Below are 57671 nucleotides of genomic sequence, written 5' to 3'. Positions count from 1 at the left end.
GTCGCCATCCCAGTATTTCTTGTATCATACAAAATTGCACCGCCACCAAAACTCACTTCTTCTGCATCTGAATAAATAACAATAAAGTCTTTATTCTCTACATTCGGAAGAAAAACGTCTTTTACATCGAATGCTTTCTTTCCCGTCTGGCCTGAAGAGACATAAATGTTAGGGTTGTTTACATCTTCACCGATTCCAAAGCTCATATTAGGTTTTGGCTTATCAGTGTGTAGTTTACTTGCATCCCCAATTACACCATCAACGTCTTTTCTAAATTCTTTAAACTTAGCATCAATCTCCGCTTGCTCTTTATAAGAGATACGGTCATATGATGTTTTCATTGCGCCATCTGGGTCACCGTCTTTTGTCATCGCCACTGTTCCATCTTGAATAATTACTTGTCCTGCTCCCGCTTTCGTAAATTGACCGCCTAGTAATAATGATGGATATCCTTCATCTACCCAAGTTGCTCCAGCTAAGTTATTTGCTCCAGTTGCAGCCGCTACGACTGTATAACTTGATGCGTTCATATTTTTCTCAACAGCCATCGCACCTTCAATATCCGCACTCGTTGCACTATGATCTCCAAAAATGATGGCGTTGTAATAAGATACATCACCTAAACCTTTTAATTCTGTTGTAGCTGCCTCTGCTTTAAATGGTAAATGGATTAAAAAATTCATACATATTAGTAATACAACTATTAAACTACTACTTAACTTTTTAATTTTTTGATTAAATGATTTCCTCAAGAAATTCATTCCCCCTTTTAAACTTCCTAAAATCACAAAAAGAAGCACATTTCATATGTACCAGGTCTTACTCACATTAACTTAAAATAATCCATTTAAATACAACAAAGGAACGCTACAACTACTTAATAAAATTACTACAATTCATTTTTGAAATAATACGTGAACTAAACTGTCATGCGGAAATACTTTTACGTATGGGAGCCCAATAAAATTAATCTGAAGAATATTTCATGTGGTGTAACTATTTTGACAACATCATTCACTTTACATTAGTTTTCTAAAGGATTCAAGTGAATTGTATACATTTCATACACAATTCACATTTTAAAACGTTTTCATTCCTTTTAATAATCTCAACAAAAAAAACGTAGCCAAAAAGCTACGTTTTTCTTTCATCGTTTCGGTGTATTTTTATGATTCTTCAAAAACGGAAGCGGGAATTGCTTACGGAAATGCTCTTTAATCATGTACTCTACACCGTTCTCACTATTTGAACGTGTAATCCAATCTGCTGCTTGCTTTAACTCTACAGGTGCGTTCCCCATCGCTACACCAAGTCCCACGTTTTCAATAACCTCTAAATCTTCCATACTATCTCCAATCGCAACCATTTCATTTAGCGAAATATTTAAATGCTCTCCAAGCAATTGTAATCCGCGTAACTTTGATACATTTTGCGGCAAGATTTCTATTCGTTTTGAATCACATTCAACATACTCTACATCTTGGAATGCTTTTCTTAATGTGTTCAGCCCTCTTTCTTTTTCACCCTTAGTTTGGAAAAGAACATCAATTTTTGGCGCCGCTACCGGATGGTCACGAAGCGCGTCACCTAACGAATCTACAAATTGAACTGGATAAAATAACGGATCTGCGCTTGATAATACAGTGCGCGCAATTAAGTTTGGTGTATTTCTCTCACGATTTCCTATCGAAAACCGTTCATGAGAAATACGTACGTTACAATCAAAGTGCTCTAACACTTGCACAATGTTAAAAGTCTTCTCTTCAGATAATCTTCTTTGAACGTACGGCTTATCTAACGTTGCTGAAACGAAAGCACCACCATGTGTCACTAATATAGAATCTAATTTTAACGCCTTTGCTACTTTATGAGCCGATTGAAAATTACGGCTCGTAAATAACGTAACGTATACATCTTTTCTTTTCACAAATTCAATTGTTTCTCTTAATCCTTTTGCAATTTTTCCATTGTTGTATAGTAGTGTCCCATCTATATTAAGAGCTAGTAAGCGATAAATCATGTCGCACTCCCCCTCTTCGCTGTTGTACTCTATCCATAATTTATGAAATACACCCGATAAATAGAACGAGTTAGAATTACTACTGAAAATTTGGTTTACTATATACATATACACTTAGTAAAGGAGATAGTACAATGCAGGCACCTCCTTCCTTTTATGAAGGCGATACGTTAGAAGTAGCAAAAAAATTACTCGGGCAAAAACTCGTTCATATTGTAGACGGAATAAAGCGAAGCGGAATCATTGTAGAAGTAGAAGCATATAAAGGCCCAGATGATAAGGCCGCACATAGTTACGGCGGCAGACGGACAGACCGCACAGAAGTCATGTTTGGCGCACCAGGGCATGCTTACGTATATTTAATTTACGGTATGTATCATTGTTTTAACGTTATTACAGCACCAGTTTGCACCCCACAAGGTGTTCTCATTCGAGCTCTTGAGCCGGTAGATGGAATAGAAGAAATAAAACTAGCGCGCTACAATAAGACCGAAATTACAAAAGCGCAGTACAAAAATTTAACGAACGGTCCTGGCAAACTATGCCGTGCACTTGGCATCACTTTAAAAGAACGCGGTGTATCGTTACAAAGTGATACGTTACATATTGAATTAGTTCTAAAAGAAGAACACATATCATCACAATATAAAATAACAGCAGGACCTCGTATTAATATCGACTATGCAGAAGAAGCTGTACACTATCCGTGGCGTTTTTATTATGAGGGACATCCGTTTGTTTCAAAAAAATAAGCGATATCAACAATTTTTCAAATATATCTATCGTAACTTACAATATATCAACGGTTCGACAAGAAATATCGATTTATCGACAAATAATAACATTACGAATAAAAGAAGACTGTTCCAAAATGGAACAGTCTTTCCCTCTTACTCTGCACCTTCCGCAGTTGCAATATTATCCTCTAAATTTTCTCTTGATAATTCAGCCGCCATAAAATCAGCTGTTTCTGGAAGTGCTAAATGCATATGAGCTTTTTGACAAATTTGGATGGTACAGTTTTCTATAACATAGTCGAAAACATGTCCGCCCCCGCTTCTTTCATCATCAATGTAATGTAAGTGGAATCCAGCTACCCCAATACCTTGCGCATAATCTGGTGTCCAAAATCCAGCAAGCGTACCTTCTGTATTTTCAAATGAAAAGATTGGTTGTGATTTCGTCACTTCAACGAGCGGTGTATACGGTTTTTCTTGTCTTGGAACAGTTCTCGTCCTTACTTCACGGAACGTACCGTCCATTCGAATACCGTAAAACAAGTTTTTACTTGGCATTAATTCATGTAATAACGCTTCAACTTCTTCACGATTCATCGGACGCTCTACCGTATAACTCATTTCTTTTTCAAAAAACGTTACAGTCGCAAATGGCGTTGTTTCTTCTGGCTCTACTTTTTCTGCTGAACCGTCTGAACGTAAATGATAAAATTCATTATCAAATGCAATCATTTCACCATCTAATTGATCAAATGTGCCGATGCCGAAATCACCATGTTTTTTCAAATCTTCAAAGCTAATTACACCATCATATATACCATCTAATAGCGCAAGCATTGTAGATGTTTGATATACTTCATTACTCGTTTTCGTTTTTTTCGCATCAATATCAATTAATTGCGCAACAGTCATCTCAAATCTGCCTCCATTAGTTTAATTGGTTTGGTAATAATTTTTCGCTTAATTTAATGTTGTCACGATAGTCAATTGGAATATCAATAATGACAGGACCATCTGCTGCTAGCGCGGATTTTAACACACCTTCTAATTCATCAGGCGTGTTAACACGAAGACCTAACGCCCCGAAACTTTCCGCATATTTCACAAGATCAACATCGCCAAACTCTGTAGCTGATGTTCTGCCGTATTTCATCATTTGTTGGAATGCAACCATATCATATGTGCCGTCTCTCCAAACAAGATGGACGATTGGAGAATTTAAACGTACCGCCGTTTCTAACTCCATCGCAGAGAATAAGAAACCACCGTCACCTGATACGGAAACTACTTTTTTACCTGGTTCTACTAAAGTAGCTGCGATTGCCCAAGGAAGTGCAACACCTAGCGTTTGCATACCGTTACTAAATAATAATCTACGTGGTTCATAAGAACGGAAACATCTCGCCATCCAAATAGAATGGGAACCGATGTCACATGTAACGGTTGTATCGTCACTAATTAAAGAACGAAGTGTACGAATCACTTGAAGTGGATGCGTAACACCTTCTGAAGGACGATTTGGAACTTCTGCTTGTTCTGATAATTTTGCGCGTAATCGTTCTAATACCGCTTCTGATTTCGTACTTAATACAAGTTTCGGTAATTTCTCCGCGATGCTATTTACCGTTAAGGCAATATCACCAATTAATTCACGCTCTGGTTGGTAATCATGGTCGATATCTGCTTGATGGTCGTCAAGATGAATAATCGTTCTGTCGCCAAGTTTATTCCAGAACTTTGGATCATACTCGATTGGATCATAACCGATAGAAATCACAAGGTCTGCTTCTTCTAGTAAAATATCACCTGGTTGGTTACGGAATAATCCAACGCGGCCGAAGAAATGATCTTCTAACTCACGTGAAATCGCACCAGCTGCTTGATATGTTTCAACGACAGGAAGTTCTGTATCCGCAATTAATTTACGAACAGCTTTCGTCACTTCATTTGTGCTCGCTCTCATACCGAGTAAAATAACTGGTAATTTCGCTGATTTTATTTTTTCTACTACATATGTAATATCATTTGTGGGAGCGATTCCAAGCTGTGGCTTAGAAAGCGCACCGATAGACTCTACAGTTGTTTCCGCAGTCATAACGTCTTGCGGAAGACTTACTAAAGTAGCTCCCGGATTTGTGGAAGTCGCACTTCGAAATGCATTACTAAGTGCTTCTGGCACATTATCAGGATGCTCTACTTCTACGCTATATTTTGTGATTGGTTCGAATAGTGCAGCATTATCCATAGATTGATGCGTACGTTTTAATCGATCCGTACGCGGTACTGCACCAGCTAAAGCAACAACGGGATCACTCTCCGCATTCGCAGTAACAAGACCTGTCGCTAAATTTGATGTCCCTGGTCCTGAAGTTACAAGACATACGCCCGGTTTCCCTGTTAATCTACCAATAGCAGCTGCCATAAATGCTGCATTTTGTTCATGACGACAAACGATTAACTCTGGTCCTCTTTCTTGCAATACATCAAATACAGAGTCAATCTTTGCTCCTGGAATACCGAAAACATGTGTAACACCTTGTTTAATTAAACAATCAACAACAAGATCTGCTCCTTTTGTTTTTGTCTTCACGTCGTTTGCTTTTACACCTGTACTCAAACTAATCACCCTTTATTTCATAATGTGTGTAATAAAGATTTTAATTTCACCTAGTTAATTAAGTTGGTGAAGTATATTTATCATTATATTACAAATACATTATTTTTCCAACAATATGAATTTGACATTATTTTGACAACATTCAAAGAATGCGCTTACAACCTTTTGTTTATCTTAAAATAACATTTTTATATCTCTTCTAAAAATGCACAAACATACTTCCACCTATTTACATTATTAACAAATTTATAGTACCTTGCAAAGAACAATAGTAAGTGATATATTTGTAAATAATGTAATACCCATTATTTGGAATGTTATTCACGATTAGTATATCTCCTTTCAAAAAGTAGATATAGATTGTGTGTGCTGCTTAGAAAAAAGATAGGATTTTCAGCCATAATTCATCATTTTATAAAGGAAAGTGATCGTTATGAACAAGAGTGAATTTTTAGAACAACTTAGTTCTTCCCTACGGAATATGCCTAATTCAGAAAAGGAGGATATTATCTCGGAGTACGAAACTCATTTTATTAGTGGTAAACAAGATGGAATATCTGAAGAGGAAATTTCTAAAAAGCTAGGAAATCCTAAAACCATTGCTAAAGAACTTACTGTTTCCTATGCAATAAGCAATGCTGACAGTAAACGAAGCTTCAAAAATATGATAATTGCACTTTTTTCTGTTATGAGCTTAAGTGTTTTAAACTTTGCCTTTATCTTTATCGCCTTTTTCGTACTACTCTTTTTATTACCGATTCTTCTAGCACTTATCATTGCCACGCCAGTATTAATTATTTCGCCTATTTTATTAATAGGATTAGGATTCTTTAAAGGGTTTCATCAAATTAGTTATTCCGATGTTTATAATGTGTTCATCGCTTTTTGCGTCGGTTTACTCATATCCGTCATATCTTATCAAATGGTAAAACATCTATATGCACTTTTAGTAAAGTATTTGAAATGGAATATTGCTATTTTACAAAGACACTAATGAATGTAAAAGGAGATTAAAATGAAGAAATATACTTTATATTCACTCATGCTACTTACTCTTTTATTTCTATCAGCTTGTTCAAACAGTGCACAACCTAAGGAAGAAAACGATGTACAATCTATTAAAGATGTTGCTATTAAAGTTCCAGAAAATATATTTAGTTCCTCAAAGAAAAACGAAACTATTAATGAAGACGAAATGAAACAAAATATAACAAATTATATAGATTATAGTTGGGAGTTATCTGAAAATATCATCCCTCTCGCTTCAACAAATTCTGATAAGAATTTCACGGAATCTGACCAAGAAAAATTACAAAAACTAATTGATTTAGCGAAACAAAACGATATGAATTTCCATGAGTTTATTAGTAATAATAATTTACCTAATGATTATAAAAAACCTTCAAAAGAAATCTATGAATTTATGTCCTCATCTACGGCTATTTTCGTAGAACTAGATCAAAAATTAGACAAACTTGCCCAAGATGGTAACTTATTCAAAACCGATTTTTCTTTTACAAAACGCTTTGAGAAAGTTAATGGTAGGAAGCAAAAAGAAATTGAAAAGTTTTTGAACGAAAAAAATATTAAAACTTCAATTAACAGCAATAAAAAAAATTAACCGGTGTATTACATACCCCTTTCAAAATAACCAATAAAAAATGGCTATTTTGAAAGGTTTTTTTAATGTCTGAGGATGCACTTCATCCGTTTTCCATAAAAAAAAGGCCTCCTTAAAGGAGGCCCAAGTAAAAACAACAAACGCAAAATAACAACAAATAATGGACGATAAAATCACTATATTGACAAAGTATAGGATTTTTATCAATTGGAGTAACTCAACCCTAAATTACTCTTCTAACAAAGCAATACTAATAACTTATTACAGCAATTTTTTACCGTGTCTTAAAATAATTGACTGTCTTTCAAATAATTCTATTTATATTGATTGTTATTAATTAGTATATACTTGAATACGACTATACACCCTAATAAAAGGCAATATATTAAGCTGTTAGTCCTCGCGAGTTTATTTTGCCTTTAATGTAACTATACTATATTCTTCCATTTACATCACCGAACATTTCTCTCGCATTCACGCATTTTTTCTTGCGTGAATACCGCAACTTATTACATCGGCGTATCTGCTAACACCCACTCTAACTTTCCTTTATATTCCATACCAACTTTAATAAGCGGACTAGGCTCAACAAATAATCGGATACCATTCTTTTCTTCATTCCAAGCTACTTCAGTCGGTTCGTTATTCGTTGAAATAGACGCGGCCACTTCTACAGCCGTTTCACCTAACGTATATTGTTGACTGCCCTTTACATACCTCATGGCACCAATTAGCTGTTCTTTTCCGTCCAAAGTTAACGGCTCTGTCTCTTTAACATATATCTTCCACGCATTTTTTTCAGGTCGATCATCCTGTACGACAAGCTTCCCATTAATTTGCGAAGGAGAATACATTGTTGGTTTAGAAGGAATCGTTAATTCTCCAAACGCTATCATATCTGGTACACTAACTAGCCTTAAATCACCTGCTGGAATATCTGGAACTACAATATGGCCAGTTACACTATCTGATACATGTATTGCGTTATTTAACACATCCTTCCCGGATACGTAAGCTGTATTTTTCACTTCCATTATATTAGAACCTGGCTTTACTCTCACTTTAAATATAATGGCCTCCTTTGCACCCACATCTAAAGTTCCTCCACGCTCTGCATTAGCTCCCTTACCGATGCGATATTTTATTTCATTCCCACCTATCACATCTACTTGATCATCCTTTTGTTGATCAGTTCTATTCTCTACACCATTATGAATCTCATGCGTTATACTATTTGGAACATATTCTAAATAATTATTTAGCTTATCATACCCTTGTACATTTAATGCTTTTGCCAACGGGTTTGATACATCATTTTCAATCTCGATTCTATATAAAAACTCTTGGCCGGCTTTAACACTATTAATTTCTTGGCCTTCTGTATTCAACATTTTTTTCGTTACGATTAAATTAGGAGAATCATATTCAGCAACAAAGGTAACATTATTTAACGTATAAATATTTCCAGCCGCATTATATGCTTTAAAACTAATTTTTCCATCCTTTAAGTTATTCGCAATTTGATTCGGGCCTTCTAGATGATACGTATGTATATCCGTTGCAAATGAATTCGTCCAGTCTGGATTATACCCCTTATACTTTTTAGTAACTAATTCATTTGTACCATCTGTTTGTATTTCTGTCATACTACCATCGTTCGCATCTTCTGCATTTCCAAGATGATTTTTAACATTAACTTTACCTTTTCCAAAGTCATATGTAGCATAATCTTTTCCATACACATCATTCTCTGCTGGCGTACCGTTAGAAGCGTAATAACTAAATTTTGCTTTAAAGTTTCCTTCTTTTGGCGTATTGATATTTTTTATATTAATATGCGTCCAATCATAACCTTTTTGCGTAATTAATCCTTCCCAAACTTGCATGTCTTTTACTGTTTCTTTTGGATTTTCGTATACAACAATCAAATTCCAATTTCCCCAGTAGTAACCCGTACCATTTGTATTTGAAAGTTGCGGAATATTAGCGACCGTAATCGGTTTATTTAAATCATAATCTTCTATCTCATTTGTCACATCAGCATATGCAACATAAGCATCTCCGTTATAACCTGCAAAATAAGATCCAATATACGGTAAACCTACTTCTTTCCTTATACTGTTAGGAAATACATCTTTATAGCTTCCATTTTCCGATTTAATTTTTACAGGCTGCTGTATTTGTACATCCGTTATGCTTCTTCCATCTAGATACCCTTTTGCTCCCATAGCAGCCGTCCAAAATAAATACGCTTTTTTCACCTTACCACTTTGAGGAACTGAAGGAAGTACTCCAGTTGACGAGTTAAACGTGCTCTTATCATTATCGACATTCACTATGTACTTATCTGTTCTTCTTCCCATAGATCCTCTCGTATATCGATCCTTCTCTAATCCTAAAGTCATATTTCCAGTTTGTACTAAGTTTCCTTTTAGGCGGTCTTCATAAATAGGTTTATCGAATCCACCATTTGGCTTAACTGAAATTGAATTAGAAAACACAAGGTTTTCATCTTGCTTTTTTTCTTCTGGTTTTTCTTCCACAACTTCTAGCTTTTCTTTATTTTTTTCCTTAACCTCTTGTTTCTCTTCTTTTACTATTTGTTCTTTATCTTTTTCTCTAATCTCTTGCTTCTCTTCTTTTACTGTTTGTTCTTTATCTTTTTCTCTAATCTCTTGCTTCTCTTCTTTTATTGTTTTCTCTTTATCTTCTTCTCTACTCTTTTGTTTCTCTTCATCTTTTGTTACTTTCTCTTCTGTAAATGCTTTATTTTGTATAAACAGATGACCAACCTCTTGACCATTCTGTTCAATAATCACTTTCGGAGATTGTTCTTTATTTAACTCTTTCGCACCTATTATAATCTCTATACTTTCCTTATTTTTTATATGTAGTCCTTGTATATTCCGAGCATACATATTACTATCTGCTAGTTTTTCTTCTTTATAAAACGTATCTACTGCATCACCTATTAATTTCTTTCCATTAATCGTAAATGATTGTTTTATAAAGTGTATTCCCTTTTCTTCTTCACTAATATGCTTCAAAGATAGATTTTGAATTTCTTTTTCACCGATGTTAGAAACTGTATACTTTAAAGCCATTTCTTTATTATTTAATACCTCTACTTGAATGTGAATATCATCATTTTGGAACGTATTAAGCGGTTCTTTTACACCCTCAACCGCTAGTACATTAAAATTAGAAAATAATGAAGAAATATTGATAATTGCTATTATCATAACAATTATCACCTTTTTTCCAATTCGCATCTTGTATCACCCTCTTTTCCCATTTATAACGCATTACATATTTTAAACGTCATATAATAATATTGTTATATAAAATATCCTTCTCTTTCACACCCCATATATTATCCGAAATCATTTAACATTTGCAAAATATCACTTTTCATATATTTCTTAAGGCACTTCATTTATGAAACATAATTTTCGTACATGCTAATTCACAACCTTGTGAATCTGTAAATTGGCCATTCTGACTAATATTCTCCTTCTTTCAAATACTTTATAAACAAATACAAAACACTATTTCTTAACAGTGTTTTGTATCATGCTATTATTCTCTTAATAGTACTTACATCATCAATATATATCGTTTACTATTCTTGTTCGCCACCTTTTTTCTTAGAGCGTCTTCCTAGTAAGAATACTAAAACTAGTAATGCTACAAGTAATAAAATTCCACCTATAATATAGTACAGAGTATAATCCTTTTTGGCCTCTACAGCTGTATCATTTAACTTCTGTGCTTCTTTTCCTTCAATCGTAAATTTCTTCGTCCACTCCCATTTCTGATCACCATCCGTTGCCTTCATTTCTAGACGGTATGTTCCTGGCTCTAAAGCTTTATTGTCCCAACTAATTGCATAATCAAAGTTAGAATTTGGTGCCATTCTTAAATTTTCTTTTTTCGTTTCATGTAGTATATCTTTACCTTTTTCAGTGTACACCTTTGCATCAACACTTAAATTCTTTAACATCCCTGGTTTTATATTTTGTAAATTCGCTGTCACTACATTACGCGCATTCACTTGGCCTGGTTTTACTTCATTTAGTTTCATATCTGGTTTTACTTCCGCATCCGTTTCTCTTAATACAACACCGATAGCATAGGCATACTTATTTTTAATTTGCACACCTTCTGATTTTTTCTTATCCTCTTCATCTTCTTTTTCTTTAAAGTATAAACCACCTAAAATAACACCATCATATGATTCTGTAGGCATTTCAATATTCACATTTAATATCACTGTACTTTTCGCTGGAATTTTTGTTTCCTTTTGTACTTTCGCAATTTTTGAAAACGGTGTTTTTAATGTAGAATCAAGCTCTGGAATCACTACACTGTAATCAGTGATTCCATTATTATTTGTAATTGCGGTATTCGCATATGTCTCGACTTCTACTTCTTTATCTGTATCATTTTTCATTTGTACTTGCAGCGTTTGTTTTTGTCCTGGCTCCATCTTCAAGTCAAAATACGTTTGGTTTTTATCCACTTGATTTTCTGGAATAACTGCCGTTACCGCAAATTTCATTTCAGCTGCTTCTACTTTCACATTAAAAACAGTTATACAAATAGCTACAGCCAATAAACAACTCATAATTTTCTTTACATATTTCATACTATATTCCTCACATATTCCATAGTTTAATATACAAACGAAAGAGATAAAGACTGAACAACAGCTTTATCTCTTTCGTTATTTCTCTTAAATGCTTCTATTACATTGGTGCGTCTTTTAATTCCCAAGTTAGAGACGTTGTGTACTGAGCTTGTTCTTTTTTCGTTTTACCCGGTACACTTAACTCAACGCTCTGCTCGCCATCTTTTACTGATTCACCAAACGAATTCGTCCATGTTCCCATACCTTCTTCTTGGGCTGTCGCAACATCAAAAGCTTGACCTGGAGTTAAAGCAATATTTTGTGCCGCTGTTGGTGCCTTACTACCAGCTGCAGAATTTAACGTACCGTTCTTCAGCGTTAAAGTAGCTCCCGTTAACTCTTTAGCATCTGCAGTTTTAAATTGATCGTTTTGCTTTACTGTTAATTTCCACCCTGCATTTGTACCACGGTTATCTGTTACTTGTACAAAGTTTGGAACTTCACTTTCAGCACCTGTTTTTTTATTTTTCACATTATCTAATTTTGCATAGTACACTTCGTTATTACCAGATGCTTTTTGTTTGTCAAAATTAAAGTTAGACACATAGTCGATACTTAACGGTCCATTGGTTCCTGGCTCATGTGTATCATCTGGATTTTCTGGATCTTCAATTGGTTCTACTACTTCATCCGGATTGATTGGATTAATCGGCTCTACCGTATCTGTATTTTTTTCAAATTGAATAAACGCTTTTGAATTTAACGTTCCACCATCTTTTTCTGCGAAAGCTGATGTTCCTCCCGCTAATGTTGTTAATGCAAATGCTCCTGCTACTGCTACTTTTGTAAATTTCATATTAGTTCTCCTTTTACATCTCTTTTATTTTTAATTTTCAGAAATTAATTCGGTGTATCCTCTAAAGTCCAAGTTAATGTCGTTTTATACTTTGCATCTTTTACCTTTTCTGATACACCTGGTACAGATAAACTGACACTCTTTTTAGCTTGTTCAATATCTTGACCATATGCAGTTGTCCATGTTCCCATACCTTGACCTTGTTGTGCACTCGTTACATCTTGTGCTGATCCGTCTGGATTTAACGTTACAGGTTTTGCAGTTGGCGCGTATTTTTTATCTGTTGCAGAGTTTACAACTGAATTCATTAATTTAATCTCAGCACCATCCAACTTTTTACCGTCTGCAGTTGCAAATTGTTCATCTTGTTTTACCGTCAGTTTCCATCCTGCATTTGTACCACGGTTATCTGTTACCTGTACGTAGTTTGGCACCTTCTTTTCTTGACCTTTTTCTGTTTTCACATTTTCTAGCTCAGCATAGTAAACTTTATCATGACCAGAAATCGATTGTTTTCCGAAATGGAAATTAGATACATAATCGATACTTAACGGTCCATTGGTTCCTGGCTCATGTGTATCGTCTGGATTTTCTGGATCTTCAATCGGCTCAACTACTTCATCTGGGTTCGTTGGATCAACAGGTCCCGTAATACCTTCATTTTCTGTAAAGATTACATCCGTTACAGACCTCATCGAGGCTGCTTCTTCTGCAAATGCTTGTGTTCCCCCTGCAAACGCTGAAAGTGATACCGCTCCTGCTAATGCTAATTTTGTTAATTTCATCATTTACCTCCACTAAATTAATTTATTTAATAGAAACTTTTGTTTCTATTTTCCTAGTTTGAAATAATGCTATACAGGCTACCATCAATAAACCAACCCCTGCATACTGCAAAATAATTGAGGTTTGTCCGCCTGTTTTTGGCAATACCTTATTAGTAATCCGGTCATCTGATATATTGATAACTATTTTAGATCCATCTGGAATCAATGGATCCTCAATTTCTGACGGATTATAACTATTTGAAAAAGTAATTCCTGCTTTTGAATTCATGCTACTTGCCGATACTTCTTCATAAAAGAGAAACACCGGCACTACTAGTATCATTAGTAATAGGACGTATTTCTTCACCATTACACTATCTCCTTTCTAAATTTAATATCTACATTCTAGCCTCTAGATATTTCACTTTAAATTGGAGCATTTGTTAACGTCCATTCAAGCTCACCTTTATAGCTCTTATTTACTTTTATATTTGGACCTGAAGTAACTCGTAAACGAATCCCTTCGTCATCCTTCCAATCAAACGAAACATCTTCGTTATTCGTTGAAGTATGAGTAGTAACTAAGTAAGACTGTTCATTTAATACGGTATCAATGCCATTTGTACTATATACAATCGAATCAGGTAATATATCATTATCCGTATTCATTAATGGGCTTGTTTGCTTTACATAAACTTGCCACTCAGTCTTATCTTTACGTTTATCAGAAACAATTAATTTTCCTTTCATACTGTTACGATTAAAGATTTTCTCCCTCGATTGAACTTTTACATTACCAAACGAAATACTTTGTGGAACATCAACTAGCTCAAGATTCCCACCAATTACACTTACTTTAATCTTCCTTTCAACATCTTTAACTTTTAAAATTACAGTGTAATCACCGATTTGATTTGTTAAACCACCTATATCTACAATTTGAACTTCATTCGTAACACCAGCTCCGCCTGGAAATTCCCACGCCTTCACTTCTGCTTCTTTCAATATAAACTGCTTTAACTGTTCCGTATCCGCCGGCACATCATCTACAACAGATACAAAATCTCTCGCCTGCAGAGCAGCTTCATTTCCAATCATAACCCGATCATCTTTTACAAATACAGGAACGATCACTTTCGTTACGTTTCCAGCTGCATCCGTTATTGTAACTTCAGCTTCAACATACCCTATTTTCGATACATCTGGTTTTTTCGTAATTTTGTAAGAAAGATTACTATCTGAAGAACCTGCATTATCATTTACATTCGTTACATAATCTTTCGCATTATCCGATAAATCATCACCAATTTTAATTACTTGAGTAACCGGACTAGCTGTCGGTGGCATTGTATCTTTCACGCTAACAAGATCAGATTTCTCACTTACGTTTCCTGCTGCATCTGTAGCCGTCGCATAATATTTAGTTCCTGGAATTAAAGGTCTGTTCTCTTCCGGTATTACAAGTGTGTATACTCCGTTAGCATCTGCTGTTACAGTCCCAATTAGTACATGCCCATCTTCACTATAAATATGTACAATTGAATTTGGTTCAGCCTTCCCTTGAAACTTTTCGGATATATCTTTAATTGGTTCCTCAAGAATAGGTTTTTCTGGAGCTGTTTCGTCCTTAACAATTGTTGTTGCTTCAGCATATTTACCATTTAAATATGAGAAAGCTTTTACTATATTTCCAGCCGTTAAATATTTCTCTTTAGGAAGAGTAAATGAATATTTTCCTTCACTATCAGCAACTACATGATACTTTTCAGAAATATTTACATCAGAAGAATCGATGGCTGGACTTGGAATCGCATCATCTCCCGATAAACGTACTAATGCACCTGGATTTGTAACACCTGTGACAATATGACTATTATCTTTTTTCTGATTATCTGTTAATTCGTTAATAGATACTGCTACATCTGGAATATATTCAAATAGTACTCTTTTAAAATTTTGTGTTCGGAAGTTTTCTCTGAAATCATTTTGTACTTTCTCAGTTAATGAATTCCCTAAAGCTTCTCTAACATCGCTATAACTATATTTAATTTGCATTCCATACATAGGATTCCAAATATAACTAGGATTACCTTCTTCAATTGATACACCATTTTTCCAAGCTTTTACACGCTGTACATCAACATCTAATACTCCACCTACACCATACATGTAAATCAACCTACTTGATGCATGAGAATTATCTAATGCCAGGTTTACTCTTTCAGCATTTGCAAATTGGAACTTTGCATTTGTACCAATATAAATAAGATTTTTTGATGCAGTTCCATCAGAATGTACATCAAACGTTGATTTTTCACCGATTATGAAAGAACTATTATTTCCGGCATATACAGTAGCCTTTGTGGAGCCTGCCGTATTTTCTGATCTAACAGTCAACTTCGCGCTATCTGCAACTTTCAGTCTCGCACTTGGTCCTATGTAAAAGGCCTCGTATCCTAAAACACCCTTTGTATTAATATTTAATTCTGCGTTCTTTGAAACAACTATCTCATTATTTGTTCCAGTAAGGCGGATTCCACCACGATTACTTGTTGAAGCAGTATTAACATTAACTTTCGCACCATCATGTATAAAAAAGCTACCTTGAGCAACAATTACTGCTTCTGGATTCTCTCCGTATGTATCAGTTGCTGTCACATCAATAACAGCACCTTTACCTACATCTACTGTTCCGTTATTATACAAAGCAAATACTGCTGCTTTTTTTGTACTTCCAATATAATGAGTACCTTCAAGGAATTTCACATTTGTTGCTTCAACGTTTTGCTGTGTGTCTGTACCTTGCGTTACTATCTTTTGACCTTCTAATGATGTATACTCTGGAACCGACTGAATGTTAAGCTTTCCAGCAAATGTAACATCTGCAATATAAGAGCATGTTAACTGCGGCCCTTTATATGTCATGTTTTCATATCTCATAGTTCCAGTATCTTTAATTCCAATCATTCGAAACGGTCCATAATAATTACTTCCAAGAATGTTTACATTCCTTATTGTAAAGTTCATCTTATTAGTAGCATTAACATTGAAATCACCGCATAAGCCTCGAAAATCAACTGTATGACCATTTCCTTCAATAATAAGATCCGGTCTTACTGGATAAGTTACATGACCAAATCCTGATTGCTTTACAGTAAAATCACCTGTGATATTAATCTTTGAAACATTTTTATCACTTAACGCAGCCCTTAACATTGCGTCATCATAAACATCGACTGTACCATTTACTACAGCATGTTTTACTTCCTGATTCTCTAAACGCTCTTCTAAATGCTTCACAGACGTTGTTTCATTAGACACTATTGCTTCAACATTTGTTTTTTCTGAATCAACGATTTTTCCAGCATTTTCTTGAGTCGTTTCTTTTTGTTTCAGGTCATCATCTTTATTCTTTTCAACACTTACTTCTTTTGACTTAGTGTCTTCTTTATGGATCTCATTGATTTCCACACTTTTTTCATTCTCTTCTTTTTCATCACTCTGATGACTGATGTCAGACATTTTATCTTCTGTATTTCCTGCTGATATTACAGTTTTTTCAGTAACGTGTACAACTGAGGATATTGTAGAATCTAATTCTTTATCCCCTTGCTTCAGTTTCGTCTCAAAATTATAAGTCCCAGGTTGCTTTCCTTTTACCACTAAACGTACTATACCGAAAACTTTACTTTGTGACTTTTTCTCGATTTTAATTACCGAATTTTCTGTTAAAAAAATTTCCTCAAATGAACCATTTTGTTCATTCAATACTTTAGTCGCCTCTTCATCAAATTGCATACCTTCCGGCACTACAATCTCAACTTTGTCACCATTTTTTTCTAATCCTAATATTTTTAATACTATTTCTTCATCTACTTGCACTTTATTCTTTTCAGCTTGTAACAATAACTTTAACTTTTGACTGTCTTCAATTGCATACGCTGTACTTGCTAAAGCATCTATTGTACTTACTTGTGTAAAAAAAATTGCACTTGCTAAACAAATGCGCCCCACTTTTTTTCTTTTATTCAATGTCTTCATTTTCCTCCTTCCCTTATCCATTAAAGTATCTAAAACACATATAATTAAATACTTCAATTTATCTTTTTTAATCTATATCCATTAAATAAGACAACTAAGGTTTCAACTCTACATATAATGTTAACCATTTTCTTGAAATACATAAACGAAAAGTACACACGGGATAGCGCATTTATTTTTGCGTGAAACCGTATGTGAATCCCCATTCATGTTACATAAATAAAAAAGGCATAAACCAATATCATATTGAGCTTATGCCTAACGAAATAAACTTTATTTTGTTTTATATAAAGCGAAACTTTAATCAGTGGGCTAAATCTATCTCTTCCATAAACCAGTTACACTTATACACATATAACCAAACCTAATTACTTTATATCGTTAAAGAATAAATAATGCCTAGTTCTTGCGCCTTTTGTACTGCTTCCATCCTTGATGACACCTGTAACTTATGAAATATGTCCGTTAATTTATATTCTACTGATCTTTGACTTAGATTTAATATTTCTGCAAGTTCTCTATTTGTTTTCCCATTACTTACTTCAACTAGGATTTTTTTCTCTTCTTTATTTAAAGATACTTTCCTTTCAGACCCATCTTCTATGCCTATATTTGATATATTTTCTGTTATTCTCAACTGCCTAACTAATTGATAAGGTAAAACAACTTCTTTTTTCACTGCATGACGTATTGCATTTATCACTTGTTCCTCCGAAGAAGTTTTACTCAATACACCGAGAACCCCAGTATCTATTAATAAATTATAATGCGCAAACACATCAAATCCCGTAAAGATAAGGATAGCTGCTTCTGGTTGCACATTGAGTATATATTTAGAAAGCACCATGCCATTTATTTTCGGCATTTGCAAATCAATTAAGTATACATCATACTGTTTATTTTGTATAAATTCACTTACTTCTTCACTATCATGTAGAACATCAGCCCTTATATCGTCATACCTTTCAATTAATGCTTTAGTCCCTAATCCTACTGCAACATGATCATCTACTACAAGTACTGAAATCATATTCTCACCCCTTCAATATCATTACATACAATATCATCCCATCATCTGATGATTCATCGAAAACTAATTATCTTTAAATTTAATAATTATTTGCAAACCGAGATTAGGTTTCGATTCAACAGACATCTCTCCATTCAGACTTTGTATCCTAGTGATAATTCCAGACAAGCCTAACGTGTTGTAAGAATAGTTTACTTCATCTAATTCAACACCTATCCCATTATCTACATAAGTTAAATATAGGTGATCATCTTTATGAAATAATCTTATCGTTACATTTGTCGCTTTTGAATGTTTCATTGCATTGTTTAATAGTTCTTGTATAATTCGATAAATCGCTTGTTCATGTTCAATACTAGGCACAACAATCCTTTCAGGAATATCATAATAGAAGAAAAAGGTCGCTCTTAAATTAATCTGCTTAAATAAATTCAGTAGTGCTTGTTTTAAGCCTAACTCATATAAAAATGGTGGCCTCAAATTATTACACGTTTCACGAATTGTATAAATATGATCTAATAGTTCTTCATGTATTTCATTAAGTATATCTTTCATTTCCTCATCTTTAACACGTTCATTATAACTCTCAAATTTTCTAGTTAAACGTATTTGATCTTGCAAAACTCCATCATGTATATCACTTGCAAGATTTGTCCGTTCTTTTTCCGATAGTTTGAACATAAGTCTCGCCAACCATTTTGGTGGATGCTCTAAATTTTTTATCTCCTGTAATTGCTTTAATAAGTCTTCAATTTGATTAGAACACTCTAATAATAAATCCGCATAATTACATAATGTTTCAATCCAAACTACTTCATCTACATTTAAATTCTCTTTTCCATTATAATTACACAATAAAATAAGCATTTTATCTGCTGAAGTAGATAAAACAAATCCAAAATGTTTTTCTAACTGTACGATAGAACCAACCTTGTATGTGTCTAGTTGATGATTAAATAAAGTTTCTATCGTCCGGTGCGGAACATATTCACTATCCAAAATACGGACAGACTTCTCAATTTTATTTATTTCTACGCAGCACGTTTCTTCAAGTTTTAAAATATCCGCTATCTCTCTTCGCATACTATAAATTAAATTTGATAGTTTGTATTCATTTTTTGCTTGATGTAAAAATCGATGCAAACTGAATTGATAATTTTTTTGGTGATGATATAAACTTTTTCTCAACTTAAAATCTACATAATCCTTAATATATAAAAAACAAATACAAATAATAATAGCAATAATTCTAAATTTTATCCACTCTAATAAACCTGCCTCACTCTCTTCAAAAAGTACCATAGTTAGTACCGCCAAAAATATGTTAATCCCTACAGATAAAATAATATAATGCGGTAGTCGCTGAACGATAAATCTAAAATCAAACAACTTCCCTGCAATTACTAAATAAAATAAGCACACTGGGATAAATAAAAAGAAAATCCCCGTTGTTTCACTGCTTATAAATTCTTCCCCATAATATAAATTTGGAATTAAATATAAACAAACAAATGGGGTTGCCGATACAAAAAAACTAATAATAATAATTTTTAAATATTTAATGTAACTACTATTTTTACTTTTTAAATAAAACCTTACTAAAAGGTATACTGTAAAACAAAATAATATAAAACTTAAAGTGACTGTAAACAAATTAGCCCATTCATTATGTTCTATATATACAAAAATACTCACTATAATAAGGAATACTGATATTGCATTTAAAACTTTTAATTGTTTTGGTATTAAAAACTTTATTTCATTATGCAAGAAATACAACATCATGAATCGAATAAAGAAAGTAAATGAACACACTAATGAAATTGAAGCCATAATAAAAGAGAATATATCTTCTCTTTCAACAGCCATAATGCTAATAAAATTTAATCCAAGAGAAATTAAAAAATATACTAGATTAATGGTACTACGATTCATTTCAGGAACAAATATTAAAAGATATAACGCCATCAAAAAACATACTATATAAAATCCAACTGGAATGATAAAATGATAAAATAATTGTTTGCTATAAGGTGTATATTTTATCTCATACTCTTTTATTTCCCCGTTCCTATCTAATGTAATTTTTTTTGCTTGTTCAATTGAATGATACGATTCAACTGTAAAATGTTGAGATGGTGATTTGCCATCAATTTTTTCTATAATATCTCCTATTTGGAAATCTCTTTTTCCCGCCCAACTATATTTTGATAAGTCATTTATAACATATTGGTTAGATTCATATTTTACAGATATACCTATCTCAGGATATTCTTTTATTAAATTAGCTAAATAACCACTAACTATAAGGGAAAATAATAGAATCAACAACTGCCACTTAGATTTCCACATTCTCGCTATCATTGCATAACTCCTTTTGCAAACACAACCATATACATTGCCCCCCCTAGGTATTATTGAAGGAAAATTTTTTTACTTTTCATTCTCAATAAAAATAGAATTATTTACCTTATACTTTTAACATTAAAAATAGATCCGCATTTTTTTCAAAGGTAAATAAATTATATATTTCCCTACCTAGGTATTCTTTAAAATTTTTTGATTTTCATTCCTCAATAAAGATAGAATTATTCAACTTATACTTTCAACATTAAAAATAAATCCGCATTTTTTTCAAAGGTAAATAAATTATACATTGCCCTCCCTTGATATTCTTAAAAGGAAAGTTTTTTTTATTTTCATTCCTCAATAAAGATAGAATTATTTATCTTACACTCAAAAAATTAAAAATAGCTCTATATTTTTCAAAAGTAAATAGATTACATACACTTCTAAAAAATTAGAACCCCCCATAAAAATATATACTCATCGGCATGAGATTAGGAAAAAATTATAACACAAAGTAAAAAAAATTATAAGCTACTTTCTCACCCTATATAATATATTAATATAATATTACTTTCGTACTATCTGGGTGATGTGTTAAATAAAATTCATTATTCTTCTTATAAATCTCAATACCTTTTGTAAGTATCTTTACATTATTTATAAAAATAGTTGAGTCATTTACCCAAATATTTTCAACCAATTGCGATCCTTGATAAAAGAAATCATTTTCTATCATCATATGAAGTACATGTTTCGCTAATATTTCCGTTTTAAAACTATTTAAATCTATAAGGGTCTCCATCTATTCTAACCTCTTCCATTTATCTCTATTAATTTCCTTATTAGTAAATACATTATATGTAAAAATTGCGATTATTTCACCGAAATACTAATGCGCCCTTACGAAATAGATAGGTGATTACCGAAAGAGGATTCCCTCGATATACTTTTTATGCATATAACTTCTCTACTACTTTACTCTTTTATTAATCACCAAATACGGTTCACCGCAATATAAATGCTCGCAAACGAAGAATTAATATCCTACCTGTTATATATAGAGTATTTTACATGTATAAAGTTATATTCAGAGTTCCATAAAAAAACAAAAAAAGACGCCCCCTCTAGGGGCGTCTTCCACTATTACGCTTGTTGTTGCGCGCTATATAATTCTTCAAGTGGCTTCATGATAATTTTGTTAACGTCACCGATTACAACGTTTAGGCGTTGCTCAGTTTCCATTAATTTTGTAATTTTAGCATCTTGTTGAATGCGAGCTACAACTTCTTGTGCTTGTTGGTTGTCTTCTTCAGTGATTTCTTGGCCTTGCATCATTTTTTGTTGTAGGCTAAGTTGCATTGTACGGAACTCATCGAATAAGTTCTTTGAAGCTGTGTCAGCTTGAACTGCTGCGTAGCTCTCTTTTAAAGTTTTGAAGTCTTCGTTTTCAGCGATTGCTTTTTGTAATTCATATGCAACATCATGAATGTTCTTTGTCATTTTATTTTTCCTCCTTTAGAAGGCTAGCGCTTTTCATACGCACTGCCTTTTCAGTGCATTTACATACGCACCTCTTCTTACCATATCAAACTATGCAAGAGATGTGAAGAAATTTCACTTTTATTTCTATGTACTCACCTTATTATCTAAGAAACAATAGTAACAATCCTTGTACGAGTCCGATCATTCCACCTAATAATGCTCCTAAATACGTAATCATTTTCAATTCGTTTTTCGTAATAGACAGAACTAAGTCTTCTAATCTTTCTGTTGAGAATGTAGACACTTCTTGCTGGACAATTTCCGCAAGGTGTAGATTATTTAGTATACTCTCTACGTTTTCTGTTCCCCACTTCAAGCCTTTCTTTACTGCACTTGGAACCACTTTTTCAATAATTGTTTCTCGAACCGGCTCACATACTTGCTGAACAGATTGATTTAAAAACTTACTCACTGTTTCCTCTACTTTAACTGCTGACAGCACGGAGCTTACAATCATTTCTTTCTCTACAAATGCTTCTAATTCTTTTACATCTCTTCCTTTTAACTTTTCCCACTCTTTTTGCAGTACGTCAGTTAAAAGCTGCTTTGTACCATCTTGACCTAAAAACTTAATAACTTCTGGCTGCACACGATCCACTACACTTACATTTCCTAAAAACATTCCGACTAAGTTAAGTAGCGTTCCGCGAGAAGCAAAGAAATCATCAATCATTTTTGAAAGACGTGCTTTCCCTTCTTCACTTTCAAAAAAGCTAATTCCTCGCTCTAAAATAAACGCCGAGACATTCGGAATCGCATTCTCTACTTTTTCATTTACAGAATGAGGTAAAGCCTGTTCCCATGTATATGTATAATACTCTGCTAAAAATGCATGAATTTTTTCTGTAATAACATGTTCGATTTTTCGAGTCGCTTCTTCTTCTACATGCGCTACATTCCATTTTTCTAACATGTGTCGCAGTGATTGTTCATTCGTAATTACTTTATCCACTTCCACTTGCGCCCAGTGAATTAAACCTTTTTGAAACTCTTCATTTGTTAGCTTTTTTCCAATTCCTTCTGGTGTTAACAAATGTTCTACAACCATATTTCCTAATTGAACAGCAAGTTCATCACGACGCTTCGGAATTAACCCTGGTGTAAATGGAACTTGAAACTTTCCGATATAAATAGGACGATGAGGACGAAATAACATTTTTATCGCTAAATGATTCGTATATCCCCCAATAATTGCTCCGAGTCCTGTCGTCGTTAGCATATTTAACCATATATTCATTACAATCAACCTTTCACTTCTCCAAAACTATAGCATATCATCATACGGACAAAAGTATAATGGTATAAAAACGTATTTGCAATATATAGCTTCGCCTATTATGCAAATAGTAGTAAAGGAGTGATTTCGTTGGTTCTCGGTCTTTTAGCTTCTAAACTTCATTACGAACAAACGTATTACACCGAAATCGCTAAACGCGCTCGGCTTTATCATAATGTCGTTGCCCAGTTTACGCCATTTTGTATTGATCCTAAAACAGACCTTATTTCTGGTCTTATTTACGATACAGATACAGGAAAATGGAAAGAGCAAACATTCCCTATTCCTTCTTATATATATGATCGTTATTCTTTTCACGAGGAAACAGACTTTGAAAAAGCAAAATCAATTATTCACTCTTTGCACAATCGTCCTTCCACTACCTTTTTAAATAACACACTTATCAATTTAAGTGAACTACATGATTTATTTCTCACTAATAAAAAACTGTCTCCTTATATACCAAAATTTGAAGTGGCAACGATACAAAACATTTTTAAACTGTTGTTAAAAACTAAAGATATTATTATACGCCCCACTAATACACATTCAAAGGATAACTTATATCGAATTGCTTACAAAAATAAAACGTTTCATATCGATACAGTAAATGAAAAATACCATACTTCTCTTCCATTAAAACGGACAGACGAATTTATATCTTGGTGTAAATCTAACATACGTTCATCCCGTTACATAGCGCACACTATGCTACAACCACCAAATCAATTAACATATCCACTCCACATTCGAACCATTTTGCAAAAAAACAAAGAACAAACTTGGACTGTTATCGGTCAATTTATACAAAAAAGCTCATTTCCTAATCAACTTTTACCCTCAGCAACGGCCGATGATTCATTACATTCATTTTCAAAAATTAAATACGTACTATCTAGTACGGGTGTGCAACTATTGCAAGACGCTTTACACGACATTATAAATGAAGTATTCCAAACACTAGATCAGTCTTATTCTTCGTTATTTGAACTAGAACTTTCCACAATTATGGATCAAAAAGGCGCAATTTGGCTTATGTATGTCAACACGATTCCCCCTTACGAACAATACATTCGTCATAGTGATTCATTAGCTGAAAAGATATTTCACGGACCACTTAAATTCAGTCGCTTTACACCATAATGAAAGGAGGTAAACCTATTTTGAAAGAACATATATATACATTAAACATTTCAGATGAACATCCAAATAGTATTACTTTACCTTACGTTTTTTCTATTACGCCACCTATTACATCCCTCTCCTTCGGTATACGTCACATTGCAAGTGAAGAGGTGAAAATTCATTATTCCTTTACTCGCGAAATTATTATCGGAAAACATATTGCCGAAAAACTTTTACTACCTCAATCCACTACTATTCATGCATTCACACAAAACCAAACAATTATTTTCGGACCATTAATCGGCATTTTTACAACTGGCTTTAACGATGATTCTTCTAACCCTTTAGGAAATCGTTCAATTGCTCTCAGTGAGTTGTTAACACCACCATTCTCATTACGACCGTTCGTATTCGTCTTTGGCGTTCAACATATAAACTGGGAAGAAGAAACGATTGAAGGATATTTCTTTCAAGAGAAACAATGGATAAAGAAAAAAGTCCCTTTACCAAATGTCATTTACGATCGATTACCGAATCGACAAGCAGAAAATTATAAACCGATCGTCAGAGCAAAAAGAAAGTTAGAACATGACTACTCTATCCCATGGTTTAACCCAGGTTTTTTTAATAAATGGGAAGTTCATCAACTTCTTATGAAAGACGAATCAATTAGACCCTTATTACCAAACACAGAAGCATTTCAGCATTTTGAACAAGTAGAACGGTTTCTTGGCACGTATAAATCTGTGTACATGAAACCAATACACGGGAGCTTTGGTAGAAATATTCATCAAATATTTTATTCTCAAACAGAGAATTGCTACTACTGTCGTTATCGCGAAAATGAAAAAAATAAACTGAGAAAGTATCAATCATTAGAAACTCTTCTAAACCACGTATTAAAAGGACATGATTTAAAAAAGTTTATCGTACAGCAAGGTATTTCATTACTTCGCTTCGATGGGCAACCTGTTGATTTCCGCATTCATACAAATAAAAACCATTTCGGTAATTGGATAGTTAGTGCAATCGTCGCCAAAATCGCCGGCAAAGGCAGTTTAACAACGCACGTAAATAGCGGCGGTGATACAAAATTGCTACAAGAGCTTTTTCCAGATTCAACGAAACAAGTTCAAATTGAAAATAAATTAAAACATACTGCCTTACAAATAAGTTACGCGCTCGATGAACAAGTAACCGGAAATATTGGAGAAATCGGTTTTGATATCGGTTTAGACACAAAGGAAAATCCGTGGCTCTTTGAAGCTAACTCTAAACCTGGGCGAACTGTATTCCAAGATGAAAAATTAAAAGAACAAAGTGAAATGACGCGCCAATTATTTTACGAATATGCCGTCTACTTAACTGAACATTCTTTACGTGATACAAAAGAAAAAATGTCTCAAATAAAATCAGGGACTTCATCAAACACCGAACATATTCCTTCTCCTATGATTCACTCACAAATACAAAAACAAAAACTTCCACCTAGATAATAAGGTGGAAGTTTTCTATTTACACAAGTTTCACTACAACCTCAGTTTCCACGTTACATACTCCGCAATAAAAAATATGATTGCAATATTCATTTGAATTATTATGCGTTAAACCATCTACTGCACTTAATAATTCTTGATCCATATAGGCACTATAATCGTCTATGTAATCTACAGACTTCCCATAATCTTGGAGTATACTTTGGCAATTTTGACAAGAATATGTTTGTGATTCTAATGCGTTGCAAAGCGGGCAAATCCCCATCATGATTCCTCCATACGTTATCGTTTAAAGCCTCTCTTTTTTAGATTGAAGAGAGCACCTACCCATGCATAGGAGCGGTCACTCCATCCCTACTTAAAAATAGAACTATAAAGTTGCTACCGATTTCATTTCAATAAATCATAAATAAGAAGCTAATGATTAGCCTACAAGTAGCAGGCTACACTGAGAAAATTATATTTAATATCCTCCTTAGTTTGGCCTGTTTTCTTAAAAATACAACGATTACTCTTATTTCATAATTTACGAAATCAATACGTTTTTTTGACAAAATTTACAAATTATTATTTTGTATATCTTTCTAGGTAACATCCATACTATGAGTACAAACTTAATTACCGATGGATTAGCGCCAACCGGGGCGATAATCTGGTTCAACTCCAGCTAGTCCAACCAAAAAAATTTTTCTAACTCTAAGGAGGATATATTCCTATGGCAAACCAAAGTTCTTACAATCAATTAGTAGTACCAGGTGCAACAGCTGCAATCGATCAAATGAAGTACGAAATCGCTCAAGAATTTGGTGTACAATTAGGAGCAGATTCTACGGCTCGCGCTAACGGTTCAGTTGGTGGAGAAATTACAAAACGTCTAGTTGCAATGGCTGAGCAAAGCCTTGGCGGATTCCAAAAATAAATATATATGGCAAAAAGGTCTCAGGGCATATGCCTTGAGACCTTCCTTAATTTATTGCAACATTTGTAAAAACTTCTTCGTGCGTTCTTCTTTTGGATTTGTAAATACATCTTCTGGTGTACCTTGTTCGACAACGACACCACCATCCATGAAAATAACACGGTTGGCAATTTGATGCGCAAAACGCATTTCGTGCGTTACAATAACCATCGTCATGCCTTCTTTAGCAAGTTCTTTCATTACTTTTAAAACCTCTTGAACGAGTTCAGGATCAAGCGCTGAAGTCGGCTCATCAAATAGTAACACTTCTGGCTCCATCGCAAGCGCGCGCGCAATTCCAACGCGCTGTTGTTGTCCACCTGATAATTGGAATGGATATAAATCCACTTTATCTGCTAAACCAACTTTTTCAAGGAAATAGTTTGCTTTTTTCTTTGCTTCTTCTTTCCCTACTTTTTTCACTGTAATGAGCCCTTCCATTACATTCTGAAGTGCTGTTAAATGAGGGAATAAGTTATGGTGCTGGAAGACCATACCTGTTTGCGTACGAAGATTTACAATATCTTTCTTCGATACTTTTTGAGCGAAATTAAGCTCTTTATTACCGATGCTAATATTACCAGCATCCGGTGTTTCTAGTACGTTGAGACAACGCAAGAATGTCGTTTTACCAGATCCAGACGGCCCAATAATAACAACAACCTCGCCCTTCTCAACTGTTAAATCTATATGCTTTAGTACGGTATTATCTCCGAAACTTTTTTGTAAATGTTGAATTGAAATCATAAAAACAAAAACTCCTTTTGTAAAAGGATTATTTTAACGTATAGCGTTCTGAACGCTTTTCTAACATCTGTTGTACGATTGATAATAAGAAACAAATAACCCAATAAATAAGACCTGCTTCAAAATAAACAATTAAAAATTCGTAGTTCATCGCCGCAATTTCCTGCGCTTTTCGGAACATTTCTGTTACTAAAATTAACGATGCTAATGAAGTATCCTTCACTAAGCTAATAAATGTATTTGAAAGCGGCGGGATTGATACACGCGTCGCTTGTGGTAAAATAACACGTTTTAACGCTTGCGGGTATGTCATCCCAATTGTGTAAGCTGCTTCCCACTGCCCTTTCGGAATGGAAAGGATAGACGCACGAATAATTTCCGATGCATATGCACCGACATTTAATGAAAATCCAACAACTGCTGCTGTATATGGCTCAACTTCAATATTAAGAGTTGGAAGTCCATAGAAAATAATAAATAATTGTACAAGAAGTGGCGTTCCGCGAATGATAGATACATAGATACGAGCAATCCATTGTAAAATACGACTACCAGAAATACGTGCGAGCGCTGTTAACGTTGCCAGTATAATCCCGATAATAAATGTAATAAGCGTTAATGGAATTGTTGTAAAAACAGCTTCCTTCAGCATAGGCATGAAGGAAGTCTGCATAATATCTATCCAAGTAGACAATCGATCTGAAACCAATGCACTACTTAGATACATTTTCACCGAACCATTTTTTCGTTATTTTGTCATACGTACCGTCTTTTTTCATATCTTCTAACGCTTTATCTACTTCTTGTACAAGCTTATCGCTACCTTTACGGAATAAGAATCCACTTTCTGAAGCTTCTTTTTCAGTATCTACAATTTTAATTTTCGCATCTTTTTTCGTTTCTAAATAATTTAATACTGATAACTTATCATTAATTGTAAAATCAACGCGTCCTGAAGCTAATAATTCTGCTGCTTGGCTAAATCCTTCTACACCAATAATTTCCGCACCATTTTTCTTAGCGATATCTGCATAGTTACTCGTTAAAGATTGTGCTCCTTTTAATCCTTTTACATCAGCAAATGTAGCAGGCTTATCTTTATCTTTTGCAATAACTAACGCCGCTGAAGATGAAACGTATGGCTTAGAGAAATCGTATTTCTTTTGACGATCTTCACGAATACCAACTTCGTTTGCAACCATATCGAAACGTTTTGCATCTAAACCAGCAAGTAAGCTATCCCATTGTGTTTCTTTAAATACAGGCTTTACACCTAAACGTTTTGCAACTTCTTCTGCTAATTCAACATCGAATCCAGTTAATTTATTGCTTGAATCGTGGAACGTAAATGGTGGATATGTACCTTCTGTACCAATTACAAGTTCACCGCTTTGTTTAATCTTTTGTAACGCATCTTGACTAGCTGTATCTTTTTTCTCTTCTTTACCGCAGCCGGCTACAATCCCGATCGCTAATGTAGTTACTGCAAGCACTGAAAATAATTTCTTCATGATTGTAATCCTCCAAGTATTCTGATAGGAATTTAAAAACTATATTGATTGTATGCAATCTTGAACAATTTTTCAATGAAAATGTTCTTATTTAGTTTATCCTTTTTCTTCATAATCAAACAAAAGGGAAAAATAACACCACATACAAAAAATAAGTAACATTTTTTAATATAGCATTAATTGTAGGAAAGGTAAAATAATACTTCTTATTATGTACCTTTATCGCCGACATTTTGCCAACAAAAAAGAACTTGCAACAATCGCAAGTTCTTCCCCGCATTAAGCGCTCTGGTTTCCTTCCATTTGCGTTTTATACATATCATAATAACGCCCGCGCTTTTTCATGAGTTCATCATGAGAGCCTTTTTCTAAAATGGTTCCTCTATCGAGCACAATAATTTGATCTGCGCTTTTAATCGTTGAAAGACGATGAGCAATAATAAATGTCGTTCTTCCTTTTTTTACAACTTCCAATGCCTGTTGAATCATCGCCTCTGTTTCTGTATCAATACTAGACGTTGCTTCATCTAAAATTAAGATAGCTGGATCAAAAGCAAGCGCCCTAGCAAACGAAATAAGCTGACGTTCTCCAGTGGAAAGCGTACTTCCCTTTTCTGTAATTTCTTCATTTATATTGTTTGCAAATCTTTCAGCACCAACATCATGCAATGCTTTTATGATACGCTCTTTTGAAATTTTTTCGTTTTCTAAGCTTACATTGGAAGCGACCGTCCCGCTAAATAAAAACGGATCTTGCAGTACGATTCCCATATGCTCACGAGTTGCTTGTTTCGGCATTTCTCTTACATCGTGACCGTCAATCGTAAGCTTTCCTTTTTCAAACTCATAAAATTGAAAGAGTACATTCATGATAGAACTTTTTCCTGATCCAGTATGACCAACAAGTGCCACTGTCTCGCCTTGTTTCGCTTCAAAAGAAATATTTTTTAACACTTCATCTTTTCCATTATAAGAAAATGATACATTATCAAATTTTACATTTCCTTTTAAACGAGGCATGCGTTCTTCTTCTACCGCTTCCCCTTTTTCCTCTAACAATTCAAAGACACGTTCTGATGCAACGCGCGCTTGCTCTAAGTTTGCAAGCTGGTTCACCATATTCGTAATTGGCGAGAATAATCGTGTTAAATAATCGACGAACGCATACAGTACCCCAAGTGAAATAATACCTGTAGCACTTAATGACGCACCGCCGAAATACCAAATTACTCCTGTGAAAGCGATATTTCTTAATACGGCTACTAAGTTATGCGAAGTTGCTGCATTTAAATTTAAAATTTTATTTTGATACTTAAAATAATCGCCATTTAATTCTTCAAACTCTTTTTTCGTTTCACGCTCTTGACGAAACGCTTGAATAATCGGCATCCCTTGAATGGATTCATTCACTGTTCCGTTAATATCAGATAAACGGGAACGCATTTTATGGTTGTATACAGACGCATATTTTCTATAAAGAATCGCCCAAACAATTAAAATTGGGATAATTAATAAACATAATGAAGCGAGCTTCACATCTAGTAAAAATAGCGCAGCGAATATCCCAATAATATAGATGATACTAGAAACGAATGTTGCCAGCACCGTTACATATAAATCACGAATGGCCTCTGTATCATTCGTCACACGCGAAACAATTTTCCCCGCCGGTAAATGATCAAAGTACCGAATTGGCAACGTTTGAATATGAGAGAAAACATCCTCCCTCATAATTTGAATAATTTTGTTCGCTGCCTTCTGCAAGAAGAACTGCTTTCCGTATGCAAATAATGATACGACTACTAATAAAGCAAAATAGCCACCACCAAGTAATAATAGACGGTTTATTTCTGGTTTATAAAACGCAAACACTTCTTCTTTCGTTAATGCTTTCGCTTTATACACTTGCACCGCCTTACCATTTTGAACGGTAATCATATCCCCTTTTATAGTACGTGACCCTTCAATATTCACTTTATTTGGTACAAAATAATATTGAAAACCGACTTGCATCACACGTACTTCTTTACCTTTTGTCTCGCCTTGTTCAAAGCGATCACTTCGCTTATAAAAAGCGCCATTATACGAAACAGCTTCTTCACTCTTTTCTGTTTCATACCAAGGTTTCTCTATCCCGACGATATGATCATCAATCATCGTTTTAGCAACGAAAGGACCAGCAAGCTCTGCGATGACGAAAATAAATAACATTAACATCGCAGCAAAAATCGTCCCTTTCACTTTCATCGCATATTGAAATAATCTTTTTGAAACGCTCATATTTTCACCCCACTATCCGCACTTTCACTTTCGCCTTGTTGTCTTTCAAACTGTTCAGCATACCAGCCTCCGCTCTGGATAAGCTGAGCATGCGTACCTTCTTCTATAACTGCGCCTTCATCCATAACGAGAATCCAATCCGCATGTTGCACTGCAGATAAACGATGCGTCGTAATAATCGTCGTCTTTCCGCTTCTTTCCGTTCTTATATTTTCAATGATTGCTGCTTCCGTACGAGCATCTACAGCTGATAAAGAATCATCCAAAATTAAAATTTCTGGATTTTGAATAACAGCTCTTGCAATCGAGATCCTTTGTTTTTGCCCTCCAGATAAAGAAACACCTTTCTCTCCAACGAGCGTTTCTAATCCTTCTGGTAAAAACTCTAAATCCTTTTTAAACGCAGCAATTTCAATTGCTTTCTCTAGTTCTTCTTCCGTCGCTTCCCTATTTCCGAATAAAATATTTTCTCGCGCTGTTTTTGAGAACAAAATATGCTCCTGGGGTACATAGCCAATCCACCCGAGTACATTTTCATTCGTTATTTTATCTAATGTCACATCAGAAACTGCAATATCTCCATCTCCAAGCGGATATTGGCGAAGAAGCTGACGTACAAGCGTCGTTTTCCCGCTTCCTGTTTTTCCGACAACCCCTAGCGTTTCTCCTTGCTTTAATGTGAAAGAAACCTTTTTTAAATTTTCTTCAGTTGATGAAGGATATGAGAAAGACACATCATCAAACTGAATATAATCCGGCTCTTGTACAAGCTTTGGATGTTTCGGATCCTTTACATCTGGTTCATACGCTAACGTTTCATTCACACGGTCAAGCGAAGCATTTCCTCTTTGCATAACATTGATTAATTCACCAATTGCAAACATCGGCCAAATCATCATCCCTAAATAAACGTTAAAAGAAACGAGTTCACCAAGCGTCACCTTTGACTGGAACACAAGGTATGCACCGTACACTAAGCCGATTAAATAACTAAGACCGACAAGCATTTTCACAGTTGGTTGGAATAATGCATCAATTCTCGCTACCTTCATATTTTTTTCGTAGACGTCATCTCCTAAATGATGAAATCTTTCCTCGTCTGCATTCTCTTGTACGTATGCACGAATAACGCGCACACCAGCGATTGATTCAAGCACTTTATCGTTCATATCACCAAACGCATCTTGCGCAACGGTAAATCTTTCATGCAATTTCTTTCCATATATATTCATCGCATACGCCATAATTGGAAGCGGGATAAGCGCTGCAAATGTAAGCTCCCAACTAATTGTAAATCCCATCATAAAAACGATCGTAAGCATGTATAAACTAGAATCTACAAGCGTTAATATACCAAAACCAGCTGTCATAGCGATTGCTTTTAAATCATTCGTTGCCCTCGCCATTAAGTCGCCAGTACGATTTTTTTGATAAAAAGTCGGCGTCATCTTAAGTAAATGCCCCATAAATTTAGAGCGCATCGTTTTCTCCAGTACAAATGCACCGCCAAACAATTGATGTTGCCATACGAAAGTGAGGCCATATCCAACGATCGTAACCCCTATTAAAATAAGAATAGATTGCATAATAGCTTCGTTTGATAACGTTCCTGTTTTTATGTTATCTATCGTAACCCCTAACACTTTCGGGGGAATCACTTCAACTATATTTACAATTAAAAGAGCTCCAATGGCGATACTATATCTCTTCCAGTGCTCTTTAAAAAACCACTTTAACTTTAGTAATACTGATAACAATGTAACCTCTCCCTTCTCGTTCTCGTTTACTTCTCATTTCTTTATCCACTATCCAAACCCATTACATTTACATTTCGTAACCCATACAATCTCATCACATTTTTCCACCTTCCAAAGTTTTATATAGGAATATGGAAAATAAACAAAAAAAAGCATACCGCCGCTTGACGATATGCACAGGAATGCATAAAAAGCGTACGTTACGATATACGCAACGTACGCTTTTTATAAGACAAAGATGCCCTATATATCCGCACGGGTTGCGTAATGATATAAATGTTTTCTGCCATTTAACAGAGCTAAGCTCATTACATTTACGATTACAATCATTACGCACACCCCCTTCATTTATTTTCCATTTATAATCTTACAACTTTATTGAGTATTCTGTCAATTATTTTTTTACACATAAAGTAAAATGCACGAAAATGAAAATGGTTCATGACATAATAAACCAGTTTGAAATAAAAGAATGTTCTGTAAGAAAGGGCATACAAAATAAAAAAAGAATAAGAAATCGTTTTCACAAACATTTCATTTGAAAAATGTTATCAAACCCCCTACAATCACCTTATACTCACTCTTACAAGTTGCTATTTTAGGAGGACTAATCATGACAACTAGCAATACGTACAAATTTTATTTAAACGGAGAATGGAGAGAAAGCTCTTCAGGAGAAACAATCGAAATTCCATCTCCATACTTACACGAAGTAATTGGACAAGTACAAGCAATTACTCGCGGAGAAGTAGATGAAGCAATTGCATCTGCAAAAGAAGCTCAAAAATCATGGGCCGAAGCTTCCCTACAGGATCGCGCAAAATACTTATATAAATGGGCTGATGAGCTCGTAAATATGCAGGATGAAATTGCCGATATCATTATGAAAGAAGTCGGTAAAGGATATAAAGATGCGAAGAAAGAAGTTGTTCGTACAGCTGACTTCATTCGTTACACGATCGAAGAAGCTTTACATATGCACGGAGAAAGCATGATGGGCGATAGCTTCCCGGGCGGTACAAAATCTAAGCTTGCGATTATCCAACGCGCACCACTTGGTGTTGTATTAGCAATCGCACCATTTAACTACCCAGTAAACTTATCTGCTGCAAAACTTGCACCAGCATTAATTATGGGTAACGCTGTTATTTTCAAACCAGCAACTCAAGGTGCAATTAGTGGTATTAAAATGGTTGAAGCACTTCACAAAGCTGGCCTTCCAAAAGGTCTTGTAAACGTAGCTACAGGACGCGGTTCTGTAATTGGTGACTACTTAGTAGAACACGAAGGCATCAATATGGTATCGTTCACAGGTGGTACAAACACAGGTAAACATTTAGCGAAAAAAGCTTCAATGATTCCACTTGTATTAGAACTTGGTGGTAAAGATCCTGGTATCGTTCGTGAAGATGCTGACTTACAAGATGCTGCAAACCATATCGTAAGCGGTGCATTCTCTTACTCTGGTCAACGTTGTACAGCTATTAAACGTGTACTTGTACACGAAAACGTAGCGGACGAGCTTGTTAGCTTATTAAAAGCACAAGTAGCTGAACTATCAGTTGGATCTCCAGAACAAGATAGCACAATCGTTCCATTAATCGACGACAAGTCTGCTGACTTCGTTCAAGGTTTAGTTGACGACGCTGTAGAAAAAGGTGCTACAATCGTTATCGGTAACAAACGTGAGCGTAACTTAATTTACCCAACATTAATCGATCACGTAACAGAAGAGATGAAAGTTGCTTGGGAAGAGCCATTCGGCCCAATCCTTCCAATCATCCGTGTTTCTTCAGACGAGCAAGCAATTGAAATTGCTAACAAATCAGAGTTCGGTCTGCAAGCAAGTGTCTTCACAAAAGACATTAACAAAGCATTTGCAATTGCTAACAAAATCGAAACTGGTTCTGTTCAAATTAACGGACGTACAGAGCGCGGCCCTGACCACTTCCCATTCATCGGTGTAAAAGGTTCAGGTATGGGCGCACAAGGTATTCGTAAGAGCCTTGAGTCTATGACACGTGAAAAAGTAACTGTATTAAACTTAGTTTAATCTTATAAAAAGAAGCTGATCTATAAATAGATCAGCTTCTTTTCTATATAAATACTTCCAAAAACGGAGTATTTCGTTCTACTTCTGATTTGGTTTTCCAAATCGAACTAAAACATGCCACAATAATTTTAATTCCTGAAGCACTTCTTCATAAGTTCCACGATCACTCCAAGATAATGGATTGCGTTTCAAATCCACTACAGCAGAGCCAATTATATTTGCATCGATACAATGATTCCGTGCAATACGTCTTGCTAAAGATGGCATTTTTGAACCTCTAAAATCCATCGGAACTTCGTCTACCATAAGTACAAAACCGATGTGCCAATGCAAATCAATAGCATACTTCAGGCAAATTTCTTCTAAAACTCTTCCTACATCCGTACCCTTAAATGAAGGATCTGCAATAAGTACCTCCACGTCTTCTTTAAGAGAAATCTCTCCATGAATCTGCGCTTCAATATAATGATTAAGATTACGGGCTGGCTCTTTGCTTACTAAATCTATAAACGGCCTTTTCAGATTAGCCAATAAATGATTAATTATTATTGTTGGAGTCAAATTTCCTTCACCAATTGCAAAATCTCTTACGAATGCCTCTTCCAAAAGAGCAGCTAAAATCATATCAAACTCCTCATAAGTCCCCTTTTCTTTCGGATCTTGATGTGAATCTAAATACGTATATGTAGAGCGCGAAGAAACTTTTGGAGATAAGAGAAAATAACAGGATCCAAAACGCGGAGCCGGCCCATCTGGATGTAACATTAAATTTAGCGCTCCGTATTTTGGACGTTGATCATTCGTTACGCCTTCTAATTGATATGCCCCTCCAAATATTCTCTTTTCCCAAAGGTCACGTTCACCACCAGGGTAAGCAGATACGCTTCCATTAGATAGTAATGTTTCAAATTGACTTTTATATACTCCTTGCTCAAACAATGCTTCAGCAACACTTTTCATACTCGAATCAAGTCTGTCTGGATGAAAGTGTAAAGCAATCCTTGCATGAGATTTTAAATTAGCGACAGCTTCTTCAAATATTTCATCTGTAATATTACACATGTTAAGTATATGATTAATTGTTGCTTTAGCCCCACGTTTTTCGTTCTCTGCATATTTTGAAATATACTCTAAAGCAAATAATTGAGATCTTGATAATTCCATAATCCAATCTCCCCTTTAATTGAAATGACCTTAACCCTTTCAATTAAAAGTGCATTTTTTCCTTCTTATGCAACTAACCTAATTTATTGAACAAAAAGTACTTTAATACAGTCTAATTACAGATACGAGCATTCTTTACGGGTAAATCCACACATTCTACAGAAATGTGATATCCTAGCCATCGCTCAGCAATATGTTCAAATGATAAAACAGATCCCGTTGTAAAAAAACGATGCTTCGGATTCAGATTGTCAGACAAAATTCCTTTGTGCTGTAAAATGGTACTTAACTCTATCACTGTTTCTTCTGCAGAACTAATAATCGTTACATCTTCTCTTAACTTACTTTTAATCACAAACTCTTCTCTATAATCTGATTATTACTATATCCATTGACGTATAAAAATACATTTGTTACTCTTAAAGACGTTAATTTAATATTTAAATCCTCATTCGTATCTCGGTGAGGTAGAGGTTGCAATCATTAAGAGTATCATTTCAGGAGATGTAGTGGCATTGATGAAGGAATGAGAAAGGAATGGTTGCCGAAGTAAGTCGTGTCCACCATGCACGCTTGCTGGGTCTGCATTTAATAAGTGCAGAACTGTCACAAACGTTTCGTTTGTGGAGAGCTATCGAGAGGTATGTCGTGGGTTTCTTATAAGATAGAAAGCATGTAGCGGCAGATTACGTGCTTTTTTTGTTTTGTTTGGGACTTCTCTTCTCTACTAAGAAGACATACATATCTCCTCGCTTGACTTGGTTATACTAACTTTGGAGGTATTTTCTATGCAACAAAAAAAATGGGGCTTTTGGGTACTAACAGCTTTCGTTGTCGGTAACATGGTTGGCGCTGGTATTTTCATGGTGCCAAGTACGTTGGCACAAACAGCAAGCCCACTCGGTGTCACTTTAGCTTGGTTAACAACAGGGTTTGGTGTTTTAATGCTAGCTCTTGTTTTCGGTAATTTAGCAATTCGTCGTCCTGATTTAACGACAGGACCACAAAGTCATGCATATGCTTTATTCTCAACACCAAAAAAGAAAAAAATGGCAGGTTTCAGTATGGTATGGGGATATTGGGTTGCAAACTGGGCAAGTAACGTTGCCATCATTACATCATTTGCGGGATATTTATCACTCTTCTTCCCAATTATGAAAGATACGCGACTACTATTTTCAATCGGTTCTTTTAACATAGAAGTCGGAAAACTAATTACATTTACGATTTGTTCCATCTTACTTTGGGGAACTCATATTATATTAACAAATGGTGTAAGCGGAGCTGGAAAACTAAACTTCTTAGCAACAACAACGAAAGTAACTGGATTCCTTTTATTCATCGTCGTTACGTTATTTGCATTCGAAGCTTCTAAATTTGGACAATGGTACACACCGATGATTGATAAATCAGGTGCATCACACGGTCTTCTTTCACAAGTAAATTTAGCTGCTCTTACAACGCTTTGGGCGTTTATCGGAATTGAATCAGCCGTTCTTTTATCAAACCGTGCTGTTTCTCCAAAAACGGTAAAACGTGCAACAGTTGCGGGATTACTTATTACAGTTGCAATTTACTTAGGAATTACAATTTTAACAATGGGTGTACTTCACGTTGATAAATTACAAGCTTCTGAACGTCCATTAGCAGATGCATTAAACGCTGCAATGGGTCATGGCGGCGGGAAACTGATGGCATTACTTGCTCTTACTTCCCTGTTCGGTTCTATCTTAGGCTGGATTTTATTAAGCTCAGAAGTACCTTATCAAGCAGCAAAAGAAGGTTTCTTCCCTTCCTTCTTCACGAAAACAAATAAAAAAGGAAGTCCAATTTACTCATTACGATTAACAAACATTATGTCGCAAGTATTCCTATTCTCAACATTATCAGGAACCATTGCGGAAGCTTATACATTCGTTATTACCGTATCGACACTGGCCTACCTCATTCCATATCTCGTTTCACCAATCTTCCAGTTAAAACTAGTCGCAACTGGTGAAACATATAAAAATGAAATGCGGGCAAGAATTACAGATGGCATAGTCGCAGTTATCGCACTTTGCTACGCACTATGGGTTATTAAAACCGGCGCATCCGATATAAAAACGTTCCTTCTCGGAATTGGTTTATTCGTAATTGGATTTGCTTTCTATCCATTAATGAATCGTGATCAGAAAAAAAATAACGAAAAGAAAAACGGGCAAGTTGCATAACGCAATTTGCTCGTTTTTTCTTTTGTAAAACATATATAATAGAACAAAGAGGTGAAAAACATGTCAATCGAATCGCTATGGAGCAGTCGCTTCCAACAACATATTCAAAATATCATTACATACTTTGCACGTATGATTAACGGTTTACTATATAGCTTTATCTTTATTTCATGCGTTGGTGCATATTATTATGCTCAGTTTCTAAAAGCATCTCCTTCTAAAGGAATATCTTTAATAATTATAACGATTGTACTTACATTCATTATAACGAGATGCCCTATCCGTACATTTATTCAAAAACCTGATGCTGTCTATTTGCTTGCATTAGAAGAGAAACTAACATCCTATTTCAAAAAATCTCTTCTATACAATTACATCATTCAGCTTTTTCCATTATTATTTACGTTCCTTATTCTCGTACCACTTGCACTGCAATCATTGCAATTAACTGTACCTTTTTTGTGTACAATCTTTATCGTGTTAATGATTACGAAAGCTTGGAACATGTACATACATTGGATGTGGCGTGATAGTCACGAAAAAAATATATGGCTAATCATCCGTATTACTTGTAACGCCTTAATCATTTACATGCTGTTTTATTCCGCAAATGTTCTCATATTAGGCGGATTACTCTTACTACTTGCTTTCCTACTTCTATATACGAAAAAACAGCCTACAAAACGAATACCGTGGGATTACATAATCGAGCAAGAAGAAAAAATGAACGTTCGTTTTTATCAATTCGCTAGCATCTTCACTGATGTTCCGCAACTGAACAAACAAGTAAATAAAAGAAAATGGCTTACAAATTGGATTGAACCTTTATTACATAAAAAAAGAGCAACTTTCTTCTATTTACATACATTAGCATTTTTACGTGGGAATGATTATTTCGGTATATATATTCGCTTAGGATTGATCGGTGCTTTCGCCTTATATTTCATACCAAATATATACGTAAAAGGCGCTATCGCTTACATCGTTCTATATATGATTTCTATGCAGCTCCGTTCACTGTGGAAATATTTTTCAGGAAATATTATTGTAGCATTATATCCAGTCCATACTGAAGAAAGGATGAAGCAATTTCTTAGCTTAATCTTTATATTGCTAAGCATTCAACTCATTGTATTTTCGAGTGTTATACTCATTGCTACAGGACAATTACTGCATACTTTGCTTATTATGGTAATCGGGGCAATCTGGATCAAATTTATTATTGTACCAAAAACGAAGCAACGCGTTTCTTCGTTTTAACGAAAAGAAATATCTTAAAATCCAAGGAGCAAATAAATTATCTCCTTGGCTTTTTTATTTTGCTTCCTCAAACAAGAATCACTGAAACAACCGATATTTTATGATTTTTACATACAAAAACGATAATACATGTTTACGTCCTAATAAAAAGGGTATTTATTAAATTAACAGGGCAAAGAAAGTGGAGGGAATGAAAAAATATGAATTCAAGTTTCACTTTATAAAAGGCATTGCTCAAGGATGATTCTGGAACCGACAATATAATGTAAGGAGCTGAATGCAATGAGTAAAAAAATTGCTATTTTAATAACGGATTATTTCGAGGACACAGAATACACAGAGCCGGTAGCAGCTTTTAATCAAAAGGAATATGAATTAACAACCATTGAAATGGAAAAAGGGAAAACAGTACACGGTAAGCAAGGAAAAAGTGAAGTCGTAATTGATAAAAGTATTGATGATGTTTCTCCAGAGAACTTTGATGCCCTCTTCATACCAGGTGGATTTTCCCCTGATATACTCCGTGCAGATGAGCGTTTTGTACGCTTTAGTAAAGCATTTATGGATGCGGACAAACCCGTTTTCGCTATTTGTCACGGACCTCAGCTACTCATCACTGCACAAACACTTGAAGGACATGATGTAACTGGATATAAATCTATTGAAGTCGATTTAAAAAATGCCGGCGGGAACTTTCATGACAAAGAGGTTGTCGTATGTCAAAATCAGCTAGTAACAAGTAGACAGCCAGAGGACATCCCAGCGTTTATTGAAGAATCGTTGCGTATATTAGGATAACTAACCTCCTTTTATTTACATGAAAATAATTAATCAGTGGGGTTTTATTCATCCCCCCACTGATTAATTTGCCCTCACCAACTGGTCGTTTACAGGCAATCCGACCACCACAAATAGCAGGATAAATAAAAAGAGGGGAACCCAAAAGTTCAGTTTTAATAATCTTTTGGATTCCTCTCTTTTCTCGCCCCAAAATTCCTTATCACTTTTCATAGGCAGTTCTCATATAGTGAAAATGACTATATAATTCCTATCCATAAGTTAAATAATGATTTCGCACATATAAATAAAAAAGATGGGAGCCTAACTATGAACAATAATCCACCTTCTCCGCCCCAAGACAACTCCGAAAACAATAGCCGTGACATTACACTGCAAACATTACGGGTCATTGGACTCATCGTCCTTATTAGTGGTTATATCCTCGTTGCTCTCTCAGAAGTAGGTGAGCTGAAAACCTTATTAACAAATCCGAATGCTAACCCTGATTTAGCTGAAGTTGACCCGTTCTAAAAATTATATAAAAAGCGAGTCCCAGTATAACTGGTTCGCTTTTATATAGTTTCATCCAATTTGAGAAACATTTCTCTCATCCTCATACTTCTCTTTCCCTATTGCCTTCATAAATAATAAAATACTGCTCATACCAACGATAAAGTACAGAGCACTCATGCCCCAAGATGCAATAAATGAACCTAGCATAACACCTAATGCTCCGTTCATTTTTGCCACTTGAAAGACCATTCCGTTAATCGCCATATAAGAACCTCTTGCCTCATTTGGCACCATATCTGCCATAATAGATTGACGTACTGGCACATACATCATCTCACCTACTGTTTGGAAAAGCCCTGCAATTAATAAAATCCATAAACTATTGCTCGTTCCGAGTATTGTAAATCCAATTGTATAAATGAATAAACCTACATATAAGATTTTCAAATCGTTGAAGCTTTTCAGCATTTTTATAAGAAGTGCTGAACATAACACAACTAAAATTGTATTCTCCGCTGAAATCCAGCTCAGCATTCGAATACCCGTTAAATCAAACGTAAAACCATTACTGAAGAAAAATTGTACTGTTTCAAATTCCTTCTGCAAACGTACCCCTAAGTAATTATTAATTTGAAACTCTAACGATAATGTACATATACTCGCTGCACAAAAAATTAGAAACGCTCTATCTTTCATTACGACTTTATAACTATCCGCCATATCTTTTAATATATTTTTCTTCTCCACCGTTTTTCTCGCTACATACACTTCTTCCATATATACAGCCATTACATATAAAGTAATAATTGCAACAAGAGTTAATACGATAAACAATTGCAATCTATAGTTTTCAAATAGTAATCCACCAAATATTGCTCCAATTGCAATAGATAAATTAATCGCCCAGTAGTTAATGCTGTACATCACTTTTCGATTTTCAGGTGTACTCACATCAATTAACATCGCCTCTGTCGCAGGATTCATAAGTCCAGAGCCTAAACTATTCACTAACATAAACACAAATGTTAGCCATGGTGAGTCAACGTAATCCGAATTCGCAACTCCCATACAAGCAATGGAAATGACTTGTATACTTTGACCGATAATCATAACCTTTTTACGCCCAAGCCGATCCCCAACATATCCACCGTATAAACCAATTACTAACGAAGCTATGACATTAATAAGTAGTAACGCACCAGCAATCGCACTACCTAACTTTATTGAAAAATAAATCGCCATAAATGGAAAAATCATTGTGGACACAGTACGTGTTAAAAACGAAGTTATAATTCTAATTTTTATATTTCGATGCATACTCCAAAATCCCATTGTTTCCCCCTCCTTATGCTTACTTATTTTACTTTGAAAAAAAGGAAGAAAAAGGTTAGAATATTCTAAAGAGTTTCCCCTTTTATGATAGAAGGAAGTGTATATATGAAAATTATGGACTATTACATTAGACTAAGACTACATGCACAAGATCAACAACATATGCGAAATAGCTTACAAGAATTAGCGGATGTTTTATATTGTAGTACGAAAAACGTAAAGATTTTATTAAAGAAAATGAGCGAGGAGCAATTAATTAGCTGGACTCCTGGGCGAGGACGCGGAAATAAAACAGAAATTCTATTTATACATAATTTCGTAGAAGCGATTGAATGCTATACAGATGAACTGTTAGCGCAAGAAAAATTAAAAGATATCTTTCTTCTTTTAAAAGAACCCCTACCCCTTGCACTTCAAAAAAAGATAGAAAATAAACTACATCATCATTTTGGATACGAACCTTCAAATGATATGTACGACATATTAAAAATTCCTATATCGAGAAAGATAGTCCCATTAGATCCGGCTTTTGTGGCTGTAACTACAGAGAGCCATCTTACGAGTCAAATTTTTGATACGTTAGTCGTTTATAACGATGTTACGGAAAAAATGGAACCACACATTGCGCATACGTGGGAATTAAGTGAAGACGGGCTGACGTGGACTTTTTATTTACGAAAGGATGTATATTTTCATAACGAAACAGTTTTAACTTCTAAAGATGTACGATTTTCATTTGAAAGACTAAAAGAAGTTCACTCTCCTTTCGAATGGTTAACAGAAGAAATTGTTCAAATTGAAACACCATCACCACTGCAAATTCGATTTCATTTAGCAAAACCAAATTTATTTTTCTTACACTATGTAAGTTCCATACAACTAGCAATTTTGCCACATGATGCTAGTATTGAAAATCATCATTATATAGGTACTGGACCTTTCAAACTTGCTCATTACTCTGAAGACAATATCGTACTCGAAGCGTTCACTCATTATTTTAAAGAGCGCGCGTTATTAGATCGTATTGAATTTTGGGGTATTCCTGATCATGTACAAATCGATGCTGATTATGAACTACCAAATGAAGAAGAAAATGAAAGGCATGATATACAAATAGAAGAAATAGGTTGTATTTATGCTGGCTTCAACTTTACAAAACCTGGTCCTCATCACGACATTTACTTTCGAAAGGCTTGGAGAGAACTATATGATGTTGAAACGATACTTCGTAGCATAGAGGGAAGACGAACAATTGCTGCATCAAGCTTTTTCCCTGAAAGAAGTAGCCAAGCTTCTAAAAGATCTTACTCTTTAGAAAAAGCAAAAGTTTACTTAAACAAGAGCACCTATAACGGAGAAACGATACATATTTATTTCTTCGCATTTAAAGACAGTGCAAATGACGCACATTTCCTAAAAGAACGATGTGAAAGTTTAGGTATACAAGTGGAGCTTCACCCATTTCTCGTTTCCGATTATATGAATCGTTCTATCGATCAACATGCCGATATTATTTTCATGGGAGAAGTGTTTGCTTCCAATCATGAACTTGCATTCTTAAATGTATTTAAAAATAAAAGTTGCTTCGTAAATCGGTTCATGGACCCACACTACGAAAAACAAATTAACTGTTTGCTAGATACATTTTTACTAGAAGAAAATAAAGAAAAGCGTTATGAACTCATGTATGAGATTGAAGAGTTTTTACAAGCAGAACACATCATTTTATTTAACTATCACGTTTTAAAAAGAAAAACATACCCTTCTTCTTTAAAAAACGTAACAATTGATTCATTTGGTTGGGCAAATTTTGCGAAGTTATGGATACAACCATCCACGTATTAACATGCAAGTTTTTATAAAAGGAGAAAAACCATGAAACGCACCCTAGAAAAAAGACTTTCTTATCTATACACAGGTGAGTTATTTTCAGTCATTACTTTTATTTTCACAAGTTACTTACTTAATTATGCTTATCCTACGTTACATTTATATTCCCTATATTCTTTTTGGGTCTCATTTCTTCTTTTAGAGTTTATCTTATTACAAGGAGTAATTTACTGGTACGTAAAGTGGAAACGACTAAAAAAAGAGAAAACATCTGTTACGCCCATTAGGATGATTCAATATTTAAAAATACTTAAAAAGATAAATATAGCATTCATTATTACGGGATTTATTACGTTTACTATTGATTTTATAATTTGGTATCCTCACTTACCTTTAGGTGGGCTATCATTCACTCTATTTATTTATATTTTTGCATTACTTGAGTACATTAACTATTATCATACTCAGCTTTCATACGATAACATCTCTGATATAAAACATTTAATCAAATCAAAAAAACTAAAACAGTCCTGTATAAGTAAAGATTTTCAACGTATTTCATAAACGAGAAGGTACTACATCCTTAGTAGTACCTTCTTCACATACAAATATAAACTATTATTTAATTACTTCATCTAAGTGATCTTTCAAGTTCAATAAATATTGCTCAATATCCGGATTCTTCACCACATCATAACAAGCAAAACTCTTTAATGGACTCATACCGAGAAACTTTTGCATGCGGTGTAAATGACTAAGCGCTGATTCTAAACTTTCTCCTTCAAAGAACTTCGTCTTATCTCCAAATGCTTTTTCAGGTGCATTCCAAGTTGTAGAGAACATATACTCTTTCTCTTTTAATAAACCACCTGTTCCGTATTCATCTGCACCTTTAAAGAACAAACCGTATTCATATACTTCATCCATATACGTTTTAAATAAGCCTGGAACACTAAACCAGTAAATTGGTGTTTGATAAATAACAACATCGGCCCATAAAAATTTATCCTGTTCTTCTTTAATATTGTAACCATCTTGAATCGTTGTTGTTTTCACATAATGATTCTCGCCTAATAGAGTAACCATATAATCTACTAACGTTTTATTTAATCGTCCTTCCTTTGTACCGTATTTTTCATGTCCATTTATAATAAATATATTTTTCATTACTTTTCTCTCCCCTATATAATCTACTCTTCAGCTATTAAGCCGAGTTGCTGCTGTAGTGTAAGATTATCTTCTAAATGCCAATCTTCCGTTATCTTTCCGTCTTTCACATGTAAAATATCAATTGCAAAAAAATTAATTTTCTTACCATTATGCGTTCCTGTAAAAGAAAGACGAGCTGTTACTTTATCACCAACAACTAATAAATCTTCAATCTCGCAATGTATATCAGGCACAACTTTACGAAAATTTTGCGCTGCAAACTTTAATCCTTCAATGCCTTGTGGTCGCCCTTTCGGCAATGTATTATCGAAGAAATCTTTAGTAACAGTCTGCGGAATAAGTTCCTCCTTACCTGTATCCCAAAATGCATAAAAACGCTGCGCCGCATGAACCATTTCTGTCGCTTCTTTTTTACTTAGTGAGGGATCAATTGTCATTGCTTTTGGCTTTGGCATTTCTTTTAATAACTGAACTTCAGTTTTTTGTTCCACACCACATGCTACAAGCACAATACAAATAACAAACAAACTCAGAAATCCAAATAACTTTTTTATCCCCATGGAAATCACCACCTCCTCATATAAATCCTTTATGTTTCGTATTGCTATTGTATATGCACTAACTTCATTTATGGAAGTAGTGATATTTTTTTCATATAGTTACCAAAAGTATAGTTTTGTGATACTATAAAGCAAATTCATCCAAAAAAATTTTATGGAGGCTTGTTCCATGAACAATATAGATCCAGTTGAATTAACGAAAGGTTTACCTGGCATACCTTGTCCTATCGCTAAAACGCTTGATGTAATTAGTACAAAATGGACGTTTTTAATCATTCGCGACCTTCTTATCGAAGGAACATTACGCTTTAGTGATTTACAAAAATCAATGGATGGTATTAGTCCAAAAACATTATCGCTTCGACTAAAAGAATTAGAGTCTCAAGGCATTATAACGAGAAAAGTATATCCAGAAGTTCCGCCTCGTGTAGAGTACACATTAACGGATAAAGGAAAGCAACTAGAGGGGATTTTTATTGAATTAAAACGGTTTGGATTAAGTTTATAAATAAAAAACACCACCTGAATATGCACACTTAGTATGCGAATTCAGGTAATGTCTTTTCATACACCACGATTCTGGTTCACTTCATTATATCGAGAGAGGAATTTTGGAGCTAAATAGGAATTAAATATCCTACTGAATTTCTTTTATTTATTGTCTTACATACGTTATTATTACATGAAAATAACATTTTAAATTCAATATTTTCTAACCTTATATACTGAAAATTATCTTCAATACCTTAAAAATCACATACAAATTTTCTATATCTCATAATTATGGATTGTAATACCCAATAGGTTTTATTCTGTAAGCAAATCTTTAAGAAATGTATATAAGTTAAACTTGATAGCAATGTGCTGCTTCCTTGCAAAAAAACCTTAATTAAAATTAAAGAGTGAATGGCTAATATATTCTATATCTTTTTGCTTGAAAGTTTGCGAAATAAACAACACAGGTACCTCAGAAGCGTAGCATTCATTATAATTTCTAATGATTAGATCATACTTTGTTGTATTATCTGGTTTTCTATGAATATTCACTGATGCTCCAAAGTTATCCTTTAATGTTGTATAAGCTAGTTTTTCGTATACTCCATCTCCTCTAAACATAAATAGTACATTTTTTTTAGGATACATAGAACAAAGAATATGCGTTACTAGTTGTGCCATACGACTTATCTCATATTCATTAAACTGATTACGATTTACAGTTTTATTCCATGTATCAACAGTATTATAGTTTGAATCATAAAGTTCTTGTAGTCTATTGGATAAATAATTAGGTGGAGTGAAAAAGTATTCTAAAGAAAAATCATATTGTTTAGCAAGATAAAGCTTATAAAATTCAACACATAATTCAAGCCTTAGATGTTCAGGGTCTATATTATGCCTTTCATTATTAGAAACCAGCATATCAATTAGATCTACAAAATACTTATAATGTTTTTTATTTCCTTCTTCAATATACTTAATAATCTCCTGCTTTTGCTGATCTTTACTATCTGAGAAGAGAAAGAAGAAGAGGTTTAATACATCTTTTTCTTCTTGTGATAATCTTACCATGCAATAACTCTCAATCTCAGAAATGATGTTATTAAAACAATTTGTTTGATCTGAAGTCAAAAAGATTGTAGGTTTAATTTTTTTATTTATAAGATTTTTACTAGTGATTCTATGCATTGAAACATATATCACTACATTTAATAGCAAAGAATCTATTTCTACTTCATAAAAATCAAGGTTTTTCTTTACTTGTCTCATTAACTCTTCAGGTAACGATATTATTTGTGCATATCGTTCTATATTAAAAAGCAAAGCCTTATAAAAATACCTTAGATGAATTTCTTCCCCCACTAATTTCATTGGACTAAATGTAAATTTTAAATTATTTTCACCCAAAACAGATTTATATTGTTTTAAATTGCTTTTCAATGTAGATTTATTGGTATATAAAATTTGACACCACTTCTCTAAAGAATAATAATTATTTCTAAATGTTTCGATACAAATTTTATACGTCATACTATCTTGTAAATAGAATTGAATAATTGAAGTAAGAGATTCCAATGGTGGCTTGTGCAAAGTGTATCCCTTTGTTTTCATTCCAATTATATCCCAGTTCTCAGGTAAATCATTTTTAAGCTCACTAATTTCATTTATAATAGTTCGATTCGAACAATTCAGTTGCTTAGCTAGATCCTTAGAAGTTAATGATATTTCTTCCACATTTAGTCTTTTGAGAATAGCAATTTTTCTGTACACAGATTTATCATGGATTAAACTTGTTACTAGCCTATTCATTGTAAACGCCCCTAAATATTTTTAGTAAAAAATGTATGTTTTACCAAAAAAAATAATTTTTCTATTGTTTTATAATAATACGGTATTAAACAAGAGGGTTAACTTGTTTTTATCCTTTAAGGAGAAATATTAGTTCTTCATAATAATGGTATTTATGAGAAAATAGTGAATTTCAATCATATATACCATTAAATTAGAATTAATATCATCTCATTTACAAGACTACCAATTTGAATTGCAAGTTATACATTATACTTTGAATAGTACTAGTCAATTATTTTCAAATAAAAATAGCGTCTACTAGTTATTTGTCAGAACTAAAAAACTCTACTTTTCACGTGCAGTATGTGCTGTTAGTCATTAAATGTTTCTTTGCGCTGAAAGTTTGTATATATTTTTTTCAATGTATGTTTTTCAACATGTGCTACTTTATAACCGCGTTCCCTACACTCAGATAAATGAAATATCTCTTCGCCTTTTGTTATTTTTTATCATCCATTTTTTTATTTTTTTAATCGAAAAAATTAATCACTATTTATTAATAATGGAAATAAGTTAATTTTTGTTCCCTACATCTTCGCAATAAATCTTTCGCTTTAAAACAAAACCTGCTTATTTACACGGTAAAATATGCATATATTATAACAAATAATTCCATGCTCATGGAATTATTTGTTAATATAATTTATGTATGGAATCATTCTCAGTACGACATATTTACTATATCTTATTTACAAACAACCAAACTTTAACTTTTAGTTTGATCAAAAGAACGAAATACACATCTAAAAAATGATTTTTATAATAAATTTAGCTTTATAAATACTTCTTCTCTCACCTAACTCCTTTGCTTTCTTTGAACTTTGAAACGAGAGCCTTACTTCTCTAAATTTTCGAGACAAAAAAGACGATTTCTGTTCAATACAGAAATCATCTTCTTAATGTAAATTTTAAGACACAATTTACATGACTTAACACTTATTTACTAACTATTTTGATTTTCTATTACTTCTCGTACTTAACTTCTCCAATTTCCCATTCTATTTTTTTATTACCATCTGGATTTTCAAAAACTAATTTACTAGGTTTTTCTTCTTCTATTTTATAATAACCTTTACCTTTCAATTCCTTACCAGGCTTAATTACATCTCCAAAATTATTTGGATATCCATAAAGTTCTAGGTTTTTTCCCTCTTCATCAAAAAGGCTAAAATCCCCAGCACCTATGCCTATTTCCTTATCTCCTGTATTTTGTATATTAAATGTGACTTCTACTACTTTTTTTACCTTCTTATTATCCATTGAGTTTCGTTTATCAGTATACACTGCTTTTTCGGGGTTAATTTTCAAATTATTCACTTCTTTAGCCTTATCAATCTCATTTTTTCCTTTTCCATTAGAACAACCTATTAATAGAACAGGTAATAACATACAGATTAATATTTGCATGCAAATCTTTTTCATATACTCTACCTCCATTTACAGCTAAAAGGAGTTAATAAATTTAACTCCTTCTAGCATTACGCTATAATTTTTTTATCTTGCTTTCACTATAATGCTAGTTGCTTTACCTTCTTTTCCTGAAGCAGTTACCGGAACAATTTTCAATTCCGTTCCTACTGGTGCTAAAGTTTTATCAAGATAGATTTTAAAAGTCTCACTATTAGCCTCAAGCGCACCATAACGGATAAATTTATCATTGATATATAACTTAATACCTTTTGTACCCTCTACATATTTTCCTGTTATATAAGTATCACCATAGAAAACTTGATTTACATCAGGTGCACCTAATTCTCCGACGTTATCTGTTTCTACTACTGTTTTTGCAGGATATCCATCAATATTATTTTCATCTACTGCTATTACTTTTATTTCGGCACCTTCTGCTGCTAATGTTTTTTCTTTATAGATCTTATATGTTCCGTCAGAGTTAATTGCACCATAACGAACAAACTTACCATCTACATATAATGCAACTCGTTTTGCTCTAGTATCAATTTTCCCTGTCACATAGTTGGTACTTACTTTCACTGGATCAATTGTTGGCGCTGGTAAACGTTCAAAATTTGCTTTTTCAATTTTAGCTGTATCTCCAGTACCTGCTCTACCATCCTTCGTTAGCGGTAATACTTTTATATTATTACCTTCAACACGATATGAACTATCAATAAATACTCGATAACTTCCATCTGGTTGAACTGCAGCATAACGAATAAATTTATCGTTAATGTAAAGAGCAACTTTTGCTGTTCCCTCCGTTGTTGTTCCTGTCACATACATATGAGACGTTGTTAAAGGCTTATTAATTTGAGCCTTTATATTTGCAACAGTTTCTGATACAATCACTTGACTTGGCTTACTTGTATTTCCTGCATTATCTGTTAGTGTTACCTTTATCACTGTTCCTGGCTTTTGCTTTGGAATTTCTACTGTGAAATTACCATTTTCATCTACTTTTCCTTTATACTTATTACCGCCAATTGCAACTGTTACTTTCGAGCCTACTTCACCTGTCCCGATTACTTTTGTATCAATATCTGTTACCCCTTTAACAGTTGGAGCATCTGGTGCTGTTGTATCTTTTACTGTTACTTTTGTTGGCTTACTTGTATTTCCTGCATCATCTGTTAACGTTACCGTTACTTCTGTTCCTGGCTTTTGTTTCGGGATTTCCACTGTGAAATTACCGTTTTCATCCACTTTTCCTTCATACTTATTACCGCCTGTTGTTACTGTTACTTTCGAGCCTACTTCACCTGTTCCAGTTACTTTTGTATCAACATCCGTTATTTCTTTAACAGTTGGAGCATCTGGTACTTTTACACCTTTTACTGTTACTTTTGTTGGTTTACTTGTATTTCCTGCATCATCTGTTAACGTTACCGTTACTTCTGTTCCTGGCTTTTGCTTTGGAATTTCTACTGTGAAATTACCGTTTTCATCCACTTTCCCTTCATACTTATTACCACCAGTTGTTACTGTTACTTTCGAGCCTACTTCACCTGTTCCAGTTACTTTTGTATCAACATCTGTTACTTCTTTAACAGTTGGAGCATCCGGTGCTGTTGTATCTTTTACCGTTACTTTTGTTGGCTTACTTGTATTTCCTGCATCATCTGTTACTGTTACCGTTACTTCTGTTCCTGGCTTTTGCTTTGGAATTTCTACTGTAAAATTACCGTTTTCATCCACTTTTCCTTCATACTTATTACCGCCAGTTGTTACTGTTACTTTCGAGCCTACTTCACCTGTTCCAGTTACTTTTGTATCAACATCCGTTATTTCTTTAACAGTTGGAGCATCTGGTACTTTTACACCTTTTACTGTTACTTTTGTTGGCTTACTTGTATTTCCTGCATCATCTGTTAACGTTACTGTTACTTCTGTTCCTGGCTTTTGTTTCGGGATTTCCACTATAAAATTACCGTTTCCATCCACTTTTCCTTCATACTTATTACCACCAGTTGTTACTGTTACTTTCGAGCCTACTTCGCCTGTCCCGGTTACTTTTGTATCAGCATCCGTTACTTCTTTAACAGTTGGAGCATCTGGTGCTGTTGTATCTTTTACTGTTACTTTTGTTGGTTCACTTGTAACTCCAATTTCATCCGTTAATGTTACTGAAATCTCTGTTCCTGGTTTCTGCTTTGGAATTTCCACTGTGAAATTACCATTTCCATCTACTTTTCCTTCATACTTATTACCACCAATTGTAATTTTTACCTTTGAGCCAGCTTCGCCTGTTCCAGTTACTTTTGTATTTTGATCCGTTACTTCATTCACTACCGGTTTTTTTATAGTACTATCAACGCCTGAGCCAATTTTTATAGTAGTACCCGCTTCTGAATTTTTAATTACAGCTGCATCAATTGCATTGCTTGACTTCTCTAAAGCATCCAATGTATAAGTGCCTTCTCTTAATGGCTTTTTCAGTGTTACTCTTGTTTCAATCTTCGCTGGGAGTATCCCTAGCAAATCCGCACTAACTAAGTTACTTGTAGTTATGTGTACCCTATTATCAACAAGAGGTACTTCAACCCATTTGCTACTTAATAAATTCTTTTTCTTATATTCAACCTTCGCAATGTAAGGTACTAATTTTGGATCATACATAATATGAGTCTCTTCTTCATTTAATAGTCCAAGTTGAGCTCCATACTTAATTGTATATATTGCATCAATTTGTTTCTCATTACCTTTAGTTAATCCTGCTTCCAGCTTCGCCCAACCAATAACCGAAACCTTTCCAACACCATGTTGTACATCGGCTGAGTTTGAAGTTTGTCCTTCTTGTTGCGCTGGTTGTTCTTCTACTTTTCCTTCTACTTGTTGTTCTTCTACTTGCGATTCTACTTTTTTCTCTTTTATTTGTTTATTCTCTAGTTCCCCTTGATTCACTTTTGAATTTGCATTTCTTTTTAGCTCTTCAGCGCTAGCTGGTACCCCACTAAGAGTAACAGAAGCAAGCGTTGAAAATGCAACTAAACTTGCCACATGCTTTTTCATTTTTTTGTTTTTCGTCATAAAATTACCTCCACAAATGTATTTAATTTCAAAAATTCTCCCTCAATTTAAATCAAGGAAAAATCAATGTTCTTATTAATCCCCTACTTAATTACTAACCCTAATAAAATATCAAAAGTCGGGGTTTTATTAGGTATACAACGTCGTAATGTGACTTATTCAAAGTATAACAAGCACTAAAAAAGGAAAATAATGCGTTTTTTCATCATATAATGTAAATTTCAAATCCCAATTGAATCTATCGATTACATTTTCCCTTCCTTATAAATCAATGGATTTTAGCATACTAAAAAGCGCATATGAAATAACATACGCGCTTTTCGGTATACACATTATCTAGAAAAATACGAAAACCCATCAATTTTATAAAGTAGTAAATATGTATTGAATGTTTTACAAATCAGATTGTTTCAAATGCAAAAACTATAGCAGTAAAATAAATAAAATCGTTTTTGCTGGGCTACCAATGATACAAAATGAAAATGCCATGAAGGCATTAGAACATTCTATTATCCATTGTACTGATTCTAAAATATGTTTTTCCTATTATATTGTCTTGTACACAATGAAATCTCTTCTCAAATAAAAGATCTACGATTATATTTTTCCACAGTTTGTGAAAAAACACATCCAACATTGATCCAATTACTAATATATTATTTTTTATAAGGATGGTGATTATATTGAAAACACTAATTAAAATAATTCCTAGATTCGTATTAATTATGCTATTGATTCTAGGGGGACGGAATATTGAAGCTTCATCTTTAAACACAAGCAATCTCCATATTTCAGAAAAACAAAATCCCACTTTTAAAACAGGGGATATTATTAAATTCAATGGGGAATATAACCTTTCTAACACTATATTAATTAACGAGTCTAACATTACTATTGATGGATTAAAAACTGATGGAACATTGTCAAAGCTAAAAATTAGTAAACAACTCCCTATTATAAAATTAGGTCAACATGTATCTAATATCACCATCAAAAATATAATATTAGAAGGAACTTTAGATACTAATAATCCTCAAATAAATTTTAATGAATCCGGTATTATGATCGATACCAAAGCTTCTGATATCAAAATCAATAATGTACAAATTAATAATTCCTCTGGATATGGTATATTTGCTGATTTAGCAAACAATATACATATTGATAAAACTAACATTAAAAACTTTGGATACGCTGGTTTTATGGGCTTCTCGGTAAAAAATGTAGAAATTTCAGATAGTATTATTGATGGAGCTCTCAGTTTTAATAAATCCAGTATCGGTAACTCTACTCTTGCGTATAATATTGCTTTTACTAGAAAATCCGATAACAATCTCAACAATTATCCTCGAAGCGAAAATTGTATTGTGAGGGACTCACTTATTATGAACAACAAATTTTGGGAAGGATTAGATACACATGGAGGTAAAAATATAACTTTCAAAAATAACAACATCAAAAATGTAACAAAGCCGATTGCCGCCGTACCTAGTGAAGTCGCGGGAGAAGATAAATTCGCTCCGCAAAAAGTAGAAATTATTAACAACACCATAGAATATGACAGTGTTGATTTTAGAGATATTGTTCAAAATGGAATAGTAGTCAGTGGTACTATAAAACCTAAGAGTACAACCAAAGAGTATGCAACTGGAATTATAAAAGACAATACCCTATCAGGATATGGAAATCGCTTTGCATTTAATGGGACTAACCTATTACAGACAGGCTCTATACTTATTCAAGCAACCGAAGAGATGCAAATATTAGATAATACTATATTCAAATCTAACTACCATGCAATTACACTATTCTATGATAATCAAAAGTTCCTTTTAGAAAATAACACTATAGATGGACTATATGTTGAAAAAGAAAGGGTTCCAAAAGGAAAATTCTATCCTACTCCATCTGGTATCTCCATTCGAAGCTTTTACAACTACGGTCACATAAACCATAATAAAATTTCTGGCAATAATAACGATCCTGATTTAAAAATAAGAGGCATCTCTTTAAGTACTACTGAAAACGTTCACGTAACTGCCAAAAATAATTATTTCGATCAATATATCTTACTCCCATACTATAAAATGCGCTTCGATACAAAAAATTCTCAATATGTAAGCATCTAATATTTAAAAATTAATAAAAATAAAACCGATTTAAAAAAATCGGTTTTATTTTATTATACGAGACACAAAATATCTGTAATATAAAATAGACTACCACCCAGAAATTCTTCACTATTATCTTCTAGCACTCTATCTGCAGCTTTATGTGTTGATGTTGCAACGTTATTCACTATTTCTATCAACTTCCCCAAAAGTTTATAGCTTAGGAAAGTACAAATAATAAAATAATACATTTAAATAGCGCCATAAGACCAACTACTATTTCACAGTAAGATGAAATAAATCACCTCGGGCTATGATAGCAATAAGATATAATAATAATTATCGCTATATAATTTTTTATTTCGAAATATAAATATTTAAAAATAAAGGTGATGAAACTAATTTGCAAAGTTCATTCGTAAAAAAAATCTTAATTCTAATGTCTGGGACTGCATTAGGACAAATAATAGTTTTTCTATCCTCACCAATTTTAACTAGACTGTACAGCCCAGAAGATTTTGGCGTATTGAATTTATATACTTCTATCCTATCTTTCTTACTGGTGTTGTGTTCTTTAAGGTATGAAATGGCAATCCCCATTGCAAAGAATGAAAGGGAAACTATTCATATAGTTTTTATTTCAATTATTATTCTTATCATTTTTAGTATTCTTACAACAGCTCTTATTGCTATAGTTAATATTTTTTATATAAACTTGCCAAAAATATTTTATATATTCCCATTCAGCTTATTTTTTATAGGCTTATATCAAATATTTCTTAACTGGTATATACGAAATTCTAATTTCAAACTTATTACCAGGACAAAATTATCCCAGAGTATAACATTAACAGTTTCAACCATAATAATGGGAATATTCAACCTAAAATCGAATGGACTTATAATTGGAGATACCATTGGAAAAAGTTCTGGTTCTCTCCTAATGTTTCGCAAGTTTATACAACAATTTTCTTTTGAAAACCTCAAACAGATTATCAAAAAGAATTCCCTTTTAGACACTATGAAAAAGTATAAAAATTATCCTTTAATAACCACTTGGAGTTCCTTATTAAATGTTGCAGGAATTTACCTTTCACCTGCTCTATTTACATTATTTTTTGACAGTACTACCGGTGGTTTTTTTTCCTTTGGACATAGAATTGTGGGAACTCCTATTTTATTAATTGGTCAATCAGTATCGCAAGTTTACATAAACATTTTTTCTAAAAACGAACATCCTTTTCACATATTTAAAAAAGTTGTGTTAGCACTAAGTGCTCTAAGTATACTTGTTGCAGGTACACTGTTTTTTTTCGGAGAGTATCTTTTCTCCGTTATTTTTGGATATAAATGGAAAACATCTGGAACATTTGTAGGTATCTTATCTTTTATGTATCTATTTTATATCATTACATTTCCAGTATCACAAACACTAAATTTATTAGGAAAACAATTTCTGCAATTACTGTGGGATTTTTCGAGGGTCATTTTTATAGTTTTATTATTCTCCAGTGTGCACAAATTTTCTTTATCCAATCTATTGACTTTAAAAATATATTCAATAGGCATGGGATTATTTTATTTAATACTACTCACTTTAATATATTATAACTTAAAAAAAGATACTAGGAGTGATATATAATGAAGCAAATAGCAATTTTAACTTCCGTACACTATGCTTTTGATACTAGAATTTTTTATCGTATTTCACAATCTTTAGTTAAGTACGGTTATAATGTGACGTTAATAGCGCCGATGGATGAAATAACCCCTATAACAAAAAACAACATAAATATACTCCCTGTAAAGAAACCAAAGAAAAGATTTACTCGCCTCTTCAAAACTACATGGCAAGTATATAAAAAAGCTTTAAAAATTGATGCAGATATATACCATTTTCACGATCCTGAATTAATTTTTGTTGGATACCTCTTAAACTTACATGGGAAAACAGTTATATATGATATTCATGAAAATGTATCTAAGCAAATTCTCAATAAGGATTGGGTCCCTCTAAAACGCCTTATTTCTTTAACATATACACTTATAGAGCGCCTTTTCATTAGAAAGTTTCATCTAGTACTTGCAGAAAAATCCTATGAACAAATATATTCTTATCACAAAAACAAAACAACTATACAAAATTTCCCGAATTTAGATATACTTCCAGATAGTATACAAATAAAAGAAAAAAATTCAATTGTTTATTTAGGTGGCATATCGAAGGAAAGAGGGATTGAAACTACCATTCATGCACTTGGAAAATTAAAACAAGAAGGCTATAAATTTCATTTTAAATGTATTGGTCCAATTAGTACACACTATCAAAGAACATTAGAACAATTATGTAATGAAAATAATATTACAGATAATGTTTCTTTTTTAGGTAGATTGCCCGCTGAAGATGCTTATGCAATTGTAAAAAAATCAAAAATAGGATTAGCTATTCTCCACCCAATTGAAAACTATCTTGAATCTTATCCTACTAAAG

46 protein-coding genes, 1 pseudogene and 1 riboswitch (2 of these 48 only partly in view) are annotated in these 57671 nt (G+C 33.8%); of the genes and pseudogenes, 17 read left to right on the top strand and 30 right to left on the bottom strand.

All coding sequences use genetic code 11. The annotated features are described in order from the left end of the window. Positions 1-752 carry the 5' portion of an MSCRAMM family protein gene (locus AC3EMB_RS04760; RefSeq protein WP_488517521.1) on the bottom strand. The gene continues 3508 nt to the left of window position 1, outside the view, so only the first 752 of its 4260 coding nucleotides appear in the window; the start codon lies at positions 750-752; the stop codon falls past the left edge of the window. A gap of 395 nt (positions 753-1147) precedes the next feature. Continuing rightward, on the bottom strand, positions 1148-2020 hold the full coding sequence (locus tag AC3EMB_RS04755) for a Cof-type HAD-IIB family hydrolase (RefSeq protein ID WP_000640430.1): 873 nt from the start codon (positions 2018-2020) through the stop codon (positions 1148-1150). Positions 2021-2154: 134 nt separating this feature from the next. Here AC3EMB_RS04755 and AC3EMB_RS04750 point away from each other — a divergent pair, with 134 nt between their 5' ends. Beyond that, the gene (locus tag AC3EMB_RS04750) at positions 2155-2772 is read left to right on the top strand and encodes a DNA-3-methyladenine glycosylase (RefSeq protein ID WP_488517520.1); all 618 of its coding nucleotides are present in this window, start codon (positions 2155-2157) and stop codon (positions 2770-2772) included. A 138-nt stretch (positions 2773-2910) separates the two neighbouring features. On the opposite strand, the gene alsD is transcribed toward AC3EMB_RS04750, so the two are convergent. Both alsD and alsS read right to left on the bottom strand, forming a co-directional pair. Further along, positions 2911-3669: an alpha-acetolactate decarboxylase gene (alsD, locus tag AC3EMB_RS04745; protein WP_000215024.1), complete on the bottom strand. Its 759-nt coding sequence runs from the start codon at positions 3667-3669 to the stop codon at positions 2911-2913. A gap of 16 nt (positions 3670-3685) precedes the next feature. After that, positions 3686-5374, bottom strand: coding sequence for an acetolactate synthase AlsS (alsS, locus tag AC3EMB_RS04740; protein ID WP_000103533.1), 1689 nt, complete (start codon positions 5372-5374; stop codon positions 3686-3688). Positions 5375-5807: 433 nt separating this feature from the next. On the opposite strand from alsS, the gene AC3EMB_RS04735 reads away from it, so the two are divergent. Together AC3EMB_RS04735 and AC3EMB_RS04730 are read left to right on the top strand one after the other, a co-directional pair. Then, positions 5808-6368 carry an HAAS signaling domain-containing protein gene (locus AC3EMB_RS04735; protein ID WP_023521266.1) on the top strand — a complete coding sequence of 187 codons (561 nt, stop codon included), beginning with the start codon at positions 5808-5810 and terminating at the stop codon, positions 6366-6368. Positions 6369-6389: 21 nt separating this feature from the next. Further along, positions 6390-6995: an NDxxF motif lipoprotein gene (locus AC3EMB_RS04730; RefSeq protein ID WP_488517519.1), complete on the top strand. Its 606-nt coding sequence runs from the start codon at positions 6390-6392 to the stop codon at positions 6993-6995. Positions 6996-7504: 509 nt separating this feature from the next. Here the strand turns inward: AC3EMB_RS04730 and AC3EMB_RS04725 are convergent. From AC3EMB_RS04725 to AC3EMB_RS04675, 11 genes are all read right to left on the bottom strand, one after another. After that, positions 7505-10267, bottom strand: a complete 2763-nt coding sequence (locus AC3EMB_RS04725) for a WxL domain-containing protein (RefSeq protein ID WP_488517518.1) — start codon at positions 10265-10267, stop codon at positions 7505-7507. Positions 10268-10617: 350 nt separating this feature from the next. Continuing rightward, positions 10618-11643 carry a WxLIP family cell surface protein gene (locus AC3EMB_RS04720; protein ID WP_488517517.1) on the bottom strand — a complete coding sequence of 342 codons (1026 nt, stop codon included), beginning with the start codon at positions 11641-11643 and terminating at the stop codon, positions 10618-10620. A gap of 100 nt (positions 11644-11743) precedes the next feature. Beyond that, positions 11744-12481 (bottom strand): WxL domain-containing protein, encoded by a 738-nt coding sequence (locus tag AC3EMB_RS04715; protein WP_488517516.1) that lies wholly within the window; start codon positions 12479-12481, stop codon positions 11744-11746. A gap of 44 nt (positions 12482-12525) precedes the next feature. Next, a complete protein-coding gene (locus AC3EMB_RS04710) occupies positions 12526-13266 on the bottom strand; it encodes a WxL domain-containing protein (protein ID WP_488517515.1) in 741 nt (246 codons plus the stop codon). Positions 13267-13288: 22 nt separating this feature from the next. Next, positions 13289-13618 (bottom strand): LPXTG cell wall anchor domain-containing protein, encoded by a 330-nt coding sequence (locus tag AC3EMB_RS04705; RefSeq protein WP_488517514.1) that lies wholly within the window; start codon positions 13616-13618, stop codon positions 13289-13291. Between the two features lie 56 nt (positions 13619-13674). Continuing rightward, positions 13675-17289 carry a pectate lyase-like adhesive domain-containing protein gene (locus AC3EMB_RS04700; protein ID WP_488517513.1) on the bottom strand — a complete coding sequence of 1205 codons (3615 nt, stop codon included), beginning with the start codon at positions 17287-17289 and terminating at the stop codon, positions 13675-13677. A gap of 373 nt (positions 17290-17662) precedes the next feature. Then, positions 17663-18319 carry a response regulator transcription factor gene (locus AC3EMB_RS04695; protein ID WP_488517512.1) on the bottom strand — a complete coding sequence of 219 codons (657 nt, stop codon included), beginning with the start codon at positions 18317-18319 and terminating at the stop codon, positions 17663-17665. Positions 18320-18382: 63 nt separating this feature from the next. Further along, positions 18383-20683, bottom strand: a complete 2301-nt coding sequence (locus tag AC3EMB_RS04690) for a sensor histidine kinase (RefSeq protein ID WP_488517511.1) — start codon at positions 20681-20683, stop codon at positions 18383-18385. A gap of 541 nt (positions 20684-21224) precedes the next feature. Next, on the bottom strand, positions 21225-21470 hold the full coding sequence (locus AC3EMB_RS04685; protein ID WP_063220063.1) for a hypothetical protein: 246 nt from the start codon (positions 21468-21470) through the stop codon (positions 21225-21227). 341 nt (positions 21471-21811) lie between these two features. Beyond that, positions 21812-22168, bottom strand: coding sequence for a YlbF/YmcA family competence regulator (locus AC3EMB_RS04680; RefSeq protein WP_000164614.1), 357 nt, complete (start codon positions 22166-22168; stop codon positions 21812-21814). A gap of 142 nt (positions 22169-22310) precedes the next feature. Beyond that, the gene (locus AC3EMB_RS04675; RefSeq protein WP_002060818.1) at positions 22311-23447 is read right to left on the bottom strand and encodes a DUF445 domain-containing protein; all 1137 of its coding nucleotides are present in this window, start codon (positions 23445-23447) and stop codon (positions 22311-22313) included. 129 nt (positions 23448-23576) lie between these two features. On the opposite strand from AC3EMB_RS04675, the gene AC3EMB_RS04670 reads away from it, so the two are divergent. Then, a complete protein-coding gene (locus AC3EMB_RS04670; protein ID WP_064532627.1) occupies positions 23577-24629 on the top strand; it encodes a YheC/YheD family endospore coat-associated protein in 1053 nt (350 codons plus the stop codon). Between the two features lie 20 nt (positions 24630-24649). After that, complete coding sequence (locus AC3EMB_RS04665; protein WP_265938284.1) at positions 24650-26107, top strand: YheC/YheD family endospore coat-associated protein; 1458 nt, start codon at positions 24650-24652, stop codon at positions 26105-26107. Between the two features lie 19 nt (positions 26108-26126). Here the strand turns inward: AC3EMB_RS04665 and AC3EMB_RS04660 are convergent, their stop codons facing one another. Further along, a complete protein-coding gene (locus AC3EMB_RS04660; protein WP_000510474.1) occupies positions 26127-26372 on the bottom strand; it encodes a hypothetical protein in 246 nt (81 codons plus the stop codon). A 450-nt stretch (positions 26373-26822) separates the two neighbouring features. On the opposite strand from AC3EMB_RS04660, the gene sasP reads away from it, so the two are divergent. Next, positions 26823-27026, top strand: a complete 204-nt coding sequence (sasP, locus tag AC3EMB_RS04655) for a small acid-soluble spore protein, SasP family (protein ID WP_000013349.1) — start codon at positions 26823-26825, stop codon at positions 27024-27026. A 51-nt stretch (positions 27027-27077) separates the two neighbouring features. Here sasP and AC3EMB_RS04650 read toward each other — a convergent pair whose 3' ends face one another. From AC3EMB_RS04650 to AC3EMB_RS04630, 5 genes are all read right to left on the bottom strand, one after another. After that, complete coding sequence (locus AC3EMB_RS04650; protein ID WP_000623598.1) at positions 27078-27812, bottom strand: amino acid ABC transporter ATP-binding protein; 735 nt, start codon at positions 27810-27812, stop codon at positions 27078-27080. A gap of 28 nt (positions 27813-27840) precedes the next feature. After that, entirely contained in the window at positions 27841-28539 is a 699-nt protein-coding gene (locus tag AC3EMB_RS04645) for an amino acid ABC transporter permease (RefSeq protein WP_000281499.1), read from the bottom strand. Beyond that, positions 28526-29323 (bottom strand): amino acid ABC transporter substrate-binding protein, encoded by a 798-nt coding sequence (locus AC3EMB_RS04640; RefSeq protein ID WP_000732843.1) that lies wholly within the window; start codon positions 29321-29323, stop codon positions 28526-28528. The genes AC3EMB_RS04645 and AC3EMB_RS04640 overlap by 14 nt, the downstream gene beginning before the upstream one ends. Before the next feature lie 279 nt (positions 29324-29602). Continuing rightward, the gene (locus AC3EMB_RS04635) at positions 29603-31603 is read right to left on the bottom strand and encodes an ABC transporter ATP-binding protein (protein WP_406654433.1); all 2001 of its coding nucleotides are present in this window, start codon (positions 31601-31603) and stop codon (positions 29603-29605) included. Continuing rightward, complete coding sequence (locus AC3EMB_RS04630) at positions 31600-33360, bottom strand: ABC transporter ATP-binding protein (protein WP_069355062.1); 1761 nt, start codon at positions 33358-33360, stop codon at positions 31600-31602. Before AC3EMB_RS04630 ends, AC3EMB_RS04635 begins: the two co-directional genes overlap by 4 nt. 613 nt (positions 33361-33973) lie before the next feature. Here AC3EMB_RS04630 and gapN point away from each other — a divergent pair. Next, a complete protein-coding gene (gapN, locus tag AC3EMB_RS04625; RefSeq protein ID WP_000213634.1) occupies positions 33974-35413 on the top strand; it encodes an NADP-dependent glyceraldehyde-3-phosphate dehydrogenase in 1440 nt (479 codons plus the stop codon). Positions 35414-35491: 78 nt separating this feature from the next. Here gapN and AC3EMB_RS04620 read toward each other — a convergent pair whose 3' ends face one another. Further along, positions 35492-36577, bottom strand: a complete 1086-nt coding sequence (locus AC3EMB_RS04620) for a DUF3626 domain-containing protein (protein WP_488517510.1) — start codon at positions 36575-36577, stop codon at positions 35492-35494. 112 nt (positions 36578-36689) lie between these two features. Next, a pseudogene (locus AC3EMB_RS04615) lies at positions 36690-36938 on the bottom strand (glutamate racemase); the annotation flags it as partial. A gap of 99 nt (positions 36939-37037) precedes the next feature. Next, a riboswitch (Lysine riboswitch) is annotated at positions 37038-37219 on the top strand. A 146-nt stretch (positions 37220-37365) separates the two neighbouring features. On the opposite strand from AC3EMB_RS04615, the gene AC3EMB_RS04610 reads away from it, so the two are divergent. The 3 genes from AC3EMB_RS04610 to AC3EMB_RS04600 all read left to right on the top strand — a co-directional run bounded on the left by AC3EMB_RS04610 (position 37366) and on the right by AC3EMB_RS04600 (position 40848). Beyond that, a complete protein-coding gene (locus tag AC3EMB_RS04610; RefSeq protein ID WP_023521252.1) occupies positions 37366-38790 on the top strand; it encodes an amino acid permease in 1425 nt (474 codons plus the stop codon). Between the two features lie 60 nt (positions 38791-38850). Continuing rightward, positions 38851-40050 (top strand): ABC transporter permease, encoded by a 1200-nt coding sequence (locus AC3EMB_RS04605; RefSeq protein WP_488517509.1) that lies wholly within the window; start codon positions 38851-38853, stop codon positions 40048-40050. 282 nt (positions 40051-40332) lie between these two features. Further along, positions 40333-40848 (top strand): type 1 glutamine amidotransferase domain-containing protein, encoded by a 516-nt coding sequence (locus AC3EMB_RS04600; RefSeq protein ID WP_488517508.1) that lies wholly within the window; start codon positions 40333-40335, stop codon positions 40846-40848. A gap of 63 nt (positions 40849-40911) precedes the next feature. Here the strand turns inward: AC3EMB_RS04600 and AC3EMB_RS04595 are convergent, their stop codons facing one another. Beyond that, positions 40912-41061, bottom strand: coding sequence for a hypothetical protein (locus AC3EMB_RS04595; protein WP_197260405.1), 150 nt, complete (start codon positions 41059-41061; stop codon positions 40912-40914). Between the two features lie 96 nt (positions 41062-41157). On the opposite strand from AC3EMB_RS04595, the gene AC3EMB_RS04590 reads away from it, so the two are divergent. Beyond that, on the top strand, positions 41158-41361 hold the full coding sequence (locus AC3EMB_RS04590) for a hypothetical protein (RefSeq protein WP_001063856.1): 204 nt from the start codon (positions 41158-41160) through the stop codon (positions 41359-41361). Positions 41362-41412: 51 nt separating this feature from the next. Here the strand turns inward: AC3EMB_RS04590 and AC3EMB_RS04585 are convergent, their stop codons facing one another. Next, positions 41413-42675, bottom strand: a complete 1263-nt coding sequence (locus tag AC3EMB_RS04585) for an MDR family MFS transporter (RefSeq protein WP_069355057.1) — start codon at positions 42673-42675, stop codon at positions 41413-41415. 84 nt (positions 42676-42759) lie between these two features. Between AC3EMB_RS04585 and AC3EMB_RS04580 the strand changes: the two genes are divergently transcribed. Together AC3EMB_RS04580 and AC3EMB_RS04575 are read left to right on the top strand one after the other, a co-directional pair. Beyond that, positions 42760-44520 (top strand): SgrR family transcriptional regulator, encoded by a 1761-nt coding sequence (locus AC3EMB_RS04580; RefSeq protein WP_140155570.1) that lies wholly within the window; start codon positions 42760-42762, stop codon positions 44518-44520. A 30-nt stretch (positions 44521-44550) separates the two neighbouring features. Beyond that, on the top strand, positions 44551-45069 hold the full coding sequence (locus tag AC3EMB_RS04575; RefSeq protein ID WP_000831576.1) for a hypothetical protein: 519 nt from the start codon (positions 44551-44553) through the stop codon (positions 45067-45069). Between the two features lie 54 nt (positions 45070-45123). On the opposite strand, the gene AC3EMB_RS04570 is transcribed toward AC3EMB_RS04575, so the two are convergent. Both AC3EMB_RS04570 and AC3EMB_RS04565 read right to left on the bottom strand, forming a co-directional pair. Next, a complete protein-coding gene (locus AC3EMB_RS04570; RefSeq protein WP_488517507.1) occupies positions 45124-45672 on the bottom strand; it encodes an NAD(P)H-dependent oxidoreductase in 549 nt (182 codons plus the stop codon). A 23-nt stretch (positions 45673-45695) separates the two neighbouring features. Beyond that, on the bottom strand, positions 45696-46235 hold the full coding sequence (locus AC3EMB_RS04565) for an ester cyclase (RefSeq protein ID WP_000511560.1): 540 nt from the start codon (positions 46233-46235) through the stop codon (positions 45696-45698). Positions 46236-46404: 169 nt separating this feature from the next. Here AC3EMB_RS04565 and AC3EMB_RS04560 point away from each other — a divergent pair, with 169 nt between their 5' ends. Continuing rightward, positions 46405-46743, top strand: coding sequence for a winged helix-turn-helix transcriptional regulator (locus AC3EMB_RS04560; protein WP_001059470.1), 339 nt, complete (start codon positions 46405-46407; stop codon positions 46741-46743). Positions 46744-47120: 377 nt separating this feature from the next. On the opposite strand, the gene AC3EMB_RS04555 is transcribed toward AC3EMB_RS04560, so the two are convergent. The 3 genes from AC3EMB_RS04555 to AC3EMB_RS04545 all read right to left on the bottom strand — a co-directional run bounded on the left by AC3EMB_RS04555 (position 47121) and on the right by AC3EMB_RS04545 (position 53069). Beyond that, the gene (locus AC3EMB_RS04555; RefSeq protein ID WP_488517506.1) at positions 47121-48542 is read right to left on the bottom strand and encodes an AcpB/EbpR/MafR family transcriptional regulator; all 1422 of its coding nucleotides are present in this window, start codon (positions 48540-48542) and stop codon (positions 47121-47123) included. Positions 48543-49547: 1005 nt separating this feature from the next. Further along, positions 49548-50006 carry a DUF4352 domain-containing protein gene (locus tag AC3EMB_RS04550; RefSeq protein WP_016117237.1) on the bottom strand — a complete coding sequence of 153 codons (459 nt, stop codon included), beginning with the start codon at positions 50004-50006 and terminating at the stop codon, positions 49548-49550. A 72-nt stretch (positions 50007-50078) separates the two neighbouring features. Beyond that, on the bottom strand, positions 50079-53069 hold the full coding sequence (locus tag AC3EMB_RS04545) for an Ig-like domain-containing protein (protein ID WP_488517505.1): 2991 nt from the start codon (positions 53067-53069) through the stop codon (positions 50079-50081). A 683-nt stretch (positions 53070-53752) separates the two neighbouring features. On the opposite strand from AC3EMB_RS04545, the gene AC3EMB_RS04540 reads away from it, so the two are divergent. From AC3EMB_RS04540 to AC3EMB_RS04530, 3 genes are all read left to right on the top strand, one after another. Next, positions 53753-55198: a right-handed parallel beta-helix repeat-containing protein gene (locus AC3EMB_RS04540; RefSeq protein WP_488517504.1), complete on the top strand. Its 1446-nt coding sequence runs from the start codon at positions 53753-53755 to the stop codon at positions 55196-55198. Positions 55199-55583: 385 nt separating this feature from the next. Then, positions 55584-56822 (top strand): lipopolysaccharide biosynthesis protein, encoded by a 1239-nt coding sequence (locus tag AC3EMB_RS04535; protein ID WP_488517503.1) that lies wholly within the window; start codon positions 55584-55586, stop codon positions 56820-56822. Next, positions 56822-57671, top strand: the 5' portion of a protein-coding gene (locus AC3EMB_RS04530; protein WP_205171326.1) for a glycosyltransferase family 4 protein. 257 nt of this gene lie beyond the right edge of the window; only the first 850 of its 1107 coding nucleotides appear in the window; the start codon lies at positions 56822-56824; its stop codon lies beyond the right edge, outside the window. Before AC3EMB_RS04535 ends, AC3EMB_RS04530 begins: the two co-directional genes overlap by 1 nt.

The sequence above is a fragment of the Bacillus sp. LQ16 genome (assembly GCF_057784645.1).
The sequence above is the reverse complement of the archived record's forward strand: the minus strand, read 5'-3'. Positions and strand labels throughout refer to the sequence as shown.

Excerpts from the sequence above, each read along its gene's own strand:
- AC3EMB_RS04755 (WP_000640430.1), bottom strand. The coding sequence starts at position 2,020 with ATGATTTATCGCTTACTAGCTCTTAATATAGATGGGACACTACTATAC.
- AC3EMB_RS04750 (WP_488517520.1), top strand. The coding sequence starts at position 2,155 with ATGCAGGCACCTCCTTCCTTTTATGAAGGCGATACGTTAGAAGTAGCA.
- alsD (WP_000215024.1), bottom strand. The coding sequence starts at position 3,669 with ATGACTGTTGCGCAATTAATTGATATTGATGCGAAAAAAACGAAAACG.
- AC3EMB_RS04735 (WP_023521266.1), top strand. The coding sequence starts at position 5,808 with ATGAACAAGAGTGAATTTTTAGAACAACTTAGTTCTTCCCTACGGAAT.
- AC3EMB_RS04730 (WP_488517519.1), top strand. The coding sequence starts at position 6,390 with ATGAAGAAATATACTTTATATTCACTCATGCTACTTACTCTTTTATTT.
- AC3EMB_RS04725 (WP_488517518.1), bottom strand. The coding sequence starts at position 10,267 with ATGCGAATTGGAAAAAAGGTGATAATTGTTATGATAATAGCAATTATC.
- AC3EMB_RS04720 (WP_488517517.1), bottom strand. The coding sequence starts at position 11,643 with ATGAAATATGTAAAGAAAATTATGAGTTGTTTATTGGCTGTAGCTATT.
- AC3EMB_RS04715 (WP_488517516.1), bottom strand. The coding sequence starts at position 12,481 with ATGAAATTTACAAAAGTAGCAGTAGCAGGAGCATTTGCATTAACAACA.
- AC3EMB_RS04710 (WP_488517515.1), bottom strand. The coding sequence starts at position 13,266 with ATGAAATTAACAAAATTAGCATTAGCAGGAGCGGTATCACTTTCAGCG.
- AC3EMB_RS04705 (WP_488517514.1), bottom strand. The coding sequence starts at position 13,618 with ATGGTGAAGAAATACGTCCTATTACTAATGATACTAGTAGTGCCGGTG.
- AC3EMB_RS04700 (WP_488517513.1), bottom strand. The coding sequence starts at position 17,289 with ATGAAGACATTGAATAAAAGAAAAAAAGTGGGGCGCATTTGTTTAGCA.
- AC3EMB_RS04695 (WP_488517512.1), bottom strand. The coding sequence starts at position 18,319 with ATGATTTCAGTACTTGTAGTAGATGATCATGTTGCAGTAGGATTAGGG.
- AC3EMB_RS04690 (WP_488517511.1), bottom strand. The coding sequence starts at position 20,683 with ATGATAGCGAGAATGTGGAAATCTAAGTGGCAGTTGTTGATTCTATTA.
- AC3EMB_RS04685 (WP_063220063.1), bottom strand. The coding sequence starts at position 21,470 with ATGGAGACCCTTATAGATTTAAATAGTTTTAAAACGGAAATATTAGCG.
- AC3EMB_RS04680 (WP_000164614.1), bottom strand. The coding sequence starts at position 22,168 with ATGACAAAGAACATTCATGATGTTGCATATGAATTACAAAAAGCAATC.
- AC3EMB_RS04675 (WP_002060818.1), bottom strand. The coding sequence starts at position 23,447 with ATGAATATATGGTTAAATATGCTAACGACGACAGGACTCGGAGCAATT.
- AC3EMB_RS04660 (WP_000510474.1), bottom strand. The coding sequence starts at position 26,372 with ATGGGGATTTGCCCGCTTTGCAACGCATTAGAATCACAAACATATTCT.
- sasP (WP_000013349.1), top strand. The coding sequence starts at position 26,823 with ATGGCAAACCAAAGTTCTTACAATCAATTAGTAGTACCAGGTGCAACA.
- AC3EMB_RS04650 (WP_000623598.1), bottom strand. The coding sequence starts at position 27,812 with ATGATTTCAATTCAACATTTACAAAAAAGTTTCGGAGATAATACCGTA.
- AC3EMB_RS04645 (WP_000281499.1), bottom strand. The coding sequence starts at position 28,539 with ATGTATCTAAGTAGTGCATTGGTTTCAGATCGATTGTCTACTTGGATA.
- AC3EMB_RS04640 (WP_000732843.1), bottom strand. The coding sequence starts at position 29,323 with ATGAAGAAATTATTTTCAGTGCTTGCAGTAACTACATTAGCGATCGGG.
- AC3EMB_RS04635 (WP_406654433.1), bottom strand. The coding sequence starts at position 31,603 with ATGAGCGTTTCAAAAAGATTATTTCAATATGCGATGAAAGTGAAAGGG.
- gapN (WP_000213634.1), top strand. The coding sequence starts at position 33,974 with ATGACAACTAGCAATACGTACAAATTTTATTTAAACGGAGAATGGAGA.
- AC3EMB_RS04620 (WP_488517510.1), bottom strand. The coding sequence starts at position 36,577 with ATGGAATTATCAAGATCTCAATTATTTGCTTTAGAGTATATTTCAAAA.
- AC3EMB_RS04610 (WP_023521252.1), top strand. The coding sequence starts at position 37,366 with ATGCAACAAAAAAAATGGGGCTTTTGGGTACTAACAGCTTTCGTTGTC.
- AC3EMB_RS04605 (WP_488517509.1), top strand. The coding sequence starts at position 38,851 with ATGTCAATCGAATCGCTATGGAGCAGTCGCTTCCAACAACATATTCAA.
- AC3EMB_RS04600 (WP_488517508.1), top strand. The coding sequence starts at position 40,333 with ATGAGTAAAAAAATTGCTATTTTAATAACGGATTATTTCGAGGACACA.
- AC3EMB_RS04595 (WP_197260405.1), bottom strand. The coding sequence starts at position 41,061 with ATGAAAAGTGATAAGGAATTTTGGGGCGAGAAAAGAGAGGAATCCAAA.
- AC3EMB_RS04590 (WP_001063856.1), top strand. The coding sequence starts at position 41,158 with ATGAACAATAATCCACCTTCTCCGCCCCAAGACAACTCCGAAAACAAT.
- AC3EMB_RS04585 (WP_069355057.1), bottom strand. The coding sequence starts at position 42,675 with ATGGGATTTTGGAGTATGCATCGAAATATAAAAATTAGAATTATAACT.
- AC3EMB_RS04580 (WP_140155570.1), top strand. The coding sequence starts at position 42,760 with ATGATAGAAGGAAGTGTATATATGAAAATTATGGACTATTACATTAGA.
- AC3EMB_RS04575 (WP_000831576.1), top strand. The coding sequence starts at position 44,551 with ATGAAACGCACCCTAGAAAAAAGACTTTCTTATCTATACACAGGTGAG.
- AC3EMB_RS04570 (WP_488517507.1), bottom strand. The coding sequence starts at position 45,672 with ATGAAAAATATATTTATTATAAATGGACATGAAAAATACGGTACAAAG.
- AC3EMB_RS04565 (WP_000511560.1), bottom strand. The coding sequence starts at position 46,235 with ATGGGGATAAAAAAGTTATTTGGATTTCTGAGTTTGTTTGTTATTTGT.
- AC3EMB_RS04560 (WP_001059470.1), top strand. The coding sequence starts at position 46,405 with ATGAACAATATAGATCCAGTTGAATTAACGAAAGGTTTACCTGGCATA.
- AC3EMB_RS04555 (WP_488517506.1), bottom strand. The coding sequence starts at position 48,542 with ATGAATAGGCTAGTAACAAGTTTAATCCATGATAAATCTGTGTACAGA.
- AC3EMB_RS04550 (WP_016117237.1), bottom strand. The coding sequence starts at position 50,006 with ATGAAAAAGATTTGCATGCAAATATTAATCTGTATGTTATTACCTGTT.
- AC3EMB_RS04545 (WP_488517505.1), bottom strand. The coding sequence starts at position 53,069 with ATGACGAAAAACAAAAAAATGAAAAAGCATGTGGCAAGTTTAGTTGCA.